Origin of the sequence: Sphingobium sp. SJ10-10 (assembly GCF_036038995.2) — a bacterium.
Taxonomy (GTDB): domain Bacteria; phylum Pseudomonadota; class Alphaproteobacteria; order Sphingomonadales; family Sphingomonadaceae; genus Sphingobium.
This window is the reverse complement of the sequence record NZ_CP158132.1, coordinates 510,568-567,561: the sequence shown is the minus strand read 5'-3', so window position 1 is coordinate 567,561 and position 56,994 is coordinate 510,568. Positions and strand designations below refer to the sequence as shown.

Genomic DNA, 56,994 nt, shown 5'->3' with positions numbered 1-56,994 from the left:
TGAAAACCGGAATTGCCGAAGCGCTTAGGCCTATCTGCCCGAGGTTTCAACCGCGCAAAAGCGCTGATTCCAAATTATCTTTGCAATTTATTCGCAATTGCATTAATGGGGCTTTTGCCTCTGTCGCCCAAGCGCTCCTACCCTGGCGCATGGCCCTTCCCCACAGCGGCCACCTGCCGCACGCTTCCCTTTGGGGGAGCGTGCGGGCTCTTTTTTCCTGATAATAGATTGTTACGAGATGAACGGACGTCCGGCAGGCCGAGATTATTTCTCGCCCTGGCCATTCTCTCCGTGACCCAGGGCCAGATAGTCGTCCGACTGCATTTCCATGAGGCGCGATACGGTGCGCTCAAATTCAAACGCGCCGTCGCCTTCCGGATAAAGCCGCGCAGGCTCCGCATCCGCCGAAGCGAGCAGTTTCACTTTATATTCGTACAGCGCGTCGATCAGCGTCACGAAGCGCGCCGCCTCATTGCGCTTTTCCGGCCCCAGCACGGGGATGCCCACGATGATGACGCTATGATATTTGCGCGCGATCGCCAGATAATCGGGCGCGCCGCGCGCCTCGGCGCAGAGGCGCTTGAAGGAAAAGACGGCCACGCCCTTCAGGCTCTTGGGCACATGCAGCGTGCGTCCGCCCCGCACCTTTATGTCTTCGGCCGGAACCTTGGCGCGATCCTCGACTGGATAGTCGGTCAGGCGGAAAAAGGCTTCGGACAGCGCCTTGGTCGCCGCCGGACCATTGGGCGCATGCCAAAGCTCGGCATCGCCCAGGCGATCGCGCCGGTAGTCGGTCGGCCCGTTCAGCGTCATGACGTCCAGCTTCAACTTGATCAGATCGATGAAAGGCAGGAAAAGCTGGCGGTTGAGACCGTTTTTGTAGAGTTCGTCCGGCTCGCGGTTGGAGGTGGTGACGATCGTCACCCGCTTTTCGAGCAAACCCGTAAACAGCCGCGACATGATGGCGGCGTCGGCCATATTGTTGACGACCATCTCGTCAAAGCAAAGCAGCCGCGCTTCCTCCGCCAGCGACTCGACCACCGGCGGGATAGGATCGCCCGTCTCCGACTTGCGCGCCTCCGCCAGCCGGGCATGCACGTCGAGCATGAATTCGTGGAAATGCGCGCGCTTCTTGCGCTGGACATGAACCGTGTCGAAGAACAGGTCCATCAGCATCGATTTGCCCCGCCCGACGCCGCCCCACATATAGAGGCCGCGTGGCGGTTCCGGCACCTTGCGCAGCAGCTTCCACAGCGTCGAACCACGCGGTGGCGTCGCTTCCAGTTCGTGCTGCAGCCGGTCGAGTCTCTCCGCCGCCGCCCGCTGATCAGGATCGGGCCGCAATTCGCCTGCCGCGACGAGCGCGTCATATCGGGCGATGACGCTGGTCACTTCGCGACAGACGCCTTGCGCACGGTCGCGGTCGATGCCGCGATCAGTTCATCATTCTGTGAAATGGTCAGGCGCAGGAACATCAACCGCCCCGTCTCGCGCAGTAATTCGATTTCCGCACACAGATGCGGCCCTATCTTGCCTGAACCACAATATTGCATGGAAAGGTCAACGGTCACCGCAGCCGCCTGTTCCGGCCGGCCCATAGCCGCCAGCGCGGCAAAATAGGCATGATCGGCAAAACCGGCGAGAAAGCCGCCGTGCAGCGCGCCCAGCCGGTTGGCGTGCGACGGCCGGCTTTCCAGCATGACCGTCGCCTTGCCCGCCGCATCGCTGCGCGAATAGCTGGTGCCGATGGCCGAGTCGAGGAACGTTCCCGGCACCGTGTCGGTCCAGGACAGCCAGCCAGCCCATGGCCCATCGGCCACGGGGCTCAGATGACCTGCTCCGTCGCTCACCCTATCAGAGCTGCCGCTCGACCATCATCTTCTTGGTTTCCGCGATCGCCTTGGCCGGGCTCAGACCCTTGGGGCATACATTCGCGCAGTTCATGATGGTGTGGCAGCGATAGAGGCGGAAGGGATCTTCCAATTCGTCCAGACGCTCGCCGGTATATTCGTCGCGGCTGTCGGCCAGCCAACGATAGGCCTGGAGCAGAATCGCCGGGCCCAGGAATTTGTCGCTGTTCCACCAGTAGCTGGGACAGCTCGTCGAGCAGCAGGCGCACAGAATGCACTCGTAAAGGCCGTCCAGCTTTTCGCGGTCGGCGGGCGACTGGAGCCGCTCCTTACCGCTCGGCGGCGGGCTGACGGTTTGCAGCCAGGGCTTGATCGAATTGTACTGCGCGTAGAAATGCGTGAAATCGGGCACCAGATCCTTGATCACGTCCATGTGCGGCAGCGGCGTGACGCGCACTTCCTTGCCCGAACATTCCTCGATGGAGGTGGTGCAGGCCAGGCCATTGCGGCCGTTCATGTTCATGGAGCAGGAACCGCAAATGCCTTCACGGCAGGAGCGGCGGAAGGTCAGCGTCGGATCATATTCATTCTTGATCTTCAGCAGCGCGTCCAGAACCATCGGGCCGCAATTGTCGAGATCGATCTCGAACGTGTCGTAGCGCGGGTTCTGGCCGGAGTCGGGGTCGTAGCGATAGACCTTGAAGCTCTTGACGTTGGTGGCGCCGTCAGGCGCCTTGTGGGTTACGCCCTTGGCGCTGATCTTGCTGTTCTTGGGCAACGCAAATTCGGCCATTGCTCGTCACGCCTCTTCGGATGATCCTTCAGTCGGCGTTGCGCATAACAAAAAATCTGCAAAGGTCCAGCACTGACGCAATGCAAAAACGGGCTTGCTTGATTTGAAGCCGTTTCTGTCGTTACGGCGCAGCACATCCTGGAGAGCCCGCCTTTGCCAACCGACATAGCCTTTCTGGCCATTGCCGAAGCCCATCAAATCTACCACTGGCTGCCCGCTGCGCTTGCGCTGTCGCACCGGGCGGGGGCCAAGGTGCATGTGCTTTCGCCATCCGCCAGCATTCTGGACCTGGCGGCGAGCTACGATCCTGACGGGGCGCTCAACCTCGTCCGCCTGCGCCGCCTTCCCTCCCCGCCCGACTCGCTGTTCCGGCAGCCTTCGCGGCTTTTGACGCTGGCGCTCAACTATTCGACCATCTGCCGCTATCCCTTGCTGGTCACGACCGAGATATCGAGCGGCTGGTTGCGCAAGGTGCCGGGTTTTTCTTCACGCATGGCGCTGATCAAACATGGCGCGGGCGACCGCGAGGGCGGCTACAAGGCGCGCCATGCCGCCTTCGACCTGACCCTGGTGGGTGGAGAAAAGGACCGGCGGCGCATGATCAGCCGGGGTCTTTGCACGCCGGACAATTGCGCCGTCGGCGGCTATGCCAAGTTCGAGCTGAAGGCGCCGCGACAGCGTTTCTTCGACAATGATCGGCCGGTGCTGCTCTACAATCCCCATTTCGATGCAAAGCTTTCGTCATGGGTCCGGCATGGACAGGAGGTACTCGCCACGCTGGAGGCGCTGGAGGGCTGGAACGTCATCATCGCCCCGCATACCAAGCTCGCCGCGCGCGCCGCTCCCATCCGGACCACTGCCCCGCATATCCGCGTCGACATGGGCAGCCGCCATTCGATCGACATGAGCTACACCATGAGTGCGGATGTCTATCTGGGTGACGTTTCGAGCCAGGTCTACGAGTTCCTTCTCGAACCTCGCCCGTGCATCTTCCTGAACCTCGAACGGTGCGACTGGCGCGGCGATGAGACCTTCACGCACTGGCGGCTGGGGCCGGTGATCGAGGATATGGCGGCATTGCCCCAGGCGCTGGAGCGCGCCGCGGACTTGCAAGCGGCGTTCGTTGATGCTCAGGAAGCGGCCATGTCCGATTCCATCGACCGATCCCCCACCCCCGCCTCGGAGCGGCAGGCCGACCTCATCCTGGATTTTGCCCGAAAATCCGAAAGGACGGCCGCCCTATGACGCAGACGATCACGACCGCTTTGGGGCCGGTGCGGCTGCTGGGCGACAATGCGACCCGCATCTGGGGCATGTCCAACGCCGAACGCTGCCGCCGCATGGCCGAAAGCGCCGCGCAGAACGGCAGCATATTGGCGGAGGGACATGAGCTTCTGTTCAACCTCGGCTATGCCTTCGACCCCATGCTGTTGCGGCTGGCGCTGGAGGAACCGGGAACGGTCTTCGTCTGGGGCGCCGCGCCGGTCGTCGGACAGGTGCCTGCGGGCAGCGATCCGCTGAAGGCGGCGCATGTCGTCGACCTGTCCGACGGGCGGAAGCTCTACAACCGGCAACTGCGCAAGCTGGAGCAGCCCTTCGTCAAGGAACTGACCCCCGCGACCCGGCGGGAGATTGAGCGGCGCAGCTATTTTGGCGCCTATAAGGGCGTCACGGACCTCCTCACCAAATATCTCTGGCCCGAACTGGCGCTGTGGCTGACGCGGCTGGCGGCCTCGATCGGCATGACGCCCAATATGGTGACGGCAATCGGCGCGACGCTCTGCGTGGCGGCGACCTGGTTCTTCGCGCAGGGGCTTTACTGGACGGGCATGCTCGCCGGGTTCGTCTTCATGGTGCTCGATACGGTGGATGGAAAGCTTGCCCGCTGCACCATCACCTCGTCCAAATGGGGCAATGTGGCGGACCATGGCGTCGACCTCGTCCATCCGCCCTTCTGGTGGTATTTCTGGGGCGTGGGGCTTTCGGCCTGGGGGCTGGCGCTGTCGACGCAGACGTTCGCGCTGGTCATGGCGGCGGTGATCGCGGGCTATGTGCTGCAACGGCTGATCGAGGGGATGTTCATTAAGGATTTCGGGATGGACATCCATGTCTGGGGCCGGTTCGATAGCTGGTTCCGCTTGATCACGGCGCGGCGCAATCCGAATATGGTGATCCTGTTCGTCGCGCTGTTGGCCGGGCGACCGGATATCGGGCTGATCGCTCTCGCCTGGTGGACCATCCTGTCGCTGGTCGTTCATGCCGTGCGGCTGATGCAGGCCTATGGCGCGAAGCGCTCCGGGCAGCCCATAGTCAGTTGGATGGAGGCAAGGGCATGAACGCGACCATCGAGAAATTCGGCTTTCCCGCCACGCTGATCGCGGAGTTCGCGCATTGGGTGGTGTTGCTGCGCCCCGCCCAGCCGACGCTGGGGTCGCTGGTGTTGGCGGCGAAGTCCGACGCCACAGCCTTTGGCGACCTGCCGCCGGAGGCCCATGCCGAACTGGCGACCGTGACCAAGGCGATCGAAAGCGCGCTCGGGCAGACGGTAGGCTATGCCAGGATCAATTATCTGATGCTGATGATGGTGGACCCGCATGTCCATTTCCATGTGCTGCCCCGCCATGAGGGCAGCCGCGATCATGCGGGCCTTGTGATCACCGACGCCGGATGGCCAGGGCAGCCCGACCTCGGCAGTGCGGTGAAGCTCAGCGCCGAGCAGATCGCCGCGCTGACCGCCTGGCTCAAACCCTATTTCGCGTAACGGCTCTCGGCCAGCCACCGGGCGGTAAGCGTCTTCGCCGCCTCGACATCCTGCGGGAAGTCCACTTCCTGCCAGTCCAGCCCCTCGATCGAGACGGTGCCGACGCGATTGCCCTTGGCGATGATGTCGATGGCACGCAGATACCAGCGCTCCACGCCTTCGGGCGTGCGCATCATCTGGTCGATCTGGTTGCGGAAGATCGCCGGCCCTTCGCCCCGGAAAGCCAGCATGCCGATGGATTCGGCATTGGTGTCATGCGGCAGCAACCGTTTGCCGATCGCATGCAGGCGGCCCGTATCGTCCCGGTTCACCTTCATGTCGTCATCGTCATAGTCGCCGGGCTTGACGTCCACGGTGACGGTGATGGCGTCTTCAGCCCCATCGATCAGCTTGCCCACGATCTCGTCCGAGACGATGGTATCGCCGTTCAGGATGATGAAGTCGCGGTCCATCTCCTCCCGCACGATCCAGCAGGTGCCCAGATTGTCGGCCACCTGAAAAAAGGGGTTGAACACGGTGCGGATGCGCGCGCCGGTTTCGCGATAGAGTTGCAGCGCATGATCCTCCACCCGTTCCGTGCGGAAGCCGGTGACGACGACGATATCGGTCACGCCATTGGCCACCAGCGCGGCGACCTGCCAGCTAATGAGGGTCCGGCCGTTAAACTCGATCATGCATTTGGGCACGTCGCGGGTCAGCGGAAGCAGACGCGAACCCTGGCCTGCGGAAAGGATGATGGCTTTGGAAATCGTCATGGGGCGCCCCCTTAACGCAAATGGAACGCCAGGAACAGCGTGTGTTGCATCGCACCCTGGCCGATCCTAGATAGGCGCGCGCCGGTCGATCGGCGCGCCAGGGAAAGGCCGGAACTCAAGTGAAGAGCAAGCGCGGATCGGGTAGCGCTCAGGAAGGCTTCGCCCGCATTCTGGCGAACACCGGCTGGCTACTAGGCGGCAAAGGCGTGGGCGCGGTGCTCAGCCTTGCCTATCTGGCCATCGTCACGCGAACCTTGGGCGTCGCGGATTTCGGCCGGTTCGCGCTGGTGCTGAGCGCCGCCAACGTCATCAAGACGCTGGTCAGCTTCGACAGTTGGCAGATCGTGGTGCGCTACGGCCAGCCGCATCTGGCCGCAGGCAATGGCGATGCGCTGAACCGGGTGCTGCGCTTCTGCATCCTGATCGACCTGGCCTCGGCCGTGGCGGGCGGGCTGATCGCGGCCTTCATCATCCTCGCCTTCGGATCGCTGATGGAATTGTCGTCCGCCATGGGGTGGCAGGCCTGGATCTTCTGCATGGTGATGATGATCACCATCCGGTCCAGTCCGACCGGCGTGCTGCGGTTGTTCGACCGCTTCGATTCCGGCGCCTTTGCGGAGACGATGATCCCGGTCGGACGCATGATCGGCGCGGGGCTGGCCTGGGTGCTGATGCCCGACGTGACCGGTTTCCTGATCGCCTGGGGTGCGGCGGAATTGCTGTGCGCGGTCAGCTATTGGTGGCTGGCGCTGCGCGTGGGGGGTGAGAAACTGGGGAGTTGGCGGAGGGGCAGCGCCTGGGATGCCCGCGCGGAAAATCCCGGCATTGTCGGTTTTCTCACGGCGACCAACTTGCAGACGACCCTGTCTTCGGTCGGCCAGCAGGTGGCCGTGCTGGTGGTCGGGCTGTTTGTGGGTCCGGCGGGAGCGGGGCTGTATCGGCTGGCCAACCAGCTCGCCAATTCCCTGACCAAGATTTCCAGCCTGCTGTCGCGCAGCATCTTCGTGGAGTTGAGCCGCACGCATTCGAGCCATGGCCATGAAGCGCTGGGCACGTTGTTCCGGCGGACGAACCGGCTGGCGCTGATCGCGGGCGCGGTCATCATCGCCCTGATCCTGACCATCGGGCATCCTCTGCTGGGGTTGATCGCGGGCAAGGAATTTCTGCCCGCCTATCCCCTGCTGCTGCTGCTGGGCGTCGCGGCCTGCATCGATCTGGTCGGCGTGAGCTATCGCCCGCTGCTGATGGCGACCGACCGGGCCAGCTTGTCGCTGCGCATCACGCTGATTTCGACGGCGCTTCTGCTGGGAATGCAGGCGGCCTTGCTGCCGATCTATGGAACGATCGGAGCGGCGAGCGCTAATATCATCGCATCGATCGCGGGCTTCGCGATGATGGGTTTGGCGAGCCGGCAGGCCGTGGGACGGCGTGCCGACAAAGCCCAGTAATCGGACGTTCCGAAACCTTATTCCGCTTCTTCGACCGCCGCGCCGGGGCCGTTTTTCTGGATGGATTCGATCGCATTCTTCGCCCCGGCCTTGTTGGTATAGCCTTCGGTCCAGAAGATCGTTTCGCTATTATATTTGAACTTGGCGACGAACTCGCCGGCCTTGTTCTTCTCGATCACGAACTTGTGCGCCATGGTCCATCCTCCGGGCTTGTTGCGTTACCGAAACCGGGACGGAGAATAGGGGTCCGGATCGATGCTGGCAACTGCCCATGACGGCGCCTCGCCCCTGAGCAGACCCGCAGCCAGCAAGGCGGCGGCGGGAGAGGTCTGGATGCCGAATCCTCCCTGTCCCGCGAACCAGAAAAAGCCCCGCGCCGCCGGATCGAAACCATAGACTGGCGCCCGATCGCGGGAGAAGCTCCGCAGTCCCGCCCATTTGCGCTCCACCGCCTCCACCGGCCAATCCACCACCGCCTCGAACCGCGCGATTGCCTCAGCCACGGCCAGTTCCTCAGGCGCGGCATCGCAAGGCGGTGAGGGTTCCTCATCATGAGGAGTCAACCAGACGCGCCCCTCCCCCTCCGGCTTGAAATAGAATTGCGAGGCGAGGTCCATGACCAGCGGCAGATCGGCGGAGGGCATGGCTGGCACGCGCAGTTGCACCACCGTCCGCCGCAGAGGCGTGATCCCAATCGGCGCCACCCCGCAGGCTCTGGCCACATCGTCCGCCCAGGCGCCCGCCGCGTTGACGATAACACCGCAGTCGATCGCGCCCTCATCCGTTTCGATCCGCCAGCCATCGTCCAACGCCTCGGCCCGCCGCAACGCCGTCGCCAACCGAACCTCTCCGCCCAGGCGCCGGAACCGCCGCAGCCAGGCCTGATGCAGCGCCGCCACGTCGATGTCGCACACCCCCGGCTCCAGCACGCCCAGCGTCCATTCCGGCCGCAGTCCCGGCACCAGCGCGGCAGGATCGACCAGATGCAAGGCCACCTTGCCACCAAATTCCTCTAGCAGCCGATCCCGCGCCGCCACATCGCCCGCCCGCCCGACATGCAGTGTCCGGCGCGGCGTCAGAAAGGAAGCGTCGGAAAATTCCGGATCGGGCGCGGCCAGCATTGGCCCCGACGCGGTGGTCAGCGGCTGCACCGCCAGCCCGCCATAGGTTTCCTCCCAGAAGGAAACCGCCCGCCCAGTGGCGTGATAGCCCGCGCTCGCCTCCATCTCCAGCATCAGCACGCTGGCATGCTCCGCCAGCACCGCGCCAAGGCTCGCCCCGGCGATCCCGCCGCCGACAATGACGATATCGGGCCTGTTCATCGGGGCGCGACTTCATCCAGAAAGCCGTCGATCCGCGCCAGCGCATCCAGCCGCACCGGGTCCAGCTCCCGCAATATTTCATGCGCCGCCTCACGCCCATAGACGTGCAACCGCGCGCCCGGAATCCGGGCCGCGATCCGCCTGATGGCAGGTGTCGAAACGAGCTGGTCGGTCTGCGCGGCCAGAATCAGCAAGGGCACCGCAATCCCCTCGATCCCTCGCCCCTGCTCCAGCGCATGGGTCGAATGCAACGCCTGCTCCACCCATTTCCAGCTCGGCGGCCCCAGCGCCACGTCCCGGCTATGGTCGCGCCACCACAGCTCATCGGCATAGCGCTCCGGATCATGGGTCAGACGCTTTTGCCGCATGTGCCGCTGGCGCTCCGACTCCTCCTTCTGCGTCCAGGCCTGCTTCCGGTCAAAGCCCAAAGCGCACATCGTCTCGGCAATCGCCACCGCCAGCCAGCGTGGCAAGGGCGCGCTATGCACCCCCATCATCGGCGCGACCGTCACGGCGGCATCGGGCGACGCCATCCCCTCGGCCAGGGCGCGCAGCAGCAGATGCCCGCCCATGCTGTGCGCGACGATCACTGTTGGCCCCTCTCCTTCCGCGCGCCAGTCGGCGGCGAAGGCGTCGAGATCAGCGATCCACTGACCGAAATCCCCGATATGCCCGCAAAGCGGATCGTCGGTCAGTCGCCCGGAACCACCCTGCCCACGCCAGTCGAAGCTGGTGACGGCCCATCCGCGTCCGGCCCAATGGTGGATCACTTCGAGATATTTCTCGATCATGTCGCCCCGGCCGCCCAGCACCAGCATCCGGCCCCGCGCGCCATCGCCCAGCCGATAGCGACGCAGCGGCCAGCCGTCGGGGGCAGTCCAGTAATCGAGCCGCCCGTCCATCGGCCAGGCGCGGCGATCAAACAGGGCGGGAACGGAGCGGGGCGAATCCATCGGCGGCATGGTTACGCTTTGGTAAGCCATCGGGTCTACTGTTTCGAATCCATGACGGGGGATATTTTCAGAATGGCGCTGATCGGCGCCCTGGCACTGCTGCTGATCGTGGCGTCTGTCACCGATTTGCGGTCACGCATCATCTCCAACCGGCTGAACCTGACGGTGGCCGCGCTGGCGCCGCTCTGGTGGCTGGCCTGCGGTTTGCCGCTGTGGCCGGGCATAGCGGTGCAACTGCTGACAGCCCTGATCGTGTTCATCGCCTTTGCCGTGCTGTTCTCTCTTGGCTGCATGGGTGGCGGCGACGTGAAGTTGCTGGGCGCGCTGGCGCTCTGGTTCCCGTGGCAGGCGACCTTGTCGATGCTGATGCTGATGGCGGTGCTGGGGGGCGTCGTCACCATCGTGACTGTCGTGCACCATCGCATGACCCGGCGGCTGGGTCAGCCGCAAATCCCCTATGGCATTGCGATCTCGTTCGCCGCGCTTTGGCTGCTTGGCGAACGATATATTAACCAATTTGCGTGAATATCCGGGGCTCGGACGCAACTCGTCTGATTGAGGGAGGCGAATTTCATCATGGATGCCAAGAAGATCGTGCTGCTGGTGGGGGCGCTTATCATAGCGATCACTACAGCCTTGCTCGCACGCAACATGCTGAGTTCGTCGGGCACGCCTCAGGCCGGCGCATCGTCCATGCCTGTCGAAGCGGACCAGCCCCATGTGCTGGTCGCGACCAAGGCATTGCCGGTGGGCACCATATTGGACGCGGAAAGCTTCCGCTTCCAGCCCTGGCCCAAGGATCTTGTCGAACAGGCCTATTATATCAAGGGCCAGTCCGATCCGCAGAAACTGGTGGGCAGCGTCATCCGCACCGCCATTTCCGCCGGTCAGCCGATGACGCTGGGTTCGGTGATCAAGCCGGGCGAGCGCGGCTTCCTGGCTGCGGCGCTCGGGCCGGGCATGCGCGCCGTGACCGTGCCGGTGTCGGCGCAGAATTCGGTCGCGGGCTTCGTCTTTCCGGGCGACCGCGTCGACCTGATGCTGACTCAGAGCGTCAGCGGCGGTGGCGATGGCGAACCGCTCAAAGTGTCCGAAACCATCCTGCGCAATCTGCGCGTGCTTGCCACCGACCAGCGCATGGACGCGCTGGGCGCCGACGGCAAGCCCGTCGTCCAGACCTATTCCAACGTCACCATCGAAGTGACGCCCAAGATTGCCGAGAAGATCGCGGTGGCGCAGACCATCGGCTCGCTCTCGCTCACGCTGCGTTCGCTGGCCGACAATTCGTCGGAACTGGACGCGGCCATTGCGGGCAGCGATGTCGACCTGTCCGCTGCCAGCAATCCCAATGCCGAAAAGAAGCTGCTCGCCAGCCTCTCGGCCCGCCCGGTCGACAAGGGCGGCACCTATTCCACCGGCGCCGACGTTTCGCGCTACCAGCGTAGCAGCGTCCCCGCCAAGCCTTTGCAAGCCATGCCCGCAGGCGGCGTTCCCATGGGCGGCGCGCCCTCCATGGCTGCCGTGGGCCAAGGCCCGGTGATCCGCATCGCCCGCGGCACCAGTGTGACCGTCGTTCCGGTCGGGGGGAAGTAAGATGAAGGGGTTCACTGTCCATACCGGCGCGGCCAGGCCGCTGCTCGGCCCGGCCATTGCGATCGGCCTGGCGGTTGCCGCCGCCGCAGCGCCGACCACCGCGCTCAACGCTGCGCCTGCCGCCATGCAGGATAATGCGATCCTGCTCTCCGTAGGCGGAAGCAAGGTCATCAACCTGCCGTCCAAGATGTCGGACGTGGTGATCGGAGATCCCAATGTCGTCGACGTCCATGTCCGGTCGCAGAACCAGCTTTACCTGATCGCGAAAGCGGCCGGCGAAACCACTGTGTTTGTCACGGCAACCAACGGCAAGGTGCTGTTTTCCGGCACGGTGCGCGTCGGCAACAACCTGACCAGCGTCGATCAGATGCTGAAGCTGGCGATGCCGAACGCCGATATCGCGGTCAACAAGATGAACGGCATGGTCCTGCTGACCGGCACCATCGCCGCGCCGGAAGATGCGGCGGAGGCCGAACGGCTGACCCAGGCATTCGTCGGCAAGGATGTGACGGTGGTCAGCCGCCTGCGCACCGCGACGCCGCTGCAGGTCAACCTGCAGGTCAAGATTGCCGAAGTGTCCCGCGATATCGGGCACAAGATCGGCATGAATTGGAAATCGCAAGACGTCAGCGGAGGCAAGTGGGCGGGCGGCATCGGCGGCGGCACGCGCGACGCCCTCACCTTCAACGCAGGCGGTGGGGGAACATTCAACTTCACCGCGGATGGCGGTTACAGCCTTGGCGGTGTCGCGCGCGTGCTGGGCCTGGATATTGGCGCCGTGCTGGACCTCGCGGAATCGAGCGGCCTTGCGACCACCCTCGCCCAACCCAATCTGACATCGCTTTCGGGTGAAACCGCCAGCTTCCTGGCGGGCGGCGAATATCCCTATACGGTCAGCAACGGCACGCAGGGCAACAGCATCGAGTTCAAGCAATATGGCGTGCAGTTGGCCTTCACGCCGACCGTGCTGGCCGATGGCCGCATCTCGCTGCGCGTCCGCCCGACGGTGTCGAGCCTCGACTTCTCGGTCGACTCCAGCGTACCGGCACTCAAGAGCCGGACCGCCGAAACCACGGTGGAACTGGGTTCGGGTCAGGCCTTCATGATCGCTGGCCTGCTCAACAACGATACGGCAAATAATATCAACAAGGTTCCCGGCATCGGCAACCTGCCGATCCTGGGCAGCCTGTTCAAGTCGCGCAGTTTCCAGCGCCACGAGACGGAACTGGTCATCGTCGTCACCCCCTATCTGGTGAAGCCGATCAACGCATCCGACGTGCGCCTGCCGACCGATGGGTTCCGCAACGCCAATGAGGGCCAGGGTCTGTTCCTGGAGCAGATGCATGACGGCATCAGCGGCGCCCGCGCCCCGATGCCAAGTCGCGCGCCTAACGGCCCCGTTCCGGCACCCGGCCCGCAGACATCGGCCGCCCTGCCGCCCATCGCCGCCCGAGACTCCGGAAAGCGTTCCAAGGACGCCGCACCGGGCTTCAGCTTCTGATCCGAAGGACGAAAGACATGACTTTCCAGTCTCGCAAAACCCCCGTCCGCTTCGGTGTCCGCCTCGGCGCTCTGGCCCTGATGGCATTGCCGCTGGCCGCTTGCCAGACCGACCAGGCCGCCAATCGCGGCGTGGAATCAGTGCGCCAGCCGGTCGTCAGCCACAACGCCTTCACCTATGACGTGCAAGCCGGCCCCGACGGCGGCCTGACCGTTTCGGAGGCCCGCCGCCTGGACGACTGGTTCGTTTCCATCGGTCTTGGCTATGGCGACCAGGTCGCCGTGGCGACGGACGCAGCCTATTACAGCCCTGCCCTGCGCGAAGGCATAGCCGATGTCGTCGCCCGCCACGGCATGCTGGTGGGAGAGGACAGCTCTGCCGTCGCCGGCACCGCGCCGCAGGGCGCCGTCCGCCTGATCGTGCGCCGCGCCACCGCCAGCGTGCCGGGCTGCCCCAATTGGTCGGACAAGCCGGAAACCGACATCCAATTGGGCGCATCGACCAATTTCGGCTGCGGCGTGAACGGCAATCTGGCCGCGATGATCGCCAATCCGGAGGATCTGGTTCGCGGCCAGACCACCGACAGCGACCTGCGCACCGCCACGTCCAACCGGGCGATTTCCACCTATCGCGAAAAGGCGCCGACCGGCTCTGGCGACCTCAAGACCCTGTCGGGAGGCAAGTGATATGAACGCACCCTGGAAACCCGGCGCTTCCGGCCAGCGTGATCCCTTCCACGCCTTCGTCTGCGACGATCACAGCTTCGATCTGCTGCGCGTGGTCGCCGCCGAAATGGGCTGGGCGCCGGAAAAGGTGAACAAGGGCGGCATGCGCAACGCAGTGCAGAGCCTGTCGATCACCGCTTCGCCGCAGATCCTGTTCATCGACATGTCGGAAAGCGGCGATCCGCTCAACGACATCAACAGCCTGGCGGAAGTGTGCGAACCCGGCACGGTCGTGATCGCGGCGGGCCAGGTCAATGACGTGCGCCTCTATCGCGACCTGCTGGCGAGCGGCATTCAGGACTATCTGCTCAAGCCCTTCGGCGCCGATCAGTTGCGCGACGCGCTGGCGCAGGCGCAGGCGGTGTTCTTTGCACCCCGCGACGCCGGGCCGGAACGCCCGCACATGACCACGGCGGTCATCGGCACGCGTGGCGGCGTGGGCGCGTCCAGCCTCGCCACCTCGCTCGCCTGGCTGCTGAGCGACAAGAAGAAGCGGCCGACCGCGCTGCTCGACCTCGACGTCCATTTCGGCACCAATGCGCTGGCGATGGACCTGGAGCCGGGCCGCGGCCTGACCGACGCGATCGAAAATCCCAGCCGTATCGACGGGCTGTTCATCGAACGCGCCATGGTCCGCGCGAGCGACACGCTGGCGATCCTGTCGGCCGAAGCGCCGATCAGCCAGCCGCTGCTGACCGATGGCGGCGCCTTCTACCAATTGCTGGAGGAGTTCCGCGCCGCCTTCGAATGCAGCGTCATCGACCTGCCGCGCGCCATGCTGATCCAGCATCCGCATCTGATGAGCGACGTGAACGTCACCGTGGTCGTCACCGAACTGACGCTGGCGGCGGCACGCGATTCGATCCGCATCCTGTCCTGGCTCAAGACCAATGCGCCGCAGTCCCGCGTGCTGGTGGTCGCCAACCGCGTCCATCCCGGCTCGCCGGAAATCAGCCGCAAGGATTTCGAACAGTCGATCGAACGCAAGGTCGACATCCTCATCCCCTTCGACATCAAGGTCGCGTCGCAGGCGGCCAAGCTCGGCAAGACGCTGGCGGAAACCGCGAAGGGCAGCAAGGTCGGCGCCGCCTGCACCATGCTGCTCGACAGCGTATTGGGCGCGGCGGAGGAAGGCGAAGCGGCGGAAAACGGCGCTCTCCCGGCCAAGAAGGGGGATTCCCTGCTCGGCAAGATCACCGATCTCAAGAGCATGATCCCCTCGCGCCGCAAGGACAAGGCTTCGGCCTGAACGGGACGGGTCACGCCGCTTGAACGCGGCGTCACTCCTTTGACGGAACCGGATTTGGAACGGGCAGGCTCATGAACGGCAATTTCATCCTGATCGCGGTGCTGCTCGCAACCTTGCTGGGCCTGGTCGCCATGGCCTTTGGCGGCCCCTCGCCCGACAAGGCGCGCAAACGCCGCATGGAGCTGATCCGCGGACGGCACAGCGATTCCACCGACGCGATTCTGGAAGCGCGCATGCGCAAGGCGATTTCCAACCGCCCCGTCGGCACCGAATCGACGATGCTGGTGTCGCTGGTGCCCAATCCGGAAAATCTGGCCAAGCGCATCCGCATGACCGGCAAGAAATGGACGGTCAGCCAATATATGACCTCCTGCGCTGTCATATTCCTGGTCCTGTGCGCCCTACTGATGCTGCGCGGCTTCCCGCCGCTGTTCGCGGTGATGCTGGGCCTCGCCGCCGGGCTGGGCCTGCCCCATATGTGGGTCAGCCGGCTGATCAAGGGCCGCGTGCAGAAGTTCAACGCCAAATTCCCGGACGCGCTGGAACTGCTGACTCGCGGTCTGCGCTCGGGCCTTCCCATCGCGGAAACCCTGAACGTCGTGTCGACCGAAGTTCCCGGCCCGGTGGGCGAAGAGTTCAAGATGATCACCGAGCGGATCAGGATCGGCAAGACCATGGACCAGGCGTTGCAGGAAACCGCCGACCGGCTGGGCACGCCGGAATTCCAGTTCTTCGTGATCAGCCTGGCGATCCAGCGCGAGACGGGCGGCAACCTGGCCGAAACCCTGTCGAACCTGGCCACCGTACTGCGCCAGCGTTCTCAGATGAAGCTCAAGATCCGCGCCATGTCCTCGGAATCCAAGGCATCCGCCTATATCATCGGCGTGCTGCCGTTCCTGGTCTTCGGCCTGATCTGCTATATCAACTACAATTATATGTCGCCCTTCTTCACGCCCGATCCGGCGGGAGTATTCGGCCTTTCGACCATGCAGGTCATCGGCATCGGCGGCATGTGCTGGATGGCGATCGGCGCCTTCATCATGGCACAGATGATCAACTTCGAGATCTGACGAGGAAGCCGACCAGATGGAAAATGTTCCCGTCCCCGCCGGCACCCTGTTCGGTCTGACCGCCACCGATTTCGGCACGCTGCTGGCCGCGCTGGCGACGCTGGCGACCCTCTTCGCGCTCTATGCGGTGATGACCGTGCGCGATCCGATGGCGAAGCGCGTCAAGGCATTGAACGAACGGCGCGAACAGTTGAAGGCAGGCATCACCGCCTCCACCGGCCGCCGCCGCGCCAAGCTGGTGCAGAAGAACCAGGCGACCGACCGGATGCGGTCGCTCCTCTCCAGCCTGAAGGTTTTGCAGGACGATCAGCTTAAGGACGCGCAGATCAAGCTGGCGCAGGCGGGCATCCGGTCGAAGGACTGGGCCGTCGCGGTGATCTTCAGCCGCATGATCCTGCCGATCGTGATCGGCGGCATGGCCGCGCTGCTGCTTTATGCCGTTGGCATCTTTCCGGAATGGGGCGGGGCCAAGCGCTTCATGGCCTTCGCCGCCGCGCTGCTGCTATCCTACAAGGCGCCCGACATTTTCATCGACAACAAGATCGCCAAGCGCTCCGCCGCGATCCGCAAGGGGCTGCCCGACGCGCTCGACCTGCTGGTGATCTGCGCCGAGGCGGGCCTGACCGTCGACGCCGCCTTCAGCCGCGTCGCCCGCGAGCTGGGCAAGGCCTATCCGGAACTGGGCGACGAGTTTCACCTGACCGCGATCGAACTCAGCTTTCTCACTGAACGGCGCATGGCGTTCGAGAACCTTGCCAACCGCGTCAAGCTGGATGCGGTGAAGGGCGTGGTGACGACTATGATCCAGACCGAGAAATATGGCACGCCGCTGGCGTCCGCACTTCGAGTGCTGTCCGCCGAGTTCCGTCATGAGCGCATGATGCGCGCCGAGGAAAAGGCCGCGCGCCTGCCCGCGATCATGACCGTGCCGCTGATTCTCTTCATCCTGCCGACCCTGTTCGTCGTCATTCTGGGCCCGGCCGCCTGCTCGATCAGCAAGGCCTTCTAAAAATAAGAGGGGGCGAAGGGGCGCTGCCGTAGCGTCCCTTCGAAATCCACGGAAAGCCGTTGATTTTCGGCCTTGGCGAAGCGTCCGATCCTGTCTTATCCCCTTCCGCAAAGACGCAAATCCGGAGAGGTCCATGGTCGCCATCACCCGCATCGCCGCCCGCGCCGCGCTGCTCATCCTGCCCCTGGTCACGGCTCTGCCCGCCAAGGCGGCACAGCCCATAACCGGCCGTTGGGCCACGGTGGACGGCAAAGCCATCGTCCAGATCGCCCCTTGCGGGAAGACGCTGTGCGGCAGGATCGAGAAAATCGTGAAGCCCACCCCCGGGCGTCCGCAGACCGACATCGAGAACCCCGATCCGGCCCTGCGTAGCAAGCCACTGGCGGGCCTAGCGCTGCTCACCGGGTTTAAAGATGCGGGCGATCTCTGGAGGGGTTCGATCTACGATCCAGAAAGCGGCAAGACCTATAACAGCAAGGTCAGCCGCAATGGCGACGGCACGCTGAAGGTGCAAGGCTGCATCATGTTCTTCTGCAAAACCCAGACCTGGACGCCGATGCGTTGAGTTGGTGTTCGGTTTGGCTGGATTCCCGCCCTTGCCATGATCGTTTTCCCGGAAAGTCGGGAATGACGGAGGCAAACGCACTCAATCCCTGGTCGGAACGAAGGCGCCCTTGACGCGATCCTTCACGACCTTGCCGGCGTTAAAGACGGACCCGCTCATGGTGATGTAGACGCCGGGCGCCGCGACCTGGACCGTGGCGAAGGCCATGCCGAGATTGAAGCTGGCGTCACTCTCCCCGAAGCGCGCCGGGGCAAGCGCACCGACCAGAACCACCGTCTTGCCGGGGATGGCGGAGAGAAATTTCGCCGTTTCCGTCATCGTATCGGTGCCGTGGGTGATGATGACATGGCTTTCCGGCGCGGCGGCGACGCGATCGCGGATCAGCGCCCGGTCGGCATCGTCCAGTTCCAGACTATCCTTGCGCACCACTTCCTCGATGCGGAAGGGCCGCTTGACCCGAGCGATGTCGAACAGCTTCGCCATCACTGTCTCCCCGACCTGATAATCGGACAGCGCATCGAAATAAATCTTGTCGATCGTCCCGCCGGTGGTGAGGACAAGAATGGGCGTTTCGGGCGACAGCATTGCAGGACTCCAGAGGGGGAAGGCCGCCCCCCTTAAAGCATTTCCATGGTGACGTGAACCGCTGCGGCTTTATTGGCCCCTGGCCATTTCCTCGCCTCGGTCGCGGGCGGCGACCAACGTATCGGTCAGCAGCTTCAGCAACCGATCATCGGCGTCGAGCACGTTCAGCCCCTGCCGCGTCATGCCGCCGGGGCTGGCGACGCGGTCAGCCAGAACGGCAGGGCTTTCGCTGGCCATGGCCGCCATGCTGGCCGAACCGCGCACCGTGGCGAGCGCCATGCGGGCGGCCTGATCGGCGGGCAGGCCAAGCGCTTCACCGGCACGCGCAAAGGCATCGACGAAACGGAACAGAAAGGCGGGGCCGCATCCGGAAAGCGCGGTGACTTCGTTGAACTGCCCCTCATCCGCGATCCATTCGGCAAGGCCGAGCGGGGTGATGAACGCCTCCACCGCCGCTCGCGACGGCGCCGCGATGCCTGCATCCGCATGGAGCGCGGTCACACCCTCCCCAATGCCCACCGGAAGATTGGGCATGGCGCGGACGATCTCGCCCGCCGCCGGAAAGGCCGAGCGCAGATCGGCCAGCGGCGTTCCCGCCAGGATCGAGATGATCCGCACATCGGCACCGCAAAGCGGCGCGAGAAAGGCCGCGACATCGCCAAGCTGATAGGGCTTCATGCCAAGCAATATCGTGGTGCCGGCGGGCAGCGATGCCGGATAGTCGGTGACCACGGCCACCCCGTCCGCCACCGCCTTGCCGCTTGGGCGCAGCACGGTGACTTTTGCCGGATCGAGGCCGCAGGCGAGCCACCGCCGCAGCATCTGTCCCGCCATATTGCCGCAGCCGACAAGGAAAAGATGGTCGGGCCAAATATCGGTCATGGGAAATGTCTCAGGCTTCGCCGCGGGTTTCGATGAGGCTGGCGGAAATGGCTTCGGCCGGGGTCTTGCCGCCCCACAGCACGAACTGGAACACCGGGTAGAAGCGCTCGCATTCGTCGATGGCGGTTTCGACCAGGATTTGCGCCTGGTCGAGCGTCAGCACGCCGCCTGCGCCCAGCAGCGCGCCGTGGCGGAACAGCACGATGCCGCTCGACGACCACAGCTCGAAATGGCCGAGCCACAGCTGTTCGTTGATCAGACCCAGCGTTTCGTAGATGGCGGAGCGCTTGTCCTCGTTCACCCGAATGTCGGGCAGAGCGAGCAATTGCAGCACCTGATCCTCGTCGCGCCAAATGCCGCGCAACTCATATTGCGCCCACGACCCCTGCGTGCTGGCGACGATTTCATCCTCACCGACCTGATCGTAGCTCCAGCCATGCGCCTCGAAATAGGCGGCCAGCATGTCGATCGGCGCAGCCTCCTGGCCGCCATTTTCATATTCGTCGCTGTCCATCATTTGCGCGCCTTAAAGCATTTTTACCGCCGGAGGAAACCGGGGCAAGGTGGAAAATGCGTGGACAACTTCGCTTCTGCCGTGGAAACCGGCAGTTATTCCCCATCCTTGGGCTTGGCGCGCACCGTCTTCTTGACAGTTTCGGGCGCCTTGCCCTCCAGCGCGTCGAGGCGGGCCTTAAGCAATTCCATCTCCTCGCGGGCGGCGGCGGCCAGCGCCTTGACGGCGTCGAATTCATCGCGGTTGACGAAATCCATGCCGCCAATCCACTGCTTGGCCTTTTCGCGGGCGTTGGTCTCAAATTCCCGGCTCATGCCCGCAACCGTTCCGGCCGCGCCGTTCACCAGCTTGGCAAGGTCGTCGAAAAAGCGGTTTTCGCTCTGCATGATGCTTCGTCCTTCCGTGCGGCGCCGTTCTACCGGCGCCAAAAATCATATCTGGGTCTGGAATGCGGGTTTGCCAAGGCTTTCCGCATCCGGATTGAGGCGGCCGATCTCATAGTTGAGGTAGGAGGCGAAGGCCAGCCAGCACAGATAGGGCAGCAACAAAAGGCCCGCGATGCGCCGAACGCGCCAGAACAGCGCGATCGTGACCGCCACCAGCGCGAACAGGATCAAGATCAGCACCAGCGCCTGGTCCACCTGATGCGCGCGGAAGAAAAGCGGCGACCAGAGCAGGTTCAGCACCAACTGCACAAGAAAGACGCCGATGGCGATCCCCCGGCCCGTCGCCCCACGGGCATGCAGGACGATCGCCAGCGCCAGCGCCATGAGGATATAGAGGATCGTCCAGGCCAGCCCGAAGGCCCAGCCAGGCGGGATGATGTCCGGCTTGGCCAGCGCCGCGAACCAGCGATTGCCATAGCCACTATTGGCAAGCTTGCCGGAAAGAAAGCCAAGGAAAACAATGGCGGGCACAGTAACCAATGCCCAGCGCGCATAGGCAAGACGTAATTGACCCGGAGACGCAATCTCGTTCATCGGCAACGAAGCTCCACCTTTTACTCAGCGGCTTCGGGCGAATCCTTCAAGGCCGAGTCAAGCCGCCGACTGACGGTTTGCGGTGAAACGGTTCGTCCTGCAACCCGCGAATAGAGGATCGGGATCAGGAACAGCGTGATCAGCGTCGCCAGGCTGACGCCCGAAACCACCACCACGCCGATCGAATGGCGCGCCGCCGCGCCCGCGCCGCCGCGAATGACCAGCGGAACGGCGCCGATGACGGTGGCGATGGAGGTCATCAGGATCGGGCGCAGGCGGCGGGCCGCCGCCTGACGGATGGCCTGGCCGATCTCCAGCCCCTCGTCCCGTAGCTGGTTGGCGAATTCGACGATCAGGATGCCGTTCTTCGCCGCCAGCCCCACCAGCATGACGATGCCGATCTGGCTGTAGAGATTGACCGACCCGCCCGTCAGCGCAAGGCCCAGCACGCCGCCCGCGACCGCCAGCGGGACGGTGGCGATGATGACGCCGGGATGGATGAAGCTTTCGAACTGCGCGGCGAGCAGCAGATAGACGATCAATATGGTGAGCCCGAAGACCAGCCAGATCGACCCGCCGGTTTCGCGCAACGACTGGCTCTCCCCGCGATAGCCGATGGCAAGGATCTCCGGCGATTGGCGAGCCTGGTCTTCCAGGAAGTTCAGCGCCTCGCCCAGCGAATAGCCGGGCGCCAGCGCGGCGGTAAGGGTGATGGCGCGCAGCTTGTTATAGCGGTTGAGCTGGCGCGGGCCGGCGACTTCGCGGACGGTGACGACGGCGGACAAGGGCACCAGGGCGCCGGTGCGGCTGCGTACATTGATGCGTTCCAGGTCCGCCTGGGTCTGGCGCCCCTCCCGCTCGGCCTGCACCAGCACGCGATATTCCTCGCCCCGGTCGACATAGGTGGTGACGCGGCGGGAGCCGAGCAGGGTCTGCAACGCCTGGCTGATGTCGTTGGCCGACACGCCCAGATCGCCCGCCCGCTGCTGATCCACCTCGATCCGCATCTGCGGCTTGGTCTCCTTGTAATCGGAATCGAGGTTGATGAAGCCCGGGTTGGTCGCGGCGGCGGCCATGATGCGGTCGCGCGCGGCGACCAGCCCCTCATAGGTCGATCCGGCCAGCACCAGATTGACCGGCAGGCCGCGTCCCCGGCCTAGCCCCGAACGCGGCGCGACATTGCCGCGCACGCCCGGCTGGTTGGCGATGATCTTGTTGATCGTGTCGGCCACCTGTGCCGTAGTGACGGTCCTATCCTCCCACGGACGCAAGAAGGCGATGATGTTGCCGCCGTTGAAATCGTCGCTGCTGCTGAAACCGGCGGGCGCGCGGATGTTCAGCACTTGGAGAATGCCCTTGTCGCGCAACGGCTGAAGATCGGCTTCGATCCTCTTCATATAGGTCATCATGCGGTCGAAGCCGGTTCCTTCGGGCGCCGTCACCTGGCCGTCGACCACGCCGGTATCCTCCGCCGGGGCGAGTTCGGTCGGCAGCATGGTGAACAGGGCACCCGCACCGGCAAGGAACAGGACCACCGGAATGAAGGCGATGGCAGGCCGTTTCAGCACGCGGTCGAGCAGGCGCGCATAGGCCGCCTCCAGCCGCTGGAACCGATCATCCACCCAGCGCGACAGGCGGGACCGGTCGGAATGGCGCAGCAGTTTCGAACAGAGCATCGGCGCGAGGCTCAAGGAGATGAAGCCCGAAAAGGCGATGGCGGCGATCATCGCAATGGCGAGTTCGCGGAACAGCAGGCCGGTCTGCCCGGCGAGGAACATGACCGGCACAAACACCGCGCAGACCACCAGCGTCGTCGAAATAATGGCAAAACCCACCTGCCGCGTGCCGAGATAGGAGGCGACCAGCGGGTCTTCCCCCTGCTCGATGCGGTGATAGACATTTTCGAGCACGACGATGGCGTCGTCCACCACCAGCCCGATAGCCAGCACGAAGGCGAGCAGGGTCAGCAGGTTGATCGACAGGCCCAGCAGCCACATGACGGCGCAGGTCGCCAGCAGGCAGATCGGCACCGTGATCGACGGGATGATCGTCGCCCGCAACGAGCCGAGGAACAGGAAGATGACGAGGACCACGAGCAGCGCCGCTTCGCCCAGTGTGTCGTAGACATTGTCGATGGCGCGGCTGATGAACAGCGATTCGTCCGATCCGACGGTGACCTTCATGCCCGCCGGAAGCGTGGGACGCAGTTCAGCGATCAGCGCCTTCGCCTTTTCCGCGACGTCCAGCGTGTTGGCGCCAGACTGGCGGATGATGCCCACGCCGACGCCGGTGGCGGCGTTGGAGCGGAAGGAGGTGTAGGGATTTTCCGCGCCCTGCTCGATCCGCGCGACATCGCCCAGCTTCACCTGATAGCCGTCCGCGCCACGCCCGACGACCAGCCCGGCAAATTGCTCGGGCGTGGAAAAGGCGCGCTCGACACGCAGCGTCTGGTTCTGGTCCTTCGATTCGAAGCGTCCGGCCGGCAGTTCCACATTCTGGGCGCGCAGGGCGGCTTCGATATCACCGGGCGTGATGCCGAACGCGGCGAGCTTCTCGGCATTCAGCCAGATGCGGGTGGAGGGCCGCTCGTCGCCGCCGCCAGTGACGCGGGCAACGCCGTCAATGGCCGAAAAGCGGTCCAGCACGTTGCGGTCGAGATAGTCGGCAATCTGCGTGGGGGTCCAGCCGTCCCTGGTGAAGACGATGAACAATATCGCCCGCGCATCGGCATCGACCTTCCGGATTTCCGGGGCCAGCGCGTCCTCGGGCAAATCCTCCACAACGCCGCCCACCCGATCGCGCACGTCATTGGCGGCGGAATCGATGTCCCGCGACGGATCGAATTCGATGCTGACCGATGAAACGCCGTCACGCGAGGTCGAGGTGATGTTCTGAATGCCCTGGACGCCCGCGACGCCATCCTCGATGATCTGGGTGATGCGGGTTTCCACCACCGAAGCCGCCGCGCCGGTATAGCTGGTCTCGACCGAGACGATCGGCGGGTCGGTATCGGGATATTCGCGGATGGAAAGGCTGAGATAGCCGACCACCCCAACGATGCAGAGCAGCACCGCGATGACCGCCGCGAAGACCGGACGACGGACGGACAGGTCCGATAGCTGCATGGCCCTGCCTCCCTAACCGGCCGCCCGGTCGGCGCTCGCGCTTGTCGCTTCCGGCTTGTCGCCCGGCAGGCGCACCGGCACGCCATCGGTCAGCTTGACGACGCCATCGGTGACGACGGTCTGGCCCGGCTTCACCCCGCCCAATATCTCGACCAGACCGTTCTGGCGGATGCCGGTGTCGACCTTGGTCCGCTTGGCCTTGCCATCCTCCACCACGAAGACGAAGCGATCCTCGCCGTCGCCCACCACCGCCAGTTCCGGTACGGCCAGCGACTGGCGCTGCTTCGCGATCACATTGACGGTCAGCAGCATGCCGGGTTTCAGGGCGCGGTCGGGATTGGGCAGGATCGCCCGTATCCTGACGGCGCGGGTGGCGGGATCGATCACCGGGTCGATGGTGGCGATCGTGCCGGTGAAGGGCCGGTCGGGCCAGGCGGCGGAGATTGCCTTGATCGCCTGCCCTTCCCGGATCATCGACAGGCGGGTTTCGGGAATGGTGAAGTCCAGCTTGATCCGCGAAATATCGCTGACCGTCGCGATCGGGGTGCCGGCGGTGACGATGGCGCCGGGCGATACGGTGCGCAGGCTAACCCAGCCGGGGAAAGGCGCGCGGATCACCCGATCCCCGATGGAAGCGCGGGCCTGTTGCGCACTGGCGCGGGCGGCGTTCGCCAGCGCGACCTGGCTGTCGAGACTGGCGGCGGTCGCAAACCCCCGCGCTTTCAACGCCTGGATGCGGTCCAGTTGCTGCTGGGCCTGCAACGCCTGAGCCTGGGCGGCGGCGAGTTCGGCCTGTTCCTGCCCCACAGCCAGAGTGGCGATCACCTGCCCCTTGCTGACAAAGCCCCCGTCGCTGAAATGGATAGAGGTTATACGCTCCGTCACCGGGGCGGACAGCACCACCTGTTCATTGGCGAAGGCGGTGCCGACGGCGTCCAGATTGTCGGTGAAGCTTTCGGACGCGATCGGCGCGGCTTCGACCAACGCTGGCGGACGCGCCTTCTTTTCCTTTTGACCGCCACAGGCGGAAAGGGTCAGCGCGATCAGGAAGATAGGCAGGATGGTGCGCATGGGATCGGGCTAATCGGCCTTTGCAAGCGACTCAAATGGGCATTTGTCGCGAATGGTAACTATAGCGACGAAACGAATAGGGCGGGATTATCCACCAAATATTGCGGACAGGAGAAATTCGACATTGCCCTGCGGTCCGGTGATCGGGCTGGCGGTGATGCCTTCGACCTGCCACCCCTTGGACAGCGCCCAGTCCCGCACCTCATTGCACACCCGTTCATGGATGGCGGGATCGCGCACCACGCCGCCCTTGCCGACTTCCTCCCGCCCCGCCTCGAACTGGGGCTTGATCAGGGCGACGAGGCGGGCGCCGGGGCGGGCGAAGCTCAAGGGGCGGTCCAGCACCTTGGCAAGCGAGATGAAGCTGGCGTCGCAGACGATGATGTCGACCGGCTCCGGGATATGATCGGCGGTCAGGATGCGGGCGCTGGTCTGTTCATGGACGATGACGCGGGGGTCGGAGCGCAGCTTCCACGCAAGCTGGTTGGTGCCACTGTCCACCGCATAGACCCGCGCCGCGCCATGGGTCAGCAGGACGTCGGTGAAGCCGCCGGTCGAACTGCCGACATCGATGGCGACGGCGCCGGTCACGTCGATATGGAAATGCTCCAGCGCATGGGCGAGCTTGATGCCGCCACGCGATACCCAGGGATGATCGCGGCCCTTCACCTCCAGCTCGGCGTCGGCGGCGACCTGCTGGCCCGCCTTTTCGATCTTTCTTTCGCCCAGGAAGACGAGGCCCGCGAGGATGAGCGCCTGTGCGCGGGCGCGGCTTTCGGCCAAGCCGTTGTCGACAAGCAACTGATCGGCGCGGATCTTGGCCATCAGGGCACCAGAGCCGTCAGGGTGGCAGGGGTCAGAAGCTGGGGCAAGGTCTGCGCCTCCCTGCCGGGGGCGTACCACAGATAGAGCGGGACGCCGGAACGCCCCTGCCCTTCCAGAAACCGGGTGATGGCGGGGTCCGCATTGGTCCAGTCGCCCACCATCACGGTGACGCCTGCCTTCCCGAAAGCGGCGCGGGTTTCGCTGCGGTCGATGGCGGCGGCTTCATTGGCCTTGCAGGTAAGGCACCAGTCGGCGGTGAAATAGAGGAAGACCGGCTTCCTGGCGGCGCGCAAGCTGGCGAGACGGGCTTCGTCGAAGGGCACGCCCCTTGCCGATGCCGCAGCGGCAGGCGCGTGGGTGGGGAGCAGCGCTGCGGCTCCGGCGAACAGGATGAACGCGGCGCAGACCACCGCCAGCCCGCCGCGCAGGCCGTGCCGCTGCCTGCGCCCCAGCCACCAGAGGAAGACCGCAAGCATCAGCGCCGCGCCAAGACCGAGAAGGATGGCCGGAACGCCCCTTTGCTGGCCGAGCAGCCACAGCAGGCCAAGCGCGGTCAGCGCCATTGGGATCGCCAATATCTTCTGAAGGCGCCCCATCCACGGACCGGGCTTGGGCAGGCGGGTGCGGAGCGCGGGGACATAGGCCAGCGCCAGAAAGGGCAGCGCCAGTCCAAGGCCAAGGCCCGCGAAGATCGCCAGCGCCGCGGCCAACGGCAGGATGAGGGCCGCCCCCATGGCCGCGCCCATGAACGGCCCAGTGCAGGGCGTCGCGACGAAGGCGACCAGCGCGCCGGTCCAGAAGGCGCCGGAAGCCCCACCCTTCCCCGCCAGCCTGTCGCCGCCGCCAAAAGCGCTGAGTTCGAACAGTCCGGCAAGGTTGAGCGTGATCGCCGTCACCAGCAGCAGCAGCAGCAGGATGATGCGCGGATCCTGCAACTGGAAGGCCCAGCCGACCGCCGTACCTGCGGCGCGCAGGCCGAGAAGCAGGCCACCCAGAGCGAGGCAGGTAAGGATGATGCCGAGACTATAGGCCAATGCTTCGTGCCGAACGATGCGCTCATCGCCGCCCGCGCGGGCAAGCTTCATCGCCTTGAGTCCGAGAATCGGAAAGACGCAGGGCATGATGTTGAGCAGCAGACCGCCCAGCAGCGCTCCACCCAGCGCGATCAGGACGGTGTGGAGCGTGGCGGACCGGACGGCGGGAACGGCGCCGGGCTGGGCCGTCAACAGGAAGCCCACATGATCGCCGGTGCGCAGGACGGCCTGGACCGGGCCGGATTTCAAGCCCTGCCCGGCTTCGGTTTCGATCAGCAGCCGGTCGCCCTGGCGCGTGACCTTTTGCGGGGCGGCATAGCGGGTCAGGCCATCGGCAAGCGCGAAGAGATGGACGTCGCGGGCGCTCGCCGCCGCCGGGAAGGGCACGGACAGGCGCAGGCGGCCATCGACAACCGCATAGCTCGCCTCGCTGCCCAGGGGGCGTGGAAGGTGACTGCGCCAGCCGTCGAACTGCGCCCTGTTGCCGGGCAGGATCGCGCCGTCGCCTGCGGTCAGGTCCAGCGTCAGTTCGGCGCCCTCGGGCACGCAGACCTTGTCCGTGCAGGCCAGCCAGTCGGCGCGGACCTGGATCGGCAGCTTGGTGCCCACGGGCACGTCCTGCGCGATAGTCAGGTTCGCCAGCACGCCATAGGAGCCTTCATAGACATGGTTCATCAGGCCCGAGATCAGCAGCGTCTCCGGCACCGGATAACGCAGCGCGCCGACGGTCACGCCCTTGGGCAACGTCCATTTGACCGTCATGCCCAGGCCCGCATCGCCCGGATTTTCCCAATAGCCGTGCCAGCCCGGCTCGGGCGTCATGGAAAAGGCGATGGCCGTGCCTTTCCCCGGCTGCGGCGTTGCGCTTTCGGTGGTCAGTTCCGCCGCGATATGGGGCGTGCCCTGACCAAAGGCGCCCTGCGCCCGCGCCGCAGTCGGCGCGAGCAGCAAAAAGACTGTCATCAGAAGGACATGAAAAAACCGCATCGGGCCTCTGTTCCGGTAGACGCAAGGGGGCTAGGTCCCGATGCATCCGCCGTCAAGGCATCAGAAGGTATACCATAATGTTGAAAAATATCGTGGCCGCCCTGCTTCTGGCCAGTTCGCTGCCGGCCCTGGCCCAGACCCCGGCGGCGCCTCCCGCCCCGGCAACCGCTCCCATCACTCCGCCCAAGCTGATCGTCGCCATCTCCGTCGACCAGTTTTCCGCTGATCTGTTCAGCGAATACCGGCAATATTACAGCGGCGGCCTCAAGCGGCTAACGGAGCAGGGCATCGTCTTCCCTCGCGGCTATCAGAGCCACGCCGCGACCGAAACCTGTCCCGGCCACAGCACCATCCTGACCGGCAGCCGCCCTTCGCGCACCGGCATCATCGCCAATAGCTGGTTCGACCTTGGCACCGCCCGCGCCGACAAGTCGGTCTATTGCGCGGAGGATGAGACGCAGCCGGGAACAAGCAGCGACAATTACCAGGCCTCCCCGGTGCATCTGAAGGTGCCGACGCTGGGCGGACGCATGAAGATCGCCAATCCGGCCACCCGCGTCGTATCGGTCGCGGGCAAGGACCGCGCCGCCATCATGATGGGCGGGCCGACCGCCGATCAGGTCTGGTGGCTTGGCGGACCGAAGGGCTATGTCAGCTACAAGGGCGTGGCGACGCCGCCATTGGTGGCCAAGGTCAACGACGTCATGGCCCAGCGGCTGGCGGAGGCCAATCCCGGCTTCGAACTGCCGCCGCAATGCGTGGCCAAGGATTTCCCGGTGAAAGCCGGGGACCGCACCGTCGGCACTGGCCGCTTCACGCGGGAAGCAGGCGATTACAAGGGTTTCCGCATCTCGCCCGAGCAGGACGCGATGACCCTGGCCTTCGCCGCCGCCGCCATAGAGACTATGGCGCTGGGCAAGCAGGCGCAGACCGACATCATCTCCATCGGCCTGTCAGCCACCGATTATATCGGCCACACCTACGGCACCGAGGGAACGGAAAGCTGCATCCAGGTCGACCGGCTCGACCGCGAGCTGGGAGCCTTTTTCGACCGGCTGGACAAGGATGGGCTGGACTATGTGGTGGTGCTGACCGCCGATCATGGCGGCCATGACCTGCCCGAACGGCATCGGCTGAACGCTATGCCGATGGAGCAGCGCGTCGACAAGATGCTGACGCCCAAGGCTCTGTCGGCGGCCATCGCGGAGAAGACCGGCATCACGGGCAAGACCTTGATCTGGGGCGATGGTCCGGCGGGCGACCTTTATTTCGACCGTAGCCTGACGGCGGCGCAGCGGACCAAGGTGGAAGCCGCGACCCTCGCCCTGCTCCGCGCCCATCCCCAGGTCCAGACCGTGTTCACCAAGACGGAGATCGCCGCCACGCCTTCACCTTCCGGCCCGCCGGAAAGCTGGTCGTTGATCCAGGAGGCCCGCGCCAGCTTCGATCCGCAGCGTTCGGGCGATCTGCTCCTGCTGCTGAAGCCGCGCGTCATGTCGATCCCCGAACAGGCGGTTATGGGAGCGGTCGCGACCCATGGATCGCCCTGGGATACGGATCGCCGCGTGCCGATCCTGTTCTGGCGCAAGGGGCTGGCCCATTTCGAACAGCCGCTGGGCATCGAGACGGTCGACATCATGCCGACGCTGGCCGCGCTGATCAAATTGCCGGTGCCCAAGGAGCAGATCGACGGACGCTGCCTCGATCTGATCGCAGGGGACGGGGATAGCTGCGCCAATTAGTTACGCACACCGTGTTCCTGCGCAGGCAGGAACCCAGTTCAGACGTTTCCTAATCAGATCGAGGGCGGGACTGGACTCCTGCCTGCGCAGGAGTACGGCGCACCTGATGCAGCCTCAGATATTCTCCGCTATCCCGTCGCGCCCTTCCTCCACCAATGCGTGAACGCGATGGGGGGCGGAGACTTCCACCCGGCTGGTCACTTCATAATGCGCCTTGGCCTGACGGACATTGCTGTCGGCGGGCACGCTGTCCGTCAGCCAGACATTGCCGCCGATCACTGACCGGCTGCCGATGATGATGCGGCCCAATATCGTCGCGCCGGCATAGATCACCACATCATCCTCGATGATCGGATGGCGCGGCAGAGCCTTTTCCAGCGCGCCCTTCCCGTCCGCCGGAAAGCTGCGCGCGCCGAGCGTCACGCCCTGATAGATGCGCACCCGGTCCCCCACGATCGCCGTCTCCCCGATCACCACGCCGGTGCCATGGTCGATGAAGAAGCTGTGGCCGATCTTCGCGCCCGGATGAATGTCGATCCCTGTGCTGCCATGCGCGATTTCGGAGATGATCCGCGCCACCAGCGGCGCGCCCAATTGATAGAGCCGATGCGCCAGGCGATGATGGGTGATCGCCATCATCGAAGGATAGCAGATCAGCACCTCGTCCACGCTGCGCGCGGCGGGATCGCCCAGAAAGGCCGCCTCCACATCGCTGTCGAGCAGTTCGCGCAGGGCCGCCAGGCTTTCCGCGAAGGCGCCGATGATGCGCGTCGCTTCCCGGTCCACGGTTTCGATCGGATCGTCCTTCATCGCGTAGATGAGTTCGAGCCGGATTTGCCCGTAAAGGCGGCTCAGCACCGTCTGCAACGTCTGGGCGACATAGGCGTCCTCATTATGCAGGCGCACGAAGCTGGGGCCGAGACGCAGCGGAAACAGCGCGCCGCACAGCGCCGCCATGATCTTGGTCAGCGTGGCGCGGGAGGGAAATCCCTCCGCGCCATATTCGGCATGATGATCCTGCGCCAGCCGCCAGCGCCGCCGCACGGCGCCCAATTCGGCCGCCAGCCGGTCGATATCCCAATAACCCTGGGCGATTTCCTTTTCGCCTTCTACCGTCATATGCGCCTCTTTTGATACAGGCGCCCGGCATAGCGCGGCATCTCGCTCCACGGTAAATGAGTTTTGCTTGGGGGTGGGCAGATTCTCTTTGTCAGCGTTTCTGGACAACGGCCGGCAGATGCAGACAGATTTCCACTCTCAATCCGCCCTCCGGCCGATTGGCGAGGGTCAGCTCGCCCCCCTCCAACTCCACCGACCGCGCAACGATGGCGAGACCCAGGCCAAGCCCCCGCGTGTTGCGCTGCCGCGCCTCGTCCAGCCGGGCGAAGGGCTTCAACACCTCATCCAGCTTGTCGCGGGGGATGCCGGGACCGTCATCATCGACGCGGATCAGGACTTCCCGGTCTTGACGCTCGAGCGTGACGCGTGCGCGGCTGCCATAATGCAGGGCGTTTTCGATGAGATTGACGATCGCCCGGCGCAGGGTCAGCGAGCGCACCGCCATTTCCAGATGGTCGGGCCCGGCATAATCCACATCCCTGCCCTGATCCTGAAAAGCGTCGACCACCGTCGCCACCAGCACCGCCAGATCGGTGCGCACCGGCGGCTCGCCATTTTTCTCACCACCCAGGAAAGCGAGCAGCGAGTCGATCATCTCGCCCATTTCCGTGAGGTCGTCCTCGATCGCCTCCCGCGCTTCATTGTCGGGAAGGCTTTCCAGCCGCAGCCGCAACCGGGCGAGCGGCGTGCGCATGTCGTGCCCGACGGCGGCGAGCGTCTCGGTCCGCTCGGTGATCAGGCGATGGATGCGCGTCTGCATCGCGTTGAAGGCGCGGATGAGGTTGCGGACATCGTTGGAGCCGCCCTCCTCCACCACAACTTCGTCACTGAGGCCGATGCGCTCCGTCGCCCTGGTCAGGTCGCGCAGCGGCGCCAGCGTGCGCCGGATCATCAGGCCGCCGACGATCAGCAGCGCCAGCACCGGGATCAGCGCCAATCCCATGCGGCCGATGGTGAAGGTCCATTTGCCGCCGCTATGCCGCATGCCGAAATAAAGCCAGCTTCCGTCCGCCAGCCTGAGGCCGCCATTGATCTCAGACACGCGCCCCGGCGATGCGAGCCTCAGCCAGAGACCCGATTGCTCCAGCGACGGTTCCCAGGTGATGATCTGGCGCCGCATCCGCTCCAGCCCCGGCGCCAGCGGCGGCGGCGGCGGAGAGGATGAGGTCCAGTGCACGTCGTAACGGTCGGTGGTCAGTTGCAGCGCCAGCGCGTGACGCTCGTCCGGCGGTTGCTCGATCAGCAGCTTGCGGGCGATGACCAGATGCTCGGCCAGGCGGCGGGCCTCGTCATCCTGCAACGAAAGATGGTTGGCCCGCTCATAGACCAGCGTGCCGACGGCAAATTCCAGCATGAGGGTCAGCAGCAGGATCGCGAAAATCTGCCCGACCAGGCTGACATGCCGTCTCAAGCGCGGCTGACCTCCGCATTGAACATATAGCCGACGCCGCGGACCGTGGTGATCGGCGCCGATCGGTCATCCGTCGTCAGCTTGCGGCGCAGGCGGCTGACGAGGACGTCGATGCTGCGGTCGCTGCTGTCTCCCATGCGGGTGCGGGAGAGTTCGATCAGCCGCTCGCGGGCGATGACGCGCTGCGGGTGGCTGAGGAAGCTGCCCAGCAGATCGAACTCCGCGCCGGTCAGGTCGACGACCGCGCCGGTGGGCGAGCGCAGTTCGCGGCGGGGGAAGTTGACGATCCAGCCGTCGAAGCGGGCTTCATTCTCGCGATGCTCGTCCGGGCCGCGCTCCACGCCGACGCGGCGCAATATGGCGCGGATGCGGGCGATCAGCTCGCGGGTGCCGAAGGGCTTGGGCAGATAGTCGTCCGCGCCCAGTTCCAGCCCGACGATGCGGTCGGTCTCGCTGCCCTTGGCGCTGATGAAGATGATGGGGACGTCGCTCTTGCGCCGGATCTGGCGGCAGAGATCAATGCCGTTGGTCCCCGGCAGCATGACGTCCAGCACGACCAGATCGACCGGACCCGCATCGAAAGCCACCCACATTTCAGGGCCGGAAGAAGCCGGACGGACCTGATAGCCATGTTCCTGCAACGCCCGCGCGGTCAGGGTACGCAGCGGCGGGTCGTCCTCTACCAGGATGATGGTCGGGGCGGTCATGCCGGAAGGCAGTGAAATTTGCACATGGGGAGCGAGATAGGTGCCACCGGGCGGAGGGTCAACCGGACGTTGCCGCAGCAACAGGGCGAAGGAACCCTAGCAACAATTTGTCACGCTCGGGACAATCATCTGTCCTGCCGCAGCAATTTTTGTCATGCCGGGCCTCGCATGGAGGCCCGGCATGCATCGCGTCAGAAGGCGGCCGAAAGGGAGAAGACCAGCTGGCTGCGCGCGATCGACTTGCCGAAATTATCGGCGTCCTGAACCATGAAGTTCGGGCGGAGATAATTTTCCTCGACCCGCGCAATGTCCGTGTCGACATAGGCGATGCCCAGCGTCAGCGGCGTGCCGGGAATGGCGACGTCCGCGCCCACCAGCCAGTCGAGATATTTGCCGGTCGGCGCGACCGAGGTGCCGTTGGGACCAAGGCCGGAGTTGCCGTTCGACCAGCCCAGATGCGCCTTCAGCGTGACCGGCGTATTCGGCACGGCGCCGCTGATGTCGCCCCAGACATAGAGATTGTCTTCCTTGTCGCCCGGATCGAAGACGGTGCAGGCGGCATCGCTGCACCATTTGCCCAGCGCTTCTTGGCTAGGCGCATAGGCGACGCCGATCAGACCCTTGACCGGACCCAGCTGGCTCGACAGCTTCACATAGGGTTCGGCAAAGTCGGTGATGTCCGCGCCCGACGGATACATGTACCAGGTCAGGCCGACGTCCAGCGTCGCGCCGCCCAGCGGGATCGCATAGCCCGCGAACAGGTCGAGTTCCATATTGGCGCCGCCGAACTGGCCCCAGCCGGCCAGGCTCGATCCCCAGGTGCCGACATAGACGCCGCTTTCATGCGTGGCGGTGACGCCGCCCTGAACGGCCATGGCCTTGTCGGACTGCGACACGCCGCGGAAGCGGTAGTCGGACACCAGCGCGACGCTGCCGGAAACGGTGACGGGGCCTGCGGGCTCTTCCTGAGCGAAAGCCGGAGCGCTGGAAAGCAGCGCAAGCGCGGCACAGGCAATCTGATACTTCATGAACATTCCCCTTTTAGGCAAGAATGTTCCGTCCTGCGTCCGCTCCGTCCGAAGATCTGTTGTTTCTTCGTCTTCGATACCGGCGGATCGAAATCAGATTACGGAGATATGTAGGATTGAGGAAACCGCTTTTCCGCAGATGCGAAAGGGAATTGCCGCACTGTGCTATAGGCAACACGATTATTTTCTTGGACCATTCCGAATGTTTCTATTTCATTTCTGTTCGACAACATAAAACCGCCGCATCACTGGGAGATGATGCGGCGGTTCGTTCATCGCCTGACGAGGGGGATGGGTGTCAGGCGACGAGGTGACGCATGCGGCCGGTGGCGCCGAACAGTTCGACCTCAGCCCCCGTGCCCCGGCGGCGATCGACCCATTCGCGGACCATTTCCGCGCACGTATGGTCGATATGGCCAAGGCGCTCGACATTCAGGATGACAAGGCGGCCGGCGGGTACGGATTCCAGCATGGCCGACAGCTTCGGCAGGCTGAGGAAGGTGGCGGTGCCATGCAACGCCACTTCATGCGCGTCGTCGCGCGCTTCTTCGTCCATGCCCAGGCGCAGGCGGCGAGCATGGGGCAGAAGCTCGATCAGCGACAGGCCGATGCCAACCAATACGCCGGTCAGCAGATCGGTCGCCACGACACAGATCAGCGTCGCCGCCCACACCACGGCCGGGAGCGGACCATAGCGGTGGAGGAGATGCTTCACATGGTCGACGCTGACCAGACGGATGCCGGTGACGACGAGGATGCCCGCCAGCGCCGCCATCGGAATTTCCCGCAGCAGCCAGGGCAGCAGGGCAACGAAGCCCAAAATCCAGACGCCGTGCAAAATGGTCGACAGCCGTGTTTTGGCCCCGGCCTGGACGTTGGCCGAACTGCGGACGATCACGCCGGTCATGGGCAGCGCGCCCGCCACGCCGCAGAGCAGATTGCCGACCCCCTGCGCGCTCAGTTCGCGGTTGTAATTGGTGCGGACGCCGTCATGCATCCGGTCGACCGCCGCCGCCGACAGCAGCGTTTCGGCGCTGGCGATGAAGGCGATGGCGATGGCCGTGGTGATGACGGCCGGGTTCATGAGCTGCTGGAGCAGCCCCTGTTCCGGCAGCGAGATCGCGGCGACGATCGATTCAGGCACGACCACGCGCGCAACCGGCAGGCCCAGGAAAAAGGCCACCAAGGTCGCTAGCACCACGCCGACCAGCGCGCCCGGCAGCAGCTTCATCGAGGCGGGGCGCAGCTTTTCCCAACCCAGCATGCCGCCGATGGTGACCAGGCCGACCGCGAAGGCGGTGGCCGCATCCTGGTTGGAGAGGCCGAAAATCTGCCCCGGCATGGCGACCAGATTGGCAAGGCCGCTCGACAGAGGCTTGTCATCGAACAGCACATGGAACTGGCCGACGACGATCAGCACGCCGATGCCCGCCAGCATGCCGTGCACCACGGCGGGCGAGATGGCGCGGAACCAGCCGCCCACGCGCAGCAGCCCTGCCACCACCTGAATGGCGCCGGCGAGGATCAGGATGGGGCCGAGGGCGGACAGCCCCTGTTTCTGCACGATTTCGAAGACGATGACCGCCAGACCCGCCGCCGGGCCGCTCACCTGCAGGGGCGATCCCGCCAGCAGGCCGACGATCAGGCCACCGATCATGCCGGTGATCAGACCCTTTTCCGGCGGCACGCCGGAGGCGATGGCGATGCCCATGCAGAGCGGCATCGCCACCAGAAAGACGACGATGGAGGCCGTGAAGTCGCGGCTGAAAGTACCGCCGGAAAATGCCTTGAGCATGGGCTTACTCCGCAGCCTCGGCATAAGCGACATCGGCCGCCAGACGCCGGGCATGCGGCAACGCGACGGGGAGCGGCTGGCCTTCGCGCAGGGGCAGGAAGCGGCCGGTCTCGCCGTCCAGACCCAGAACCTGACCCGCATGAATATCGACATACCAGCCGTGCAGCGCGATCTCGCCGCGAGCGATGCCCGACGCGACCGAAGGATGGGTGCGCAGATGGGCAAGCTGCACCACGACGTTCTCCAGCGCCATGTTGCGCAGCTTCTCCGCGTCGCTCAGATCGGCGGGATAGCTTTCGCGGCAGACCTTTTGCGCGGCATGGCTGTGGCGCAGCCAGGCGGCGACATTGGGCATGGCCGTCAGATCGGCGTCGGTGGACAGCGCCTTCATCGCGCCGCAATCGCTATGGCCGCACACGATGATGTCGCGCACGCCCAGCACCATGATGGCATATTCGACGGTCGAGGTGACGCCGCCATTCTGCGTCGCATGGGGCGGCACGATGTTGCCGGCGTTACGGCAGACGAACAGGTCGCCGGGATCGGCCTGCATGATATGTTCGGGCACGATGCGCGAATCCGCGCAGGAGATCATCAGCGCCTTGGGGTTCTGCCCATCGCTGGCGAGGCGGTTGTAGAGCGCGCTCTGGTTCGGAAAGACATGGCTTTCGAAGCTGAAGACGCGACCGATCAGATCGTTCATGTCATTGCATCCTTCTTGTCTGATGGCCGGTCAGGGGGAAGACCGGCCTTGACGATGAAGGATAGGGAAGCGTTTTTGCTGCGGCGCAGCGGCTTTGTTAAATAATATGTCTGAGCGATCGAAAGCGCGATCGGTGCGGCAGCTCGTCAGATTTCTCCGGATAAATCAATGCAATGAATGGGAAATATTCGGCCATTCCAAAGCGGCTCAGCGCCGGTCGACCACGGCGCTGAACATATATCCGCCGCCCCGCACCGTAACGATGGGCGCAGCCCGCCCGCCATGGCTGAGCTTGCGCCGCAAGCGGCTGACCAGCACATCGACGCTGCGGTCGGAGGATGGCGTGTCGCGCACTCCGGCCAGTTCCATCAGGCGGGAACGGGCGATCACCACCTGCGGATGATCGAGCAACACAAGCAGAAGCGAAAATTCAGCGGCGGTGAGGTCGACCTGCGCGCCGTCGGGGTCGAGAACCTCGCGCCGGGAGGAATCGACCACCCAGCCATCGAAGCGCGCCTCGGTCGGGCGCCGCTGGCCCAGGGCGCGCTCATTGCGGCCTCGGCGCAGCACAGCGCGCAGCCGGGCGGCCAGTTCGCGGGTCGAATAGGGTTTCGCCATATAATCGTCGGCGCCCAGCTCCAGCCCGACGACCCGGTCGACTTCGCTGCTGTTGGCGCCGACCAGGATGATCGGCACGTCGCTGCGTTCGCGGACGTCACGGCACAAATCCATGCCGTCCGGCCCGCGCAGCGCGGCGTCCAGCACGACCGCACCCACGGCCATGCTGTCCATCGCATTCCAAATGTCGCTCGCGGAGGCGGCGGAGAGGGCGCGAAAACCGCTCTCCTCCAGCGACTGGCGCACCTCATGGCGCGCCTCCCGCTGAGCCTCCGCGATCAATATCAGCGGTGGGCTCATCCGCCTGTCACGGCGCCTTTCACGGACAGCGAGTGAATGCCGTCCAGTTCATTGACCAGAACGGCGCGGTCCTGCCGGGCCACGGTGACGGCTTCAACCGAACGGGCGCCGTTATGGCGGGCGACTTCCGCCTCGATCTGGCCACGGGCGGCAGTGCAGTTGCCGGCGTGGCTGCCCGACAACGGGGCGAAACGGTGGATCGGCTTGGCGACGGCAGCGAGCGTGCGGCCCTGCACCGCGACGTCGCGGTTCACCACCAGCTCAGCCTGCCAGCGACACACCGGCACCGACGGGCGGTTGGCGAAACGGGATTCGACCTGGCGCAAGCGAACGGTCGATTCCGTCTTGTAGCTCGCCGTATAGGCGTTGGACGCATGGCTGATTTCAGCGCTGTGGATCGGGGTCGCAACGGCAAGGGCAGCCGCGCTGGACGCGAGAATGAGAAACATGGGAGCCTTCTCCTCAACAACCGGAAATGGTCGGTCGGGATTTAGGCTCCCTGAATGTCTCCGTAATTTGCCGGGCGTTACAAATTGTTGCTGGTGCGAAATATGGGCAGGATTAGTCCATCGGACAGAGGCTAATTCATCCGCACCAGCGCGCGCCGCTCCATGGCAGGTTGACCGGCGATATGATCCAGCAGCGCCGACAGCCACAGCGCATCGCTCGCCGCCCGGTGCCGATCGGCGTGGCGTCCGTCGGCAAAGGCGACGGCGGCGCCGATCCGCTGTTCATCGGCCCGATGTTCGTCCAGCAACAGCGAGACATGATCGATGAAGAAGGGCGTCGCCTGCCCCGCCGCATCGGCCAGCGTATCGAGCCAATATTGGTCGATCATGCTGTCGGCCACCATGCGCCGCCCCTGACAGGCGGCGGCCAATTCCGCCAGCACGGTTTCGACTGGCAGGCCTTCGCGATTCACTTGGCCGAGGCTCAGGCCATGCAGCGCCTCCGCCTCGGCCGACCAATGCCATCCTGCCCAGTCATCATGCGGCCGGATCAACCAGCTTTGCGCCTTTCCATCACAGGCGATGCCAACTTCGATGGGATAGGACAGGCCGTGCCGGGGCAGGCACGACGCCTCGAAATCGATCGTGAGGATCGTCAATTTACTCTCCATATTTCAAGGCCGTGTCCGCCCTTCTTCAGACCGGCCAGCCAGCTTTTCGATGCTCCCTTCCTATAAGGGGACTATGTCAGTCCGAAGTCAGCCGCGCGAAAAATGATGCGGACGGGCGCTTTCCGGCGACCAGCCGAACAGGGTCAGCGCCCGGAAAATTCGGACCTGCGGCCACAATCACTTTGCAACTTGCGGCGCTCTCAGGCTTTTAGGAAGGGCGCACGCTGCATGGTCGGGGGATCGGTGACGGCGCGCTCTTCAAAAGGAATGCCCGACCATGAAAATCGCCCAGATTGCCCCGCTTGCCGAAAGCGTGCCGCCGCGCCTGTATGGCGGCACCGAACGTATCGTATCCTATCTGACCGAAGAACTGGTCCGCCAGGGCCATGATGTGACGCTGTTCGCCAGCGGCGATTCGGTAACGCGGGCGGAACTGGTGCCGGTGACGGAGATGGCACTGCGGCTGAACCCCGAGGTACGCGATCCCATTCCCTATCATATGATGTTGCTGGACGCGATGCGCCGCCGGGCGGACGAATTCGATGCGCTGCATTTCCACATCGACCTCATCCATATGCCGCTGGTGCAGGACTTCATCGGCCGCTGCGTGACGACGCTGCATGGGCGGCTGGACCTGCCCGACCTGCCCGCTTTCTACCGCGCCTTTCCCGATCATAGTCTGGTGTCGATTTCCGACCATCAGCGTCTGCCCATGCCGCCGGTCAACTGGGCTAGGACCATCCACCACGGCCTGCCGGCGGACCTGCTGCCGGCCCGAACGGGGGCAAGCGACGGCTATCTGGCTTTTCTGGGCCGGATTTCCCCCGAAAAGCGGCCCGACCGGGCGATCCGCATCGCCGCGCGGGCGGGATTACCGCTGCGCGTCGCGGCGAAGATCGATGCGGTGGACCGGCTTTATTGGGAACAGGAAATCGCCCCGTTGGTCGAGCGCTATCCCAATATCCATTATATCGGTGAGATCAATGAAGCGCAGAAGGCCGAGTTTCTGGGCCGGGCGAGCGCCCTGCTCTTTCCCATCGACTGGCCCGAACCCTTCGGGCTGGTGATGATCGAGGCCATGGCCTGCGCGACGCCGGTCGTCGCCTTCCGCTGCGGTTCCGTGCCCGAGGTGATCGACCATGGCGTGTCGGGTTTCATCGTCGAGAGCGAGGATGAAGCCGTGGCCGCCGTCCGGAACCTGCACGCGCTGGACCGCGCGCGGGTGCGCGCCGCCTTTGACGCACGCTTCACGGCAGAGCGGATGGCCGCCGATTACGTCCAGCTTTATCATGACCTGCCCGGCGCGCGGACCCAGGCCGCCATGTTGCGCCGATTGCGCGGAGAAGGCGCCGAACTTCAGATCGTGGGATGAGCGATTTTCGAAACGATCACAGGAGAGTGGCATGACGGCAAGCCAGTTGCAGCCGGAAAACCCAGGCCCGTCAGTCCAGAACATCAATCCCGGACAGGCTTTGTCGCAGGCGCAGACCCAGTTCTTCATTCCGGCCACGGCGTCGCTGCATGAACGGCGCCCCCGCACGCTGAAACATGGGGACAGCTTCGCCGTCTTCGATCATAGCGGCGATGCGATCGCCGGACCGGGCAGTCCGGAGGGACTGTATCACCGCGACACGCGGCATTTGTCGCATCTCTACCTCACCATCAACGACACGCGGCCGATCCTGCTGAGTTCCGGGCTGCGCGACGACAATGCGATGCTGACATGCGATCTCACCAATCCCGACTTCACCGGGGGGGACGACCGGGTGACGGTGGAGCACGACCTCATCCACCTGCGCCGCACCCGCTTCCTGTGGGAAGGGGCGGTGCATGAGCGCATCACCATCCGCAATTTCGACACCGAAATCCGCACGGTCGAGGTGAATATCGGCTTTGCCGCCGATTTCGCGGACCTCTTCGAGATACGTGGCATGACGCGGCTGCGGCGGGGCACGCTGCGGGAGCCGGTGATCGGCGCGGACGCCGTGCTGCTGGGCTATGACGGGCGGGACGACAAGCGGCGCGAGACGCTGCTGCGGTTCGCCCCCGTCCCTCAGACATTGACGGAGAGCCAGGCCCGGTTCCAGGTGACGGTGCCGCCGGACGAGCGGCGCACCATCTATCTCAATATCTGCTGCCAGCCCAAGGAGCAGCCCGTCGGGGATCTTTCCAAATATTTCCTCAAGACCCTGCGGGAATCGATGCAGGCGCTCAAACAGGCGCGATCGCGCGGCGCGACGCTGTGCTCCTCCAACCAGCTTTTCAACGAAGTCGCCCGGCGGTCCGTGGCCGACATCTCCATGTTGTCGACCGACACCGAATATGGCCCCTACCCCTATGCGGGCATACCCTGGTTCAGCACGGTGTTCGGGCGCGACGCGATCATCACCGCATTGGAGACCTTATGGATGGACCCGGCGATCAGCCGGGGCGTGCTGGGCTATCTCGCTGCGCATCAGGCGACCGCGTTCGACGCCACCGCCGATGCCGAACCGGGCAAGATCCTGCACGAAGTGCGTCATGGCGAGATGGCGGAACTGGGCGAAGTGCCCTTCCGTCATTATTATGGCAGCATCGATTCCACGCCCTTGTTCGTGATGCTGGCAGGCGCCTATCTGGAGCGGACGGGGGACAGCGCGTTCATCGCCTCCATCCTGCCGAATATCGAAGCCGCGCTGGCCTGGATCGACCAGCATGGCGACCGCGACGGCGACGGCTTCGTCGAATATGGGCGCTTCACCGATCAGGGACTGGTCAATCAGGGCTGGAAGGACAGCCATGATTCCATTTTCCACGCCGACGGCAGCATCGCGCGCGGGCCGATCGCGCTGGCGGAGGTGCAGGCCTATGTCTACGGCGCCTGGCGGGCGGCCGAGGCGATCTTCATCATGCTGGACGATCCGGACAAGGCGCTGAACTATCGCGCGCGGGCGGAGGATTTGCGGGAGCGGTTCGACGCCGCCTTTTTCGATGCCGGGATCGGCACCTATGTGCTGGCGCTCGACGGCGAGAAACGGCCCTGCCGCGTGCGCTCCTCCAATGCGGGCCATGTGTTGTTCACTGGGCTGGCCAAGGAAGATCGGGCGGAGATGGTGGTCCATACGCTGATGGCGCCCGCCTCCTTTTCGGGATGGGGCGTCCGAACCATCGCCTCGACCGAGGCGCGCTACAATCCGATGAGCTATCATAACGGATCGATCTGGCCGCATGACAATGCGCTGATCGCGGCGGGCTTTTCGCGCTACGGCTACCCGGCGCAGGCGGCGAAGATCTTCGAAGGGCTGTTCGCGGCGGCCACTTATGTCGACCTGATGCGCCTGCCCGAACTGTTCTGCGGCTTCCCCCGCCGGCGGGCGCAGGGGCCGACCTTCTACCCGGTCGCTTGCAGCCCGCAGGCCTGGTCTGCCGCCGCGCCCCTGTCGCTGATCCAGTCGAGCCTGGGCCTCGGCTTCGATGTCGGCGCCGCAGAGATATTGTTGCGCGAGCCCACCTTGCCCCGCTTCATCGATGAACTCACGCTCTACGGGCTGCGCGTGGGGGATGCGGCTGTCGACATCGCTTTCGACCGGATGGGCGACAAGGTGGTGGTGAAGCCGCTCGATCGAAAGGGCCAGGCGCGCGTCGTGACCATTGCCTGACAAATGGCGCTTGGCATTGCCGGAAATAGGCTTACATCCCCAGCCATTGGGCTGAAAGGATGGAAAAAGGCATGGCAGGAACGGCGCTGATCACCGGAGCAACCGCGGGCATCGGCGCCGCATCGGCACGGCGGTTCGTGGCGGCGGGCTGGAAGGTGGTGATCACCGGACGCCGCGCCGAACGGCTGGACGCGCTGGTGGCGGAACTGGGCGCGGACAAGGTGCACGCGATCAGCTTCGACATGCGCGACGAAGCCGCCATCGATGCGGCGCTGGCTGCCCTGCCCGCCGATTTTGTTCAGATCGACCTGCTGATCAACAATGCCGGGCTGGCGCTGGGCACAGCGCCCGCGCAGCAGGCCGATCTGGGTCAATGGCGCCAGATGATCGACACCAACATCACCGGGCTTGTCACGATCACCCACAAGCTGCTGCCGCGCCTGATCGAGCGCAAGGGTGCGATCATCAACATCAGTTCGGTCGCGGCGACCTACCCCTATGCGGGCGGCAATGCCTATGGCGGAACCAAGGCGTTCGTCAGCCAGTTCTCGCTGGGCCTGCGATCGGACCTGCACGGCACCGGCGTCCGCGTGACATCGATCGAACCGGGCATGGTCGAAACGGAATTCACCCTGGTCCGCACGGGCAGCCAGACGGCGTCCGACGCGCTTTATGGCACCGCCAATCCGATGACGGCGGAGGATATCGCGGAAACCCTGTTCTGGGTCGCCACCCAGCCGGCCCATTTCAACTTCAATCGGATCGAATTGATGCCGGTCAGCCAGTCCTTCGCCGGATTTCAGGTCGCGCGCGAAGGTTAGCAATAAAATTCCAGCCTCCCACCAATTCGTCATGCCGAACCTGTTTCAGCATGACGAATGAGGATAGCCTGCCCGATCATTCAACTGCCGCCGCCCCAATTGTGACATCAGCGTCACGAAATTGTCTCTCCTCGGTCAAGCACCGCACATCGCAGTGCAACATTGAACGGCTAGGGCGCCCCCCAATCCACGATTGCGGAAAAAGGGGAAGTCCACATGCGTATCGCCACTATCCTGCTGATGGCATCCACCGCCATGGCCGCCATGCCCGCCTTCGCGCAGGAACCTGCGCCCGCTCCATCTTCCACCGATGCCGCAGCCGAAGGGGCGAACATCATCGTCTTCGGCCGGGGCGAAACCCGCCAAGTGCAGGAAATCAAGGCGCAGGACATCGTCACCCTGACGCCCGGCACCAATGCGCTGAAAGCCATCGAAAAGCTGCCAAGCGTCAATTTCCAGTCGGCCGACCCGTTCGGCAATTACGAATGGTCGCAGCGCGTCACCATCCGCAGCTTCAACCAGAGCCAGCTCGGCTTCAACTTCGACGGCATTCCGCTTGGCGACATGAGCTACGGCAATCATAACGGCCTGCACATCACCCGCGCCATCAGCTCCGAAAATATCGGCAGCGTGCGCGTGTCGCAGGGCGCCGGTTCCATCGGCACCCAGGCGACCAATGCGCTGGGCGGCACGGTGGAAACCTTCTCCGCCGATCCGGCCGATTATCTGAGCGGCGGCGCGCTCTCGGGTCAGGGCAACCTCACCTATGGCAGCGACGAAACCTGGCGCGCCTTCGCCCGTCTGGCGCTGGGCAGCCGGGACGGGATTCGGGGCTATGTCTCCTATGGCTATGGCTCGACCGACAAATATAAGGGGCAAGGCACGCAGGACCAGCATATGGGCAATGCGAAGGTCGTTATCCCCGTCGGTGACGTGACGGTCGACGGCTGGCTCAGCTATTCCGACCGGCGCGAGCAGGATTATCAGGACATGTCCATGTCGATGATCCAGCGGCTCGGCTGGAACTGGGACAATACATATCCCGACTATGCCCGCGCGATCGACTATGCCAGCCGCCTCAACGACGTCGATCGGATCAGCAACAGCGGCGGGTCGCCCTTCCCCGACGGGCGCTACGACTATAGCGGCGCGCTGGTGGCCGGAGGTCAGGTCTATCCCGGCAATGTCACCAGCGCCGACGACGCCTATTATGACGCGTCGGGCCTGCGCAAGGACTGGCTGGGTGCGATCGGCGTCTCCGCGCCGCTGGGCGAGCATGCCAGCTTCAAGCTGAAGGGCTATTATCACAACAACAAGGGCATGGGGCTGTGGGCGACACCCTATGTCCCCAGCCCCAATGGCGTCCCCATGTCGGTGCGCACCACCGAATATCAGATGGACAGGATCGGCGTATTCGGCAGCGTCGACTTCGCGCTGGGCATCCAGAATTTCACCGTCGGCGGCTGGTATGAGAATAACAAGTTCAACCAGGCCCGCCGCTTCTACGCCTTCGCCAGCCGGACCGAGCCGGGCCTGAGCTTCCGCGACTATCCAAAGAATCCCTTCGCGACCCAGTGGGAGTTCGATTTCACCACCGACACGATCCAATATCATGTCCAGGACCAGATCGATTTCGGCATGGTGAAGATCAATCTGGGCTGGAAGGGTTTCAAGGTCACGAACGAGGCCGACGCCGTGGTTCAGGCCACCTTCCCCCAAGGCCGCATCAAGGCGGAGGACTGGTTCCAGCCCCATGCCGGTTTCGCGGTCGAACTGTCGCCCGAAGCTGAAGTCTTCGGCGGCTTCACCCAGGCGACCCGCGCCTTCGCCAGCGCGACGACCACCGGCCCCTTCTCGACCAACCAGACCGGCTTCGATGCGATCAAGAACAATCTGAAGCCGGAAGAGTCGGACACCTATGAACTCGGCCTGCGCTACAACACCCCGGTGTTCAACGGCGTGATCGGCGCTTATCTGGTCAACTTCCGCAACCGCCTGCTCGCGGTCCAGGTGGGATCGAGCATTCAGGGCAACCCGTCGGCCCTTCAGAATGTCGGCAATGTCCGCGCCGTCGGCGTCGAGGCGGCGGGCGACCTGAAGCTGGGCGGCGGCTTTGGTCTTTATGCGTCCTACAGCTATACCGACGCCACCTATCGCGACGATGTGGTGAACGGCGACGGCACGCTGGTCGCGGCGATCAAGGGCAAGACCGTGGTCGACAGCCCCAAACATATCGCCCGCGGCGAGATCAACTATGAGCATGAAGGCGCCTATGGCCGGATCGGCGTCAATTACATGTCGCGCCGCTATTACAGCTACACCAATGACGCGTCGGTGCCGGGCCGGGTGATCGTGGACGCGACCGTCGGTTATCATTTCAGCCCGAATCTGGAATTGCAGCTCAACGCCACCAACCTGCTCGACAAGCGCTATGTCGGCACCATCGGGTCGGGCGGCTTCGGCAATAGCGGCGACGCCCAGACGCTGCTGGTCGGTGCCCCGTCGCAATTCTTCGTCACCCTCAAGGCGGGGTTCTGAAGCGATGACCAAGGCCGCGCTGTTCGTGATCGCCCTCGCCGCCCTTCCCGGCGCGGCGCTGGCGAACCCGGTCCTGCTGATCTCCATCGACGGGCTGCGGCCCGGCGACGTGCTGGAAGCGGACAAGCGCGGCCTTGCCATTCCCAATCTGCGCCGCTTCGTGAAGGAGGGCACATCGGCATCGGGAGTGACGGGGGTGCTGCCCACCCTCACCTATCCCAGCCATACGACGCTGATCACCGGCGTTGCGCCCGCCCGGCATGGCATCACCGCCAATAACAGCTTCGATCCCATGCAGATCAATCAGGGCGGCTGGACCTGGTATGCCTCCGACATACAGGTACCGACCTTGTGGGAAGCGGCGACGAAGGCAGGCCTCACCACCGGCAACGTCCATTGGCCGGTCAGCGTCGCGGCGAAGGGCGTGACCTGGAACCTGCCGCAGATATGGCGCACCGGCCATGCGGACGACGTCAAGCTGCTCGACGCGCTGTCGACGCCCGGCCTGAGAGCGGAACTGGAAAGGGCGACCGGCGCATCCTATGCCATGGGGATCGACGAAAGCCTGCCCGGCGACGAAAATCGGGGCCGCTTCGCCACCGCCCTGATCGAAAACCACAAGCCCGATTTCCTGACCGTCTATCTGACCGCGCTCGACCATGAGCAACATGCGAAGGGTCCGGGTACGCCGGGTGCAAAGGCCGTGCTGGAGAAGATCGACGGGATCGTCGGCCAGCTCATCGCCACGGAACGCAGGGCGCATCCCGACGCGGTCATCGCGCTGGTCAGCGACCATGGGTTCCAGGCGACGCAAAGCGCCGTCAACCTGTTCCGTCCCTTCATCGATGAAAAGCTGATCACGCTCGACAAGGACGGCAAGGTCGCCTCCTGGCTGGCCATGCCCTGGATTTCGGGCGGATCGGCAGCGATCATGCTGGCCCAGCCGGAGGATCAGGCTCTGACCGCGCGGGTCAAGGCGCTGCTCGACCGGCTGGCGGCCGATCCCGCTCATGGCATCGCCCGGATCGCGGATCGCGGGCAGATCGCGCAAATGGGCGGCAATCCGCAGGCCGCCTTCTACGTCGATCTCCAGCCCGGCTTCGTGACCGACATTTTTCGCGGGCCGGGCGCGCCGCTCGTGGCGCCTGCCCCGGTCAAGGGCATGCATGGCTATTTTCCGGGACCGGCCAATTTGCAGTCGACCTTTCTCCTGATGGGTAAGGGCGTCCCCGCGGGCAAGACGCTGGGCCAGATCGACATGCGCGCCATTGCCCCCACCTTGGCCCGGATCATGGGGGCAAGCCTGCCGGACGCCGGGAAGCCGCCCATCGACTTGCGGCCATAATCTCCGTCCGGCCCCGCATTTCATTGGCATTGCAGGACGGGAATGCTAAGGCCGAGCCGCAGGGGACAATCTCATCATTGGAATGGATAAGTGGCCCTGCATCTGCTGATCGTCGAGGATGACGAACCTCTCGCCCTGCAACTTGCCGAACAGCTTCGCCTGATCGGGCATAGCAGCAGCATCGTGCAGGATGGCCGGCGCGCCATCGAAGCGGTCGCGGGCACCCAGTTCGACGCCATCATCCTGGATCGCATCCTTCCCGGCATGGACGGGATCGCCGTGCTGCGCAGCCTGCGCGACAATAATATCCTGACCCCCGTGATCATGATGACCGCATTGGGCCAGTCCCGGCAGAAGGTCGAAGGGCTGAACAGCGGCGCCGACGATTATGTGGTGAAGCCGGTCGATCCGGCCGAACTCAATGCCCGGCTCCAGGCGCTGGTCCGGGCGCGCGGCTGGGTGGAGCGCGGATCGGACGAAACGCTGCGCGCAGGCGACCTGCTCGTCAGCCCGACAAAGTATTGCGCCTGGCGCAACGGCAAGGTGCTCAACCTCCAGAAGATCGAGTTCAAACTGCTGACCGAACTGGTACGCAATGCCGACAGCACGGTCACACGCGCCATGTTGCTGGAGCGCGTGTGGAATTATGATTTCGAACCGGCGACCAACATCGTAGAGGCCTATATCCGCAGGTTACGGATCAAGCTCACCGAATTTGGCGACGATGATCCCATCAGGACCATTCGCGGCGTCGGCTATATGTTGAGGGGATGATTTGCAGTTGCGATCGCTGCGGGCGCTGACGCTCGCCTTCCTTGCGGTTTTTCTCTGCGCGACGCTGGCGACCGCCTTCGGCATCTATTTCGCGACCTTCCGAACGATCGACCATCTGGTCGGCCAGCGCATCGAAAGCGCCAGCAATGTGATCGCGCCGGAGGGGGAGGCCTATAGGGCGCGGCGTATCGGCCTGCGGATCATGGCCGCGTCACGGGACCGGGACACGGGCGATCTGGGCTTCATCCTGTTCGAAAATGGGCGGCAGATCGCGGGCAATGTCCGGGTGACCCGGCCATTGCCGCTTGGCGTGTCGTGGGTCGACGTTGCGGACAGGATCAAGGGTCTCAGCCACGGCCAGGTGCTGGTGCGGGATCTGGGCAACGGCCTGCGCCTGGCGGTGATCGCGGAAACCGAGCCGTTCGACCATTATAATGCGGCGCGGGCGCGCATCTACCTGATCGGCTTCGGATCGATCATCGCCATCGCCCTGGCGGCCGCGACCACTTTCACGCTGATCGTGCGGCGGCGTATCGTCGACATGCGCCGCACGGTGGAGGCGATATTCGACGGCGACCTTTCGCAGCGGGTGCCGGTCGACGGATCCGGCACCGCCTTCGACAGCCAGGCCGCCGCCTTCAACCGGATGCTGGACCGGATCAACGAGTTGATGGAGGAGGTTCGCAACGTCACCAACGGCGTCGCGCACGAATTGCGCACGCCATTGGCGCGGCTGCGCAACCAGCTCAGCTTGATCGCCGCCGATCCTGCGGCGAAGCCAGTCCGCCCCGGCATAGAAAAGGCGCAGGCGGAGGCGGACCGGCTGTTGGCGCTGTTCGCGGCATTGCTGCGCATCGCGGAGGTGGATAGCGGAGCGCGGCGAACGAACTTCGCGCCCGTGGACCTGCGCGCGCTGGTCGAAGAGACGATCGAAGCGCTGGAGCCTGTGATCGAGGAAAGCGGCCACCAGATCGCCGCGCTGGCGCTGGAACCGGCCGTCCTTAATGGCGACCAGCCATTGTTGACGCAGATGATCGTCAACCTGATCGAGAATATCCTGCGGCACACCCCTGCGGGCACGGACATGAGGATCACCTTGCAAGGGGGAGCGGAGGAGACGTCCCTGATCGTGTCCGACAACGGCCCCGGCATCGCTGCGGCGGACAGGGCAAAGGCGCTGGATCGCTTCGGTCGCCTGACCGTCGAGGGTAATGGGGTGGTGGAGGGCAAGGGCCATGGCTTCGGCCTGCCTTTGATCGCTTCCATAGCGTGGCTGCATGGCGGCACGCTGGAACTCAGCGATGCGCGGCCGGGACTGCGGGTGACGCTACGCTTCCCCCGCGCATGAAAAAAGGGGCCGCAGCGTAAGCCACGGCCCTCTTCTTCATTTGCTTGACGATCAGAACTTGACGCTGGCTTCCACGCCATAGGTGCGCGGCGCATTGAAATTGCCGTAATCGCCCAGGATGTTGTTGACGCTGCCCGTCGTCACGCTGGTCGTCGGCGCGCCGGGCAGGCTGTTCGACGGGTCGCGGCGGAACACATATTGTTCGTTGAACAGGTTGCGGCCCCAGACGCTGAGCGTCAGATTGCGGCCATAGCCCACATCGACATCGGCCAGCGAGATGCGGCCGTTGAAGATCAGCGAGCTGTCATTCTTCGTGGCGAACTGGTCGAAGGCCTGGGTGGCCTGCGAATAATTGCCGTCGAAGTGGAACTTCAGCTTCGTGTCGCCACCGCCGATCGGCAACGCATAGTCGATCGACCCGCTCGCGGCGTTGCGCGGCGTGAAGACGATGTAGAACTGCTGGTTTACCGTGGTTGTGGCGATCACAGCTGGTGTTGTGCCGGTAGCGGGCGTGACGACCGCCGAGTAAGTGATCGGCACCAGCGGGATATGCGTATAGGTGTAGGCATAGGATGCGTTCAGCGTCAGCCCGTCGATCGGCTCCAGCGTCAGGTCGGCCTCGATGCCGCGAATCTTGGTCGTGCCGGGCGCGTTGATCGTGACGAGGTTGTTGAAGCTGCCCGTCGCGGTCACCTGGATCGAACTGATGTCGACCTGGCTGTCCTTGCGGTCCATGATGTAACCGGCCAGGTTGAAGCGGGCGCGGTTGTTCCAGAAGTCAGACTTCAGGCCGACTTCATAGGATTTCACGTCTTCGGGGTTGAAGGCCTGATAGTTGGACGTGCGCGAGCTGGCGCCGCCGGCGCGATAGCCGGTCGCATATTTGGCATAGACGTGCAGGCCGTTGCTGACGTCATAGGCGATGGTCGCCATCGGATTGAAGCGGTTCCACGTCGCATCGAGCGGCTTGTAGCCGTTCGCCGTCGCCTTGGCGGTGTCGACATCATAGTTGATGTTGCGCGAGAAGTGCAGCACGCCCGTCTTCTCGTCATGCGTATAGCGGCCGCCGACGGTCAGGTGCAGCGCGTCGGTGGCGTTCCAGGTGATCTGGCCATAGGCAGCGTAGCTTTTCGACCAGACTTCCGAGGCGCGGTCGATCGAGCGGCAACCGACCTGCGAGCCGAAGCCGCCCGAGCCGGTGCAGGGGTTGAGGATCGTGTAGACGGGTTGGCCAGCGCCGTTCAGATACACGCCGTTCGAATTCGGCGTCGCGGCGTCGTCGCTGACATGCTCGTTGAAGTAGAAGAGGCCCGCGACATAATCGATGGAGCCCACGGTGCCGACGGCCTGCAATTCCTGGCTGAACTGGCGCTGGCGCAAATCGGCAAGGCTGTAACGGCTGAACGCGCAGGGCGCGGCCTGGGTGCAGGATGCCGTCAGGTTGACGACCGGAACGCGATGCGCGCCGCCCGAATTGTCCCACTGGGTGGCGTCGACGCCGCGCCATGCGGTGATGGAGCGCAGTTCGATCTCGGGCGAGACTTCCCACTTCAGCATGTTGGTGAAGCCGTGCGTCTTGTCGATGCTGGGCTGCTGCGGCACGCCGATGTCGGCCACCTTCATGCGGGTATCACCGTTGACGACGACGCCCGGCAGCAGCGGCTTCACCGTGCCCGTCAGGTTGGTGTAGCTGGTGCCCGGCAGCTTGCAGTTGGGCTGCGAAGCCTGGGTGCCGGCGACGCAACCATTGGGGTTGTAGTTCAGAAGCTGGCTGTAGAAGGGCGTGTTGGCATCCCGCGCGACATCATAGGAAAAGTCGTTGGTGATGGTGCTGGTCGGCTGCCAGCGCACGGCGGCGCGCAGACCCTTGCGATTATAATAGTTGAAGCCGGTCTGGCCCGCGAGCGGGTTTTCGGTCGTCGCGTCCTGATGTTGGATCACGCCGTCCAGCTTGACGGAGAAGCCCGCGACCTTGGGCAGGTCGAGGTGGAAGTCGCCGGTCCGGCCGCCATAATTGCCGATGCCCGCTTCGATGCGGCCGCCGAATTCGCCGGTCGGCGCCTTGCTGACGATGCTGAGCGCGCCGCCTTCGGTGTTGCGGCCGAACAGCGTGCCCTGCGGACCCTTCAGCACTTCGACGCGCTCGACGTCGAACAGCGCGGCGTTCAAGCCGTGCTGGCGGCCCATATAGACGCCGTCGACATAGATGCCGACGCCCTGTTCACGGGCGGGCTGGTTGGCGTCGAGCGGCACGATGCCGCGAATGCCGATGGTGAGGGCCGACTGGCGCGCTTCGAAGGTCGCGATGCGCAGCGACGGGACGGCGCCATCGGCCAAGTCGTAAAGGCTGGCGACGTGACGGTCCTTGAGCGCCTCGGTGCTCATCACCGCCATGGAGATCGGCGTTTCCTGCAGATTGGTTTCGCGCTTGGTTGCGGTGACGACGATCGTGCCGAGACCGGCATCGTCGACGGCGGCGGCGGCATCGACGGGCTGCTGCGCATCGGTCGCGGCGCTGGCCAGCGCTGGCGCGGAAACCGACGCCAGCAGCAGGCCGCAAAGCGACGCGCGCAACAGGGAGGCGGAAGGACGAATCATGCGTGTAACCCCTTTCAAATCCATCAAGTGGACGTTTTCCGGGGCCGCCATTAGGTCTCGATCACAACATTTTTGTTACATTGACTGTAACAATAACACTACATATCCTGTAATTTTCGTTTCATAATTCATATTATTATAGATAATATCAAATAATATTTCAGTTTAATCAAAAATTGAATTGTGAATTTATCGATTAATATCAATAATTATTTCTCAATAAATCAAACTATATTTCATTATATTTCATGAATTATCCAAAATTATTTTCACCGATAAATAAAAATGAGAGACATGGTCCGAACCGGAATATACCCATTCCGAAACGAAATCATGACAGACAGATGGCATTTCGATGAAAAGGTCGACTTTTAAATTTCATCCCATTGCAGCGTCAACGCCACTGCTCTGACCCAATGGCCTGCTAGTTGCGCCCCCAAAGCGGGGGGTCATCATCATGCTCAAGGCATTTCAGCCGTTGCTCTTCGTCGGGCTGGCGATGCTTGCAACATCAGGATCAGGCAGGGAAGATCCGCATCTCGCGCTGATGGCGCCAGCTACGGAGGCGACGGACAGCCATGCGCTGTCCGTCATGACCTACAACATCAAGGGATTGCCCTGGCCACTGGCCCTGGGCCGCGACGAAGCGCTGAGCCGGATCGGCGGAAGACTGGCGGCCATGCGCCAGGCGGGCCGACAACCCCATGTCGTGCTGTTGCAGGAGGCTTTCTCGTCGGAAGCTCAAGCGCTTGCCGAACAGGCCGGTTATAGGAACATCGCCTTCGGCCCCGATAGCGGACTTCGAACGAACGCCCCAACGGACGCAGCCGACATCGCCTATCTCCAGTCGGCGCGTTGGGATCGGGGCGAGCGCATGGGCAAATCGTTGAGCAGCGGACTCATGATCCTGTCCGACTATCCGATCACGGGGATCGATCGGATGGCCTTTCCGGATTTCGCCTGCGCCGGGTTGGACTGCATGGCGAACAAAGGGGTGCTGATCGCCCATCTCCATGTGCCGGGCACCGGCCCCATCAACATCGTCAATGCGCATCTGAATGCACGCAAGGCTGCTATGGTGCCCGTCGAGCGAACGCAGCAGGCCTTTGGGCGGCAGGTCGATCTGATGGCCCGATTCGTGGCCCGCCATGTGCCCAAAGGACAGGCGCTGATCCTGGGCGGCGACATGAATATCGGCAGCGACATGCAGCGCCGGACCGCCTTTTTCACGGGATTCGCCCGGTCCGGCCTGCGCTTTGTCGCGCCCGCCCTCGACGGCGCCCGCCAAGCCCTGGCCCAGACGACCGCAGACAAAGGCGCGCGCCTCGACCTGCTCCACGCGGTCGAACATGGCAAGGACTGGATCTTCGCCCGCGACGGACAGGACATGCCCTTGACTGTCCTTCAGGCGCGGGTACCCTTCGGCACCGAAGCCGGAGGCGAACCGCTGTCGGATCATTTCGGCTATGTCATCCGCTACCGTACGCCGGTCCGCCGCTTGCATGAACCAGTCCACTTCGCCAATCGCGATCCCTTGCCCGCCCGCCTGGGAGACATGCATTGATGTACCGCAGCCCCCTGGGACGCTTATCCGCCGCACTGCTGGCGGCCGTCATGATTCCCGCCATCGGCGGCATGGCTGGCGCGCAGCCATCCGATGCCCCGTCGCCCGCTCCGTCCCCGGTGACATTCCGCATGACCGCCCCCGAAGCCAATCAGGGCGCGGCGTCCGACGGCAGGTTCATCTATGCCATCGACAATGACCGGATCGGCAAATATCGCATCGCCACCGGCGAGCGCGTCGCCCAATGGCGGGGGGAACGGCGGCTTTTCCCGCATATGAACAGTTGCACCGTGGTGGATCGCGAACTGGTTTGCGCCGCGTCCAACTATCCGGCGGTGCCGCAGACCAGCGCGGTCGAATTTTTCGACACGGCCACGCTGCGCCATGTCCGCACGGTCAGCCTGGGTTTCGGCCCCGGATCGCTGACGGCGCTGGACCGGCATGACGGCAAATGGTGGGCGGTCTTCGCCAATTATGCGGGCAAAGGCGGCGAGCCGGGCCGGGATACGCGCCATACCCTGCTGGTCCGCATGGACGACCGATTCCGGCAGGAGGCCGCCTGGACCTTTCCGCCGGAAGTGCTGGCCCGCTTCACTCCCTATAGCTGCTCGGGCGCCAGTTGGAGCGCGGACGGACGGCTTTACGTGACCGGCCATGACCGGCCGGAACTCTACGAACTTGCCCTACCGGAAGCGGGCTCCATGCTTGAGCTGCGCCGCACCATCGGCATCGCGACGCCCGGACAGGCGATCGACTGGGATCCTGTCCAGCCGCGCCGCCTTTGGTCGATCGACCGGGCGAAGAACATGGTCGTGGCCAGCGAGATTTCTCCCGCCCCGGCGGAACGATAGCCGCAATCGGTGCATGGCGCAAAAGCCCGACGGAGAAGCGCAGCTGCGGCTCCGAGCCTGTTGATCATCCGGGACTTCTCCTACACTCTGATGCTGCCGGAAGCAGGAGACAGATGATGCGCGTGATGGTGCTCGTAAAGGCCACCGAAGACAGCGAACGGGGCTTCGCCCCCACGCCTGAGGCCATGGAAGCGATGGAGGCGATGGGCCAATTCAATGACGAGCTGGCCAAGGCAGGCATCCTGCTCGCCGCCGACGGCCTCACGCCCTCCTCTCAAGGCAAGCGCGTCGCGTTCGACGGCGCCGGTCGCACCGTCATCGATGGGCCTTTCGCGCAGGCCCGCGAACTGGTCGCCGGTTTCTGGCTGTGGGAGGTCAAGGACATGGACGAGGCGGTCGCCTGGGTGAAGCGCTGCCCCAATCCCATGCCGGGACCGAGCGAGATCGAAATCCGGCCGCTATATGATCTGGCCGATTTGCCGACATAGGGGGGTGGAGACGCCGGGACAAACGACAAGGCCATTCAACGCAGGAAAACCGGCTGATCGCCCTCCCGCCAGGCTGCAACGCGGATCATGGCGCGGGTGAAGACCTCCGACGCGACATGCCCCGCCAGCCACGCCTGCAAGCGTGGCAAAGGCTGGGCCGAAAACCAGTCCGGATCGGTCGCTGCAAACTGACGCACAAAGGGAAACAGGGCGACATCCGCCATCGTTCGCCTGTCGCCGCATAGCTGATAGTTCCGCTCCAGCCGCGCCTCCAGCTTGTTCAGCCATGCGACGGCCCCGGCGCGATGGACCAACGGGTCCGATCCATGGCGGCTAGCATATTTGTAGCGGTCCAGATGATGTTTGAACGGCCCGTCATTGGCGGCGATCAATTCGGGATCGTCGCCCGCCAGCCAGGCTTCGGGATCATTGCGCATCAGCGTCCAGCGCATGATGTCCAGGCTCTCGTCCAGCACCCGCCCGTCGGGCAAGGCCAACACCGGCACCGTGCCCTTGGGTGACAAAGCGAGCATCTGCGCGGGCTTGTCACGCAGCACCACTTCGCGCAGTTCCACGGGCTGGCCGCTTGCCAGCAAAGCCATGCGCGCCCGCATCGCATAGGGGCAGCGGCGGAAACTGTAGAGGATGGCGGTCATAGCTCGTCCAGCAATCAATCCCTGCCGCTTATCCCAATTCGCCGCTCGATCAAGCCATTGCGATCGCCGCAACCCACGCGTTGTTCCAGCGCAGAGGAACAGATAGACATCGGTTATGAGTTTGCTTTCGGCGGCCCTTCTCGCGCTTGCGATCGTCCTGCTGCTGTTCGGGATCGCCGCCATCGTGGAAAGGCGCGGCGGCCTTGCCTTCGGCCGTTACGATGTGCGCCACGGCGCCTATGCGCTGGCGCTGGGCGTCTATTGTTCGAGCTGGACCTTCTATGGCGCGGTCGGAAGCGCCGTGCGCGACGGTTGGCACTATCTGCCCATCTATCTCGCGCCCATCTGCCTGCTGATCGCCGCCCCCCGATTCCTGCGCAAGCTCGCTGAGGCGGTCGCGGAGGAGCAGGCAACGACCGTTTCCGACTTCATCGCCGCGCGCTTTGGCCATGATGTGGTCGTGGCCCGCCTCGTCACGGTCATCGCATTGCTGGGAACCGTTCCCTATGTCGCGCTGCAGTTCCGCTCCATCGGCGGCGCGATCTCGATCGTGACGGGCCGTCCCGTCGCCACGCTGGCCATGTTGACCGCCGCCTGGCTGCTGTCCCTGTTCGCCATGCTCTTCGGCGCCCGCCGGTTCGAACTGGCGGGACGCAGCGAGGGTCTCGTCTATGCCATCGGCATCGAATCCCTGCTCAAGATCATCGCGCTGACGACCGTGGCGATCCTGGCCCTCTTCCTGCTGGGCCAGGCGGACGCCACGGGTCTGGCGCGGGGCGTCACCATCTTGTCCGCCAATTTCCGGCCGGAGAGGCTGTCGATCGAGGTCGGCATCATCTTCCTCATTTCGGTCATGGCCATCATCGTCCTGCCGCGGCAATTCTACATGGGGCTGGTCGAGGCGCGCGAGCCGGGCGATCTGGTGGCCGCCCGCTGGGGACTCGCCGCCTATCTCGGCGCGATGGCGCTGATGGTGCTGCCCATCGCACTGGCGGGCGCGAGCCTGCTGCGCGGCGCCCAGCCCGATCTCTACATGCTCCAACTGCCCGAAATGAACGGACAGGGCATTGTGCTTGCCCTCGCCCTGCTGGGCGGGATCGCGGCGGCCGCATCGATGGTCGTTGTCGATTCGACCGCACTGGCGACGATGGTCTCGAACGACCTCCTCTTTCCAACATTGCTGGTACGCGAGAGCGGAGCCGAAGCTGGCGCGGGGATGCTCGGCCGGCGCATGCTGCTCGTGCGGCGCTTCTCGATCGTCGCCATCATCGCGGCGGCGCTCGCCTGGGCGCTGCTGGTTTCGGCCGAGCAATCGCTCGCCTCGATCGGTCTCGTCGCCTTCGCCGCCATGGCGCAGTTCACCCCGCACCTAATCCTTGCCACCTACGCGCCGGGCCGCGACGCCCTCGCGGCGCGAGCGAGCCTCGCCGTCGGGCTGGTCATCTGGTTCTACACCCTCGCCCTGCCGCCCATCCTGCCGTCCGCCTGGCTGGCCGCGCTTGCGGGAAGCGCGTTCGATCCGCTGCGCCTGTTCGGCATCGGAGCCGCCTCCCCGCTGGTGCATGGCGTCGCATGGAGCCTTGGCGCCAACCTTCTGGTCTTCGCCCTCGTCGCGGCGCGCAAGGTGAAGGCGCCCGTCCTTCCCCGCCTCGGCAGCCAGCGCCCGATCACTGATCTTGCCGAACTCGCGCAGCTCACCGCCAGCTTCGTCGGTGAGGAAGAGGCGGCCCGCGAATTTCCGGCAGCGGCACGCGGCACGCCCATCGACAGGCGGTCGGCGCAACGCGCCCGCGAATTGATCGCGCGCGTCGTCGGCGCCTCTTCGGCCCGCGCCCTGGTCGCCTCGGCGCTGGCCGGGGGGCAGATGAGCCTCTCCGACGTCACCCGCCTGCTTGGCGAAAGAGGGCAATCGCTCCGCTTCTCCCGCGAGCTGCTGGCCGCGACCTTCGAGCATATCGACGCCGGCATCAGCGTCGTCGATGCCGACATGAACCTGGTCGCCTGGAACAGCCAATATCTCGACCTGTTCGATTTTCCTCCCGGCTTCCTGCGGGTGGGCGCCCCGATCGCGGAAATTATCCGCTATAATGGCAGGCTTGGCGATTTCGGGGATGAGGATATCGAATTCCACGTCAAGAAGCGCCTGCGCCATATGCGCCGGGGTCTGCCGCACAGTTTCGAGCGGCGGCGCAAGGATGGCCGCGTCATCAAGACCATCGGCGGCCCGATGCCG

At 64.5% G+C, this 56,994-nt stretch carries 51 protein-coding genes (1 of these 51 only partly in view); 24 read left to right on the top strand and 27 right to left on the bottom strand.

Features of this window, described 5'->3' with window-relative positions:
• Positions 1-264: 264 nt before the first annotated feature.
• The 3 genes from zapE to VVT58_RS02680 are packed head-to-tail and all read right to left on the bottom strand — an operon-like array spanning position 265 to position 2,643.
• The gene (gene zapE / locus VVT58_RS02690; protein WP_327751799.1) at positions 265-1,392 is read right to left on the bottom strand and encodes a cell division protein ZapE; all 1,128 of its coding nucleotides are present in this window, start codon (positions 1,390-1,392) and stop codon (positions 265-267) included.
• On the bottom strand, positions 1,389-1,850 hold the full coding sequence (locus VVT58_RS02685) for a PaaI family thioesterase (RefSeq protein ID WP_405053719.1): 462 nt from the start codon (positions 1,848-1,850) through the stop codon (positions 1,389-1,391). Before VVT58_RS02685 ends, zapE begins: the two co-directional genes overlap by 4 nt.
• Positions 1,851-1,854: 4 nt before the next feature.
• On the bottom strand, positions 1,855-2,643 hold the full coding sequence (locus VVT58_RS02680; RefSeq protein WP_066558598.1) for a succinate dehydrogenase iron-sulfur subunit: 789 nt from the start codon (positions 2,641-2,643) through the stop codon (positions 1,855-1,857).
• 153 nt (positions 2,644-2,796) lie between these two features.
• Here VVT58_RS02680 and VVT58_RS02675 point away from each other — a divergent pair, with 153 nt between their 5' ends.
• Genes VVT58_RS02675 through VVT58_RS02665 form a run of 3 tightly spaced genes read left to right on the top strand, consistent with a single transcriptional unit; the run spans position 2,797 to position 5,404 of the window.
• On the top strand, positions 2,797-3,888 hold the full coding sequence (locus VVT58_RS02675) for a glycosyl transferase (protein WP_327751798.1): 1,092 nt from the start codon (positions 2,797-2,799) through the stop codon (positions 3,886-3,888).
• A complete protein-coding gene (locus VVT58_RS02670) occupies positions 3,885-4,979 on the top strand; it encodes a CDP-alcohol phosphatidyltransferase family protein (RefSeq protein ID WP_327751797.1) in 1,095 nt (364 codons plus the stop codon). Before VVT58_RS02675 ends, VVT58_RS02670 begins: the two co-directional genes overlap by 4 nt.
• Positions 4,976-5,404 (top strand): HIT family protein, encoded by a 429-nt coding sequence (locus tag VVT58_RS02665; RefSeq protein ID WP_327751796.1) that lies wholly within the window; start codon positions 4,976-4,978, stop codon positions 5,402-5,404. The genes VVT58_RS02670 and VVT58_RS02665 overlap by 4 nt, the downstream gene beginning before the upstream one ends.
• Here VVT58_RS02665 and VVT58_RS02660 read toward each other — a convergent pair.
• Entirely contained in the window at positions 5,392-6,159 is a 768-nt protein-coding gene (locus VVT58_RS02660) for a phosphocholine cytidylyltransferase family protein (RefSeq protein WP_327751795.1), read from the bottom strand. The two genes, VVT58_RS02665 and VVT58_RS02660, sit on opposite strands and share 13 nt — an antisense overlap.
• Positions 6,160-6,278: 119 nt before the next feature.
• On the opposite strand from VVT58_RS02660, the gene VVT58_RS02655 reads away from it, so the two are divergent.
• A complete protein-coding gene (locus VVT58_RS02655) occupies positions 6,279-7,607 on the top strand; it encodes an oligosaccharide flippase family protein (RefSeq protein WP_327751794.1) in 1,329 nt (442 codons plus the stop codon).
• 17 nt (positions 7,608-7,624) lie between these two features.
• On the opposite strand, the gene VVT58_RS02650 is transcribed toward VVT58_RS02655, so the two are convergent.
• Genes VVT58_RS02650 through VVT58_RS02640 form a run of 3 tightly spaced genes read right to left on the bottom strand, consistent with a single transcriptional unit; the run spans position 7,625 to position 9,891 of the window.
• Positions 7,625-7,801, bottom strand: a complete 177-nt coding sequence (locus VVT58_RS02650) for a DUF1508 domain-containing protein (protein ID WP_087573365.1) — start codon at positions 7,799-7,801, stop codon at positions 7,625-7,627.
• Between the two features lie 24 nt (positions 7,802-7,825).
• Positions 7,826-8,929: an FAD-dependent oxidoreductase gene (locus tag VVT58_RS02645; RefSeq protein WP_327751793.1), complete on the bottom strand. Its 1,104-nt coding sequence runs from the start codon at positions 8,927-8,929 to the stop codon at positions 7,826-7,828.
• The gene (locus VVT58_RS02640) at positions 8,926-9,891 is read right to left on the bottom strand and encodes an alpha/beta hydrolase (RefSeq protein WP_327751843.1); all 966 of its coding nucleotides are present in this window, start codon (positions 9,889-9,891) and stop codon (positions 8,926-8,928) included. Before VVT58_RS02640 ends, VVT58_RS02645 begins: the two co-directional genes overlap by 4 nt.
• 42 nt (positions 9,892-9,933) lie before the next feature.
• Between VVT58_RS02640 and VVT58_RS02635 the strand changes: the two genes are divergently transcribed.
• The 8 genes from VVT58_RS02635 to VVT58_RS02600 all read left to right on the top strand — a co-directional run bounded on the left by VVT58_RS02635 (position 9,934) and on the right by VVT58_RS02600 (position 17,594).
• Positions 9,934-10,407: a prepilin peptidase gene (locus VVT58_RS02635; RefSeq protein ID WP_327751792.1), complete on the top strand. Its 474-nt coding sequence runs from the start codon at positions 9,934-9,936 to the stop codon at positions 10,405-10,407.
• 51 nt (positions 10,408-10,458) lie between these two features.
• Positions 10,459-11,475, top strand: a complete 1,017-nt coding sequence (cpaB, locus tag VVT58_RS02630; RefSeq protein ID WP_327751791.1) for a Flp pilus assembly protein CpaB — start codon at positions 10,459-10,461, stop codon at positions 11,473-11,475.
• Between the two features lies 1 nt (position 11,476).
• Positions 11,477-12,976, top strand: a complete 1,500-nt coding sequence (locus VVT58_RS02625) for a type II and III secretion system protein family protein (RefSeq protein ID WP_087573367.1) — start codon at positions 11,477-11,479, stop codon at positions 12,974-12,976.
• Between the two features lie 17 nt (positions 12,977-12,993).
• Positions 12,994-13,662, top strand: a complete 669-nt coding sequence (locus tag VVT58_RS02620; protein WP_066558625.1) for a CpaD family pilus assembly protein — start codon at positions 12,994-12,996, stop codon at positions 13,660-13,662.
• A 1-nt stretch (position 13,663) separates the two neighbouring features.
• Positions 13,664-14,950, top strand: a complete 1,287-nt coding sequence (locus tag VVT58_RS02615) for a pilus assembly protein CpaE (RefSeq protein ID WP_327751790.1) — start codon at positions 13,664-13,666, stop codon at positions 14,948-14,950.
• 71 nt (positions 14,951-15,021) lie between these two features.
• The gene (locus tag VVT58_RS02610) at positions 15,022-16,020 is read left to right on the top strand and encodes a type II secretion system F family protein (RefSeq protein WP_066558633.1); all 999 of its coding nucleotides are present in this window, start codon (positions 15,022-15,024) and stop codon (positions 16,018-16,020) included.
• Positions 16,021-16,036: 16 nt separating this feature from the next.
• On the top strand, positions 16,037-17,029 hold the full coding sequence (locus tag VVT58_RS02605; RefSeq protein ID WP_327751789.1) for a type II secretion system F family protein: 993 nt from the start codon (positions 16,037-16,039) through the stop codon (positions 17,027-17,029).
• A gap of 133 nt (positions 17,030-17,162) precedes the next feature.
• On the top strand, positions 17,163-17,594 hold the full coding sequence (locus VVT58_RS02600) for a DUF2147 domain-containing protein (RefSeq protein ID WP_327751788.1): 432 nt from the start codon (positions 17,163-17,165) through the stop codon (positions 17,592-17,594).
• Positions 17,595-17,675: 81 nt separating this feature from the next.
• Here VVT58_RS02600 and VVT58_RS02595 read toward each other — a convergent pair whose 3' ends face one another.
• From VVT58_RS02595 to VVT58_RS02555, 9 genes are all read right to left on the bottom strand, one after another.
• Positions 17,676-18,179: an asparaginase domain-containing protein gene (locus VVT58_RS02595; protein ID WP_327751787.1), complete on the bottom strand. Its 504-nt coding sequence runs from the start codon at positions 18,177-18,179 to the stop codon at positions 17,676-17,678.
• Between the two features lie 69 nt (positions 18,180-18,248).
• Positions 18,249-19,061, bottom strand: a complete 813-nt coding sequence (locus tag VVT58_RS02590) for a pyrroline-5-carboxylate reductase (protein ID WP_327751786.1) — start codon at positions 19,059-19,061, stop codon at positions 18,249-18,251.
• 10 nt (positions 19,062-19,071) lie between these two features.
• Positions 19,072-19,578 carry a YbjN domain-containing protein gene (locus tag VVT58_RS02585; RefSeq protein ID WP_066558644.1) on the bottom strand — a complete coding sequence of 169 codons (507 nt, stop codon included), beginning with the start codon at positions 19,576-19,578 and terminating at the stop codon, positions 19,072-19,074.
• Positions 19,579-19,670: 92 nt separating this feature from the next.
• Positions 19,671-19,961 (bottom strand): accessory factor UbiK family protein, encoded by a 291-nt coding sequence (locus VVT58_RS02580; protein WP_327751784.1) that lies wholly within the window; start codon positions 19,959-19,961, stop codon positions 19,671-19,673.
• A 45-nt stretch (positions 19,962-20,006) separates the two neighbouring features.
• A complete protein-coding gene (locus VVT58_RS02575) occupies positions 20,007-20,555 on the bottom strand; it encodes a TspO/MBR family protein (RefSeq protein WP_046764665.1) in 549 nt (182 codons plus the stop codon).
• A 20-nt stretch (positions 20,556-20,575) separates the two neighbouring features.
• Positions 20,576-23,680: an efflux RND transporter permease subunit gene (locus VVT58_RS02570; protein ID WP_327751783.1), complete on the bottom strand. Its 3,105-nt coding sequence runs from the start codon at positions 23,678-23,680 to the stop codon at positions 20,576-20,578.
• Positions 23,681-23,692: 12 nt separating this feature from the next.
• Positions 23,693-24,751, bottom strand: a complete 1,059-nt coding sequence (locus tag VVT58_RS02565) for an efflux RND transporter periplasmic adaptor subunit (protein WP_327751782.1) — start codon at positions 24,749-24,751, stop codon at positions 23,693-23,695.
• 87 nt (positions 24,752-24,838) lie between these two features.
• Positions 24,839-25,576 (bottom strand): TlyA family RNA methyltransferase, encoded by a 738-nt coding sequence (locus tag VVT58_RS02560; RefSeq protein WP_327751781.1) that lies wholly within the window; start codon positions 25,574-25,576, stop codon positions 24,839-24,841.
• Positions 25,576-27,597, bottom strand: coding sequence for a protein-disulfide reductase DsbD domain-containing protein (locus tag VVT58_RS02555; RefSeq protein ID WP_327751780.1), 2,022 nt, complete (start codon positions 27,595-27,597; stop codon positions 25,576-25,578). Before VVT58_RS02555 ends, VVT58_RS02560 begins: the two co-directional genes overlap by 1 nt.
• Before the next feature lie 77 nt (positions 27,598-27,674).
• On the opposite strand from VVT58_RS02555, the gene VVT58_RS02550 reads away from it, so the two are divergent.
• Entirely contained in the window at positions 27,675-29,339 is a 1,665-nt protein-coding gene (locus VVT58_RS02550; protein WP_327751779.1) for an alkaline phosphatase family protein, read from the top strand.
• Positions 29,340-29,453: 114 nt separating this feature from the next.
• On the opposite strand, the gene epsC is transcribed toward VVT58_RS02550, so the two are convergent.
• From epsC to VVT58_RS02505, 9 genes are all read right to left on the bottom strand, one after another.
• Positions 29,454-30,458, bottom strand: coding sequence for a serine O-acetyltransferase EpsC (gene epsC / locus VVT58_RS02545; protein ID WP_327751778.1), 1,005 nt, complete (start codon positions 30,456-30,458; stop codon positions 29,454-29,456).
• 91 nt (positions 30,459-30,549) lie between these two features.
• Positions 30,550-31,869 (bottom strand): ATP-binding protein, encoded by a 1,320-nt coding sequence (locus tag VVT58_RS02540; RefSeq protein ID WP_327751776.1) that lies wholly within the window; start codon positions 31,867-31,869, stop codon positions 30,550-30,552.
• Positions 31,866-32,576, bottom strand: coding sequence for a response regulator (locus tag VVT58_RS02535; RefSeq protein WP_267249286.1), 711 nt, complete (start codon positions 32,574-32,576; stop codon positions 31,866-31,868). Before VVT58_RS02535 ends, VVT58_RS02540 begins: the two co-directional genes overlap by 4 nt.
• Positions 32,577-32,767: 191 nt before the next feature.
• On the bottom strand, positions 32,768-33,610 hold the full coding sequence (locus VVT58_RS02530; RefSeq protein ID WP_327751775.1) for a TorF family putative porin: 843 nt from the start codon (positions 33,608-33,610) through the stop codon (positions 32,768-32,770).
• A 292-nt stretch (positions 33,611-33,902) separates the two neighbouring features.
• Entirely contained in the window at positions 33,903-35,399 is a 1,497-nt protein-coding gene (locus VVT58_RS02525) for a SulP family inorganic anion transporter (RefSeq protein WP_327751774.1), read from the bottom strand.
• 4 nt (positions 35,400-35,403) lie between these two features.
• Entirely contained in the window at positions 35,404-36,102 is a 699-nt protein-coding gene (locus tag VVT58_RS02520; RefSeq protein ID WP_327751773.1) for a carbonic anhydrase, read from the bottom strand.
• Between the two features lie 207 nt (positions 36,103-36,309).
• The gene (locus tag VVT58_RS02515) at positions 36,310-37,020 is read right to left on the bottom strand and encodes a response regulator transcription factor (protein ID WP_327751772.1); all 711 of its coding nucleotides are present in this window, start codon (positions 37,018-37,020) and stop codon (positions 36,310-36,312) included.
• Positions 37,017-37,469 (bottom strand): hypothetical protein, encoded by a 453-nt coding sequence (locus VVT58_RS02510; RefSeq protein ID WP_327751771.1) that lies wholly within the window; start codon positions 37,467-37,469, stop codon positions 37,017-37,019. Before VVT58_RS02510 ends, VVT58_RS02515 begins: the two co-directional genes overlap by 4 nt.
• Before the next feature lie 131 nt (positions 37,470-37,600).
• Positions 37,601-38,140, bottom strand: a complete 540-nt coding sequence (locus VVT58_RS02505; protein ID WP_087573379.1) for a hypothetical protein — start codon at positions 38,138-38,140, stop codon at positions 37,601-37,603.
• Between the two features lie 277 nt (positions 38,141-38,417).
• Here VVT58_RS02505 and VVT58_RS02500 point away from each other — a divergent pair, with 277 nt between their 5' ends.
• From VVT58_RS02500 to VVT58_RS02470, 7 genes are all read left to right on the top strand, one after another.
• A complete protein-coding gene (locus VVT58_RS02500) occupies positions 38,418-39,512 on the top strand; it encodes a glycosyltransferase family 4 protein (RefSeq protein ID WP_327751769.1) in 1,095 nt (364 codons plus the stop codon).
• Positions 39,513-39,543: 31 nt separating this feature from the next.
• A complete protein-coding gene (locus VVT58_RS02495) occupies positions 39,544-41,778 on the top strand; it encodes an amylo-alpha-1,6-glucosidase (protein WP_327751768.1) in 2,235 nt (744 codons plus the stop codon).
• Positions 41,779-41,849: 71 nt separating this feature from the next.
• Complete coding sequence (locus tag VVT58_RS02490) at positions 41,850-42,599, top strand: SDR family NAD(P)-dependent oxidoreductase (RefSeq protein ID WP_327751767.1); 750 nt, start codon at positions 41,850-41,852, stop codon at positions 42,597-42,599.
• A gap of 216 nt (positions 42,600-42,815) precedes the next feature.
• A complete protein-coding gene (locus VVT58_RS02485; protein ID WP_327751766.1) occupies positions 42,816-45,137 on the top strand; it encodes a TonB-dependent receptor domain-containing protein in 2,322 nt (773 codons plus the stop codon).
• A 4-nt stretch (positions 45,138-45,141) separates the two neighbouring features.
• Positions 45,142-46,482 (top strand): ectonucleotide pyrophosphatase/phosphodiesterase, encoded by a 1,341-nt coding sequence (locus tag VVT58_RS02480; RefSeq protein WP_327751765.1) that lies wholly within the window; start codon positions 45,142-45,144, stop codon positions 46,480-46,482.
• A gap of 90 nt (positions 46,483-46,572) precedes the next feature.
• Positions 46,573-47,256, top strand: coding sequence for a response regulator transcription factor (locus VVT58_RS02475; RefSeq protein WP_327751764.1), 684 nt, complete (start codon positions 46,573-46,575; stop codon positions 47,254-47,256).
• 1 nt (position 47,257) lies between these two features.
• On the top strand, positions 47,258-48,604 hold the full coding sequence (locus VVT58_RS02470; RefSeq protein ID WP_327751763.1) for a HAMP domain-containing sensor histidine kinase: 1,347 nt from the start codon (positions 47,258-47,260) through the stop codon (positions 48,602-48,604).
• A 51-nt stretch (positions 48,605-48,655) separates the two neighbouring features.
• On the opposite strand, the gene VVT58_RS02465 is transcribed toward VVT58_RS02470, so the two are convergent.
• A complete protein-coding gene (locus VVT58_RS02465; RefSeq protein ID WP_327751762.1) occupies positions 48,656-51,202 on the bottom strand; it encodes a TonB-dependent receptor in 2,547 nt (848 codons plus the stop codon).
• A 457-nt stretch (positions 51,203-51,659) separates the two neighbouring features.
• On the opposite strand from VVT58_RS02465, the gene VVT58_RS02460 reads away from it, so the two are divergent.
• From VVT58_RS02460 to VVT58_RS02450, 3 genes are all read left to right on the top strand, one after another.
• Complete coding sequence (locus VVT58_RS02460) at positions 51,660-52,766, top strand: endonuclease/exonuclease/phosphatase family protein (protein ID WP_327751761.1); 1,107 nt, start codon at positions 51,660-51,662, stop codon at positions 52,764-52,766.
• A complete protein-coding gene (locus VVT58_RS02455) occupies positions 52,766-53,617 on the top strand; it encodes a hypothetical protein (RefSeq protein WP_327751760.1) in 852 nt (283 codons plus the stop codon). Before VVT58_RS02460 ends, VVT58_RS02455 begins: the two co-directional genes overlap by 1 nt.
• Before the next feature lie 116 nt (positions 53,618-53,733).
• Positions 53,734-54,105 (top strand): YciI family protein, encoded by a 372-nt coding sequence (locus VVT58_RS02450; protein ID WP_327751842.1) that lies wholly within the window; start codon positions 53,734-53,736, stop codon positions 54,103-54,105.
• 35 nt (positions 54,106-54,140) lie between these two features.
• Here VVT58_RS02450 and VVT58_RS02445 read toward each other — a convergent pair whose 3' ends face one another.
• On the bottom strand, positions 54,141-54,761 hold the full coding sequence (locus VVT58_RS02445; RefSeq protein ID WP_327751759.1) for a glutathione S-transferase: 621 nt from the start codon (positions 54,759-54,761) through the stop codon (positions 54,141-54,143).
• 115 nt (positions 54,762-54,876) lie between these two features.
• On the opposite strand from VVT58_RS02445, the gene VVT58_RS02440 reads away from it, so the two are divergent.
• A protein-coding gene (locus VVT58_RS02440; protein WP_327751758.1) for a PAS-domain containing protein crosses the window boundary here: on the top strand, positions 54,877-56,994 show its 5' portion. It continues 1,212 nt past the right edge of the window; the window shows 2,118 of its 3,330 coding nt (coding positions 1-2,118); the start codon lies at positions 54,877-54,879; its stop codon lies off the right edge, out of view.

What these genes read in the sequence shown, in the direction of transcription:
- VVT58_RS02575 (WP_046764665.1), bottom strand. Translation starts at nt 20,555, where the DNA reads ATGAACGAGATTGCGTCTCCGGGTCAATTACGTCTTGCCTATGCGCGC.
- VVT58_RS02555 (WP_327751780.1), bottom strand. Translation starts at nt 27,597, where the DNA reads ATGCGGTTTTTTCATGTCCTTCTGATGACAGTCTTTTTGCTGCTCGCG.
- VVT58_RS02600 (WP_327751788.1), top strand. Translation starts at nt 17,163, where the DNA reads ATGGTCGCCATCACCCGCATCGCCGCCCGCGCCGCGCTGCTCATCCTG.
- VVT58_RS02480 (WP_327751765.1), top strand. Translation starts at nt 45,142, where the DNA reads ATGACCAAGGCCGCGCTGTTCGTGATCGCCCTCGCCGCCCTTCCCGGC.
- VVT58_RS02665 (WP_327751796.1), top strand. Translation starts at nt 4,976, where the DNA reads ATGAACGCGACCATCGAGAAATTCGGCTTTCCCGCCACGCTGATCGCG.
- VVT58_RS02620 (WP_066558625.1), top strand. Translation starts at nt 12,994, where the DNA reads ATGACTTTCCAGTCTCGCAAAACCCCCGTCCGCTTCGGTGTCCGCCTC.
- VVT58_RS02450 (WP_327751842.1), top strand. Translation starts at nt 53,734, where the DNA reads ATGCGCGTGATGGTGCTCGTAAAGGCCACCGAAGACAGCGAACGGGGC.
- VVT58_RS02445 (WP_327751759.1), bottom strand. Translation starts at nt 54,761, where the DNA reads ATGACCGCCATCCTCTACAGTTTCCGCCGCTGCCCCTATGCGATGCGG.
- VVT58_RS02490 (WP_327751767.1), top strand. Translation starts at nt 41,850, where the DNA reads ATGGCAGGAACGGCGCTGATCACCGGAGCAACCGCGGGCATCGGCGCC.
- VVT58_RS02455 (WP_327751760.1), top strand. Translation starts at nt 52,766, where the DNA reads ATGTACCGCAGCCCCCTGGGACGCTTATCCGCCGCACTGCTGGCGGCC.
- VVT58_RS02535 (WP_267249286.1), bottom strand. Translation starts at nt 32,576, where the DNA reads ATGACCGCCCCGACCATCATCCTGGTAGAGGACGACCCGCCGCTGCGT.
- VVT58_RS02590 (WP_327751786.1), bottom strand. Translation starts at nt 19,061, where the DNA reads ATGACCGATATTTGGCCCGACCATCTTTTCCTTGTCGGCTGCGGCAAT.
- VVT58_RS02515 (WP_327751772.1), bottom strand. Translation starts at nt 37,020, where the DNA reads ATGAGCCCACCGCTGATATTGATCGCGGAGGCTCAGCGGGAGGCGCGC.
- VVT58_RS02625 (WP_087573367.1), top strand. Translation starts at nt 11,477, where the DNA reads ATGAAGGGGTTCACTGTCCATACCGGCGCGGCCAGGCCGCTGCTCGGC.
- VVT58_RS02530 (WP_327751775.1), bottom strand. Translation starts at nt 33,610, where the DNA reads ATGTTCATGAAGTATCAGATTGCCTGTGCCGCGCTTGCGCTGCTTTCC.
- VVT58_RS02565 (WP_327751782.1), bottom strand. Translation starts at nt 24,751, where the DNA reads ATGCGCACCATCCTGCCTATCTTCCTGATCGCGCTGACCCTTTCCGCC.
- VVT58_RS02610 (WP_066558633.1), top strand. Translation starts at nt 15,022, where the DNA reads ATGAACGGCAATTTCATCCTGATCGCGGTGCTGCTCGCAACCTTGCTG.
- VVT58_RS02680 (WP_066558598.1), bottom strand. Translation starts at nt 2,643, where the DNA reads ATGGCCGAATTTGCGTTGCCCAAGAACAGCAAGATCAGCGCCAAGGGC.
- VVT58_RS02615 (WP_327751790.1), top strand. Translation starts at nt 13,664, where the DNA reads ATGAACGCACCCTGGAAACCCGGCGCTTCCGGCCAGCGTGATCCCTTC.
- cpaB (WP_327751791.1), top strand. Translation starts at nt 10,459, where the DNA reads ATGGATGCCAAGAAGATCGTGCTGCTGGTGGGGGCGCTTATCATAGCG.
- VVT58_RS02465 (WP_327751762.1), bottom strand. Translation starts at nt 51,202, where the DNA reads ATGATTCGTCCTTCCGCCTCCCTGTTGCGCGCGTCGCTTTGCGGCCTG.
- VVT58_RS02500 (WP_327751769.1), top strand. Translation starts at nt 38,418, where the DNA reads ATGAAAATCGCCCAGATTGCCCCGCTTGCCGAAAGCGTGCCGCCGCGC.
- VVT58_RS02525 (WP_327751774.1), bottom strand. Translation starts at nt 35,399, where the DNA reads ATGCTCAAGGCATTTTCCGGCGGTACTTTCAGCCGCGACTTCACGGCC.
- VVT58_RS02460 (WP_327751761.1), top strand. Translation starts at nt 51,660, where the DNA reads ATGCTCAAGGCATTTCAGCCGTTGCTCTTCGTCGGGCTGGCGATGCTT.
- epsC (WP_327751778.1), bottom strand. Translation starts at nt 30,458, where the DNA reads ATGACGGTAGAAGGCGAAAAGGAAATCGCCCAGGGTTATTGGGATATC.
- VVT58_RS02550 (WP_327751779.1), top strand. Translation starts at nt 27,675, where the DNA reads ATGTTGAAAAATATCGTGGCCGCCCTGCTTCTGGCCAGTTCGCTGCCG.
- VVT58_RS02520 (WP_327751773.1), bottom strand. Translation starts at nt 36,102, where the DNA reads ATGAACGATCTGATCGGTCGCGTCTTCAGCTTCGAAAGCCATGTCTTT.
- VVT58_RS02640 (WP_327751843.1), bottom strand. Translation starts at nt 9,891, where the DNA reads ATGCCGCCGATGGATTCGCCCCGCTCCGTTCCCGCCCTGTTTGATCGC.
- VVT58_RS02595 (WP_327751787.1), bottom strand. Translation starts at nt 18,179, where the DNA reads ATGCTGTCGCCCGAAACGCCCATTCTTGTCCTCACCACCGGCGGGACG.
- VVT58_RS02510 (WP_327751771.1), bottom strand. Translation starts at nt 37,469, where the DNA reads ATGTTTCTCATTCTCGCGTCCAGCGCGGCTGCCCTTGCCGTTGCGACC.
- VVT58_RS02670 (WP_327751797.1), top strand. Translation starts at nt 3,885, where the DNA reads ATGACGCAGACGATCACGACCGCTTTGGGGCCGGTGCGGCTGCTGGGC.
- VVT58_RS02570 (WP_327751783.1), bottom strand. Translation starts at nt 23,680, where the DNA reads ATGCAGCTATCGGACCTGTCCGTCCGTCGTCCGGTCTTCGCGGCGGTC.
- VVT58_RS02605 (WP_327751789.1), top strand. Translation starts at nt 16,037, where the DNA reads ATGGAAAATGTTCCCGTCCCCGCCGGCACCCTGTTCGGTCTGACCGCC.
- VVT58_RS02645 (WP_327751793.1), bottom strand. Translation starts at nt 8,929, where the DNA reads ATGAACAGGCCCGATATCGTCATTGTCGGCGGCGGGATCGCCGGGGCG.
- VVT58_RS02485 (WP_327751766.1), top strand. Translation starts at nt 42,816, where the DNA reads ATGCGTATCGCCACTATCCTGCTGATGGCATCCACCGCCATGGCCGCC.
- VVT58_RS02580 (WP_327751784.1), bottom strand. Translation starts at nt 19,961, where the DNA reads ATGCAGAGCGAAAACCGCTTTTTCGACGACCTTGCCAAGCTGGTGAAC.
- VVT58_RS02635 (WP_327751792.1), top strand. Translation starts at nt 9,934, where the DNA reads ATGACGGGGGATATTTTCAGAATGGCGCTGATCGGCGCCCTGGCACTG.
- VVT58_RS02650 (WP_087573365.1), bottom strand. Translation starts at nt 7,801, where the DNA reads ATGGCGCACAAGTTCGTGATCGAGAAGAACAAGGCCGGCGAGTTCGTC.
- VVT58_RS02495 (WP_327751768.1), top strand. Translation starts at nt 39,544, where the DNA reads ATGACGGCAAGCCAGTTGCAGCCGGAAAACCCAGGCCCGTCAGTCCAG.
- VVT58_RS02585 (WP_066558644.1), bottom strand. Translation starts at nt 19,578, where the DNA reads ATGATGGACAGCGACGAATATGAAAATGGCGGCCAGGAGGCTGCGCCG.
- VVT58_RS02560 (WP_327751781.1), bottom strand. Translation starts at nt 25,576, where the DNA reads ATGGCCAAGATCCGCGCCGATCAGTTGCTTGTCGACAACGGCTTGGCC.
- VVT58_RS02660 (WP_327751795.1), bottom strand. Translation starts at nt 6,159, where the DNA reads ATGACGATTTCCAAAGCCATCATCCTTTCCGCAGGCCAGGGTTCGCGT.
- VVT58_RS02505 (WP_087573379.1), bottom strand. Translation starts at nt 38,140, where the DNA reads ATGGAGAGTAAATTGACGATCCTCACGATCGATTTCGAGGCGTCGTGC.